The 40,742-nt window shown below is 66.4% G+C and carries 46 protein-coding genes; 16 read left to right on the forward strand and 30 right to left on the reverse strand.

Annotated elements, in window-relative coordinates:
- The coding region (locus WBB07_RS10445) for a DUF349 domain-containing protein (protein ID WP_526307329.1) at positions 1 to 900 on the forward strand (900 nt) is incomplete at its 5' end.
- Here the strand turns inward: WBB07_RS10445 and WBB07_RS10450 are convergent.
- Both WBB07_RS10450 and miaB read right to left on the reverse strand, forming a co-directional pair.
- On the reverse strand, positions 897 to 1,538 hold the full coding sequence (locus tag WBB07_RS10450) for an Rv2732c family membrane protein (RefSeq protein ID WP_526307331.1): 642 nt from the start codon (positions 1,536 to 1,538) through the stop codon (positions 897 to 899). The genes WBB07_RS10445 and WBB07_RS10450 overlap by 4 nt on opposite strands.
- On the reverse strand, positions 1,535 to 3,064 hold the full coding sequence (gene miaB / locus WBB07_RS10455) for a tRNA (N6-isopentenyl adenosine(37)-C2)-methylthiotransferase MiaB (protein WP_526307332.1): 1,530 nt from the start codon (positions 3,062 to 3,064) through the stop codon (positions 1,535 to 1,537). The genes WBB07_RS10450 and miaB overlap by 4 nt, the downstream gene beginning before the upstream one ends.
- Positions 3,065 to 3,239: 175 nt before the next feature.
- Between miaB and WBB07_RS10460 the strand changes: the two genes are divergently transcribed.
- From WBB07_RS10460 to WBB07_RS10480, 5 genes are all read left to right on the forward strand, one after another.
- Entirely contained in the window at positions 3,240 to 3,968 is a 729-nt protein-coding gene (locus WBB07_RS10460) for an amino acid ABC transporter ATP-binding protein (RefSeq protein WP_526307408.1), read from the forward strand.
- A gap of 29 nt (positions 3,969 to 3,997) precedes the next feature.
- Positions 3,998 to 4,831: a glutamate ABC transporter substrate-binding protein gene (locus tag WBB07_RS10465; RefSeq protein ID WP_526307410.1), complete on the forward strand. Its 834-nt coding sequence runs from the start codon at positions 3,998 to 4,000 to the stop codon at positions 4,829 to 4,831.
- A 30-nt stretch (positions 4,832 to 4,861) separates the two neighbouring features.
- The gene (locus WBB07_RS10470; protein ID WP_526307334.1) at positions 4,862 to 5,542 is read left to right on the forward strand and encodes an amino acid ABC transporter permease; all 681 of its coding nucleotides are present in this window, start codon (positions 4,862 to 4,864) and stop codon (positions 5,540 to 5,542) included.
- Between the two features lie 28 nt (positions 5,543 to 5,570).
- The gene (locus tag WBB07_RS10475) at positions 5,571 to 6,461 is read left to right on the forward strand and encodes an amino acid ABC transporter permease (RefSeq protein WP_526307336.1); all 891 of its coding nucleotides are present in this window, start codon (positions 5,571 to 5,573) and stop codon (positions 6,459 to 6,461) included.
- Positions 6,462 to 6,710: 249 nt separating this feature from the next.
- Positions 6,711 to 7,121, forward strand: a complete 411-nt coding sequence (locus WBB07_RS10480; protein ID WP_526307412.1) for an NRAMP family divalent metal cation transporter — start codon at positions 6,711 to 6,713, stop codon at positions 7,119 to 7,121.
- Positions 7,122 to 7,142: 21 nt separating this feature from the next.
- Here WBB07_RS10480 and recX read toward each other — a convergent pair whose 3' ends face one another.
- From recX to WBB07_RS10500, 4 genes are all read right to left on the reverse strand, one after another.
- Positions 7,143 to 7,673 carry a recombination regulator RecX gene (gene recX, locus WBB07_RS10485; protein ID WP_526307338.1) on the reverse strand — a complete coding sequence of 177 codons (531 nt, stop codon included), beginning with the start codon at positions 7,671 to 7,673 and terminating at the stop codon, positions 7,143 to 7,145.
- Entirely contained in the window at positions 7,642 to 8,685 is a 1,044-nt protein-coding gene (gene recA, locus WBB07_RS10490; protein ID WP_526307340.1) for a recombinase RecA, read from the reverse strand. The genes recX and recA overlap by 32 nt, the downstream gene beginning before the upstream one ends.
- A gap of 166 nt (positions 8,686 to 8,851) precedes the next feature.
- The gene (locus WBB07_RS10495; protein ID WP_526307341.1) at positions 8,852 to 9,046 is read right to left on the reverse strand and encodes a DUF3046 domain-containing protein; all 195 of its coding nucleotides are present in this window, start codon (positions 9,044 to 9,046) and stop codon (positions 8,852 to 8,854) included.
- 23 nt (positions 9,047 to 9,069) lie between these two features.
- Positions 9,070 to 10,236: a glycosyltransferase gene (locus tag WBB07_RS10500; protein WP_526307343.1), complete on the reverse strand. Its 1,167-nt coding sequence runs from the start codon at positions 10,234 to 10,236 to the stop codon at positions 9,070 to 9,072.
- A 41-nt stretch (positions 10,237 to 10,277) separates the two neighbouring features.
- On the opposite strand from WBB07_RS10500, the gene WBB07_RS10505 reads away from it, so the two are divergent.
- Positions 10,278 to 10,718, forward strand: a complete 441-nt coding sequence (locus WBB07_RS10505; protein WP_526307345.1) for a limonene-1,2-epoxide hydrolase family protein — start codon at positions 10,278 to 10,280, stop codon at positions 10,716 to 10,718.
- Positions 10,719 to 10,735: 17 nt separating this feature from the next.
- Here WBB07_RS10505 and pspM read toward each other — a convergent pair whose 3' ends face one another.
- The 4 genes from pspM to pgsA form a co-directional block, all read right to left on the reverse strand.
- Positions 10,736 to 11,551: a phage shock envelope stress response protein PspM gene (gene pspM, locus WBB07_RS10510; protein WP_526307347.1), complete on the reverse strand. Its 816-nt coding sequence runs from the start codon at positions 11,549 to 11,551 to the stop codon at positions 10,736 to 10,738.
- Positions 11,552 to 11,564: 13 nt separating this feature from the next.
- Positions 11,565 to 12,380 carry a phage shock protein PspA gene (pspA, locus tag WBB07_RS10515; RefSeq protein ID WP_526307349.1) on the reverse strand — a complete coding sequence of 272 codons (816 nt, stop codon included), beginning with the start codon at positions 12,378 to 12,380 and terminating at the stop codon, positions 11,565 to 11,567.
- Between the two features lie 151 nt (positions 12,381 to 12,531).
- Complete coding sequence (gene clgR / locus WBB07_RS10520; RefSeq protein ID WP_526307351.1) at positions 12,532 to 12,852, reverse strand: transcriptional regulator ClgR; 321 nt, start codon at positions 12,850 to 12,852, stop codon at positions 12,532 to 12,534.
- Positions 12,853 to 12,949: 97 nt separating this feature from the next.
- Positions 12,950 to 13,555 (reverse strand): CDP-diacylglycerol--glycerol-3-phosphate 3-phosphatidyltransferase, encoded by a 606-nt coding sequence (gene pgsA / locus WBB07_RS10525; protein WP_526307353.1) that lies wholly within the window; start codon positions 13,553 to 13,555, stop codon positions 12,950 to 12,952.
- A 54-nt stretch (positions 13,556 to 13,609) separates the two neighbouring features.
- Between pgsA and WBB07_RS10530 the strand changes: the two genes are divergently transcribed.
- Positions 13,610 to 14,107, forward strand: coding sequence for an amino-acid N-acetyltransferase (locus tag WBB07_RS10530; RefSeq protein WP_526307355.1), 498 nt, complete (start codon positions 13,610 to 13,612; stop codon positions 14,105 to 14,107).
- Positions 14,108 to 14,173: 66 nt separating this feature from the next.
- Here the strand turns inward: WBB07_RS10530 and WBB07_RS10535 are convergent, their stop codons facing one another.
- Positions 14,174 to 16,735 carry a DNA translocase FtsK 4TM domain-containing protein gene (locus tag WBB07_RS10535; protein ID WP_526307357.1) on the reverse strand — a complete coding sequence of 854 codons (2,562 nt, stop codon included), beginning with the start codon at positions 16,733 to 16,735 and terminating at the stop codon, positions 14,174 to 14,176.
- A 227-nt stretch (positions 16,736 to 16,962) separates the two neighbouring features.
- Between WBB07_RS10535 and WBB07_RS10540 the strand changes: the two genes are divergently transcribed.
- Entirely contained in the window at positions 16,963 to 17,289 is a 327-nt protein-coding gene (locus WBB07_RS10540; protein ID WP_526307359.1) for a putative quinol monooxygenase, read from the forward strand.
- Between the two features lies 1 nt (position 17,290).
- The gene (locus tag WBB07_RS10545; RefSeq protein WP_526307361.1) at positions 17,291 to 18,106 is read left to right on the forward strand and encodes a mycofactocin-coupled SDR family oxidoreductase; all 816 of its coding nucleotides are present in this window, start codon (positions 17,291 to 17,293) and stop codon (positions 18,104 to 18,106) included.
- A 93-nt stretch (positions 18,107 to 18,199) separates the two neighbouring features.
- Here the strand turns inward: WBB07_RS10545 and WBB07_RS10550 are convergent, their stop codons facing one another.
- The 6 genes from WBB07_RS10550 to WBB07_RS10575 form a co-directional block, all read right to left on the reverse strand.
- Positions 18,200 to 19,876: a ribonuclease J gene (locus WBB07_RS10550; protein ID WP_526307363.1), complete on the reverse strand. Its 1,677-nt coding sequence runs from the start codon at positions 19,874 to 19,876 to the stop codon at positions 18,200 to 18,202.
- Between the two features lie 18 nt (positions 19,877 to 19,894).
- Positions 19,895 to 20,755: a 4-hydroxy-tetrahydrodipicolinate synthase gene (gene dapA / locus WBB07_RS10555; RefSeq protein WP_526307414.1), complete on the reverse strand. Its 861-nt coding sequence runs from the start codon at positions 20,753 to 20,755 to the stop codon at positions 19,895 to 19,897.
- A gap of 86 nt (positions 20,756 to 20,841) precedes the next feature.
- Entirely contained in the window at positions 20,842 to 21,594 is a 753-nt protein-coding gene (gene thyX, locus WBB07_RS10560) for an FAD-dependent thymidylate synthase (RefSeq protein ID WP_526307364.1), read from the reverse strand.
- A gap of 36 nt (positions 21,595 to 21,630) precedes the next feature.
- A complete protein-coding gene (locus WBB07_RS10565) occupies positions 21,631 to 22,851 on the reverse strand; it encodes a winged helix-turn-helix domain-containing protein (RefSeq protein WP_526307366.1) in 1,221 nt (406 codons plus the stop codon).
- Positions 22,848 to 23,330 carry a dihydrofolate reductase gene (locus WBB07_RS10570; RefSeq protein WP_526307368.1) on the reverse strand — a complete coding sequence of 161 codons (483 nt, stop codon included), beginning with the start codon at positions 23,328 to 23,330 and terminating at the stop codon, positions 22,848 to 22,850. Before WBB07_RS10570 ends, WBB07_RS10565 begins: the two co-directional genes overlap by 4 nt.
- Positions 23,327 to 24,127: a thymidylate synthase gene (locus WBB07_RS10575; RefSeq protein WP_526307370.1), complete on the reverse strand. Its 801-nt coding sequence runs from the start codon at positions 24,125 to 24,127 to the stop codon at positions 23,327 to 23,329. The genes WBB07_RS10570 and WBB07_RS10575 overlap by 4 nt, the downstream gene beginning before the upstream one ends.
- A gap of 130 nt (positions 24,128 to 24,257) precedes the next feature.
- Here WBB07_RS10575 and WBB07_RS10580 point away from each other — a divergent pair, with 130 nt between their 5' ends.
- Positions 24,258 to 25,178, forward strand: a complete 921-nt coding sequence (locus WBB07_RS10580) for an HpcH/HpaI aldolase/citrate lyase family protein (protein WP_526307373.1) — start codon at positions 24,258 to 24,260, stop codon at positions 25,176 to 25,178.
- On the opposite strand, the gene WBB07_RS10585 is transcribed toward WBB07_RS10580, so the two are convergent.
- Genes WBB07_RS10585 through aldR form a run of 5 tightly spaced genes read right to left on the reverse strand, consistent with a single transcriptional unit; the run spans position 25,172 to position 27,897 of the window.
- Complete coding sequence (locus WBB07_RS10585; RefSeq protein WP_526307375.1) at positions 25,172 to 25,696, reverse strand: hypothetical protein; 525 nt, start codon at positions 25,694 to 25,696, stop codon at positions 25,172 to 25,174. The genes WBB07_RS10580 and WBB07_RS10585 overlap by 7 nt on opposite strands.
- A gap of 13 nt (positions 25,697 to 25,709) precedes the next feature.
- Positions 25,710 to 26,162 carry a flavodoxin family protein gene (locus WBB07_RS10590; RefSeq protein WP_526307377.1) on the reverse strand — a complete coding sequence of 151 codons (453 nt, stop codon included), beginning with the start codon at positions 26,160 to 26,162 and terminating at the stop codon, positions 25,710 to 25,712.
- Positions 26,159 to 26,614 carry a hypothetical protein gene (locus WBB07_RS10595; protein ID WP_526307379.1) on the reverse strand — a complete coding sequence of 152 codons (456 nt, stop codon included), beginning with the start codon at positions 26,612 to 26,614 and terminating at the stop codon, positions 26,159 to 26,161. The genes WBB07_RS10590 and WBB07_RS10595 overlap by 4 nt, the downstream gene beginning before the upstream one ends.
- A gap of 4 nt (positions 26,615 to 26,618) precedes the next feature.
- Positions 26,619 to 27,353: a 4-hydroxy-tetrahydrodipicolinate reductase gene (gene dapB / locus WBB07_RS10600; protein WP_526307381.1), complete on the reverse strand. Its 735-nt coding sequence runs from the start codon at positions 27,351 to 27,353 to the stop codon at positions 26,619 to 26,621.
- A gap of 28 nt (positions 27,354 to 27,381) precedes the next feature.
- On the reverse strand, positions 27,382 to 27,897 hold the full coding sequence (gene aldR, locus WBB07_RS10605) for an HTH-type transcriptional regulator AldR (protein WP_526307383.1): 516 nt from the start codon (positions 27,895 to 27,897) through the stop codon (positions 27,382 to 27,384).
- Between the two features lie 115 nt (positions 27,898 to 28,012).
- Here aldR and ald point away from each other — a divergent pair, with 115 nt between their 5' ends.
- The gene (ald, locus tag WBB07_RS10610) at positions 28,013 to 29,125 is read left to right on the forward strand and encodes an alanine dehydrogenase (RefSeq protein ID WP_526307384.1); all 1,113 of its coding nucleotides are present in this window, start codon (positions 28,013 to 28,015) and stop codon (positions 29,123 to 29,125) included.
- 112 nt (positions 29,126 to 29,237) lie between these two features.
- Entirely contained in the window at positions 29,238 to 29,792 is a 555-nt protein-coding gene (locus WBB07_RS10615; protein ID WP_526307386.1) for a DUF4334 domain-containing protein, read from the forward strand.
- On the opposite strand, the gene bla is transcribed toward WBB07_RS10615, so the two are convergent.
- From bla to WBB07_RS10640, 5 genes are all read right to left on the reverse strand, one after another.
- Positions 29,789 to 30,676, reverse strand: a complete 888-nt coding sequence (bla, locus tag WBB07_RS10620; protein WP_526307388.1) for a class A beta-lactamase — start codon at positions 30,674 to 30,676, stop codon at positions 29,789 to 29,791. The two genes, WBB07_RS10615 and bla, sit on opposite strands and share 4 nt — an antisense overlap.
- Positions 30,677 to 30,705: 29 nt before the next feature.
- Positions 30,706 to 32,034 carry a M16 family metallopeptidase gene (locus tag WBB07_RS10625; protein ID WP_526307416.1) on the reverse strand — a complete coding sequence of 443 codons (1,329 nt, stop codon included), beginning with the start codon at positions 32,032 to 32,034 and terminating at the stop codon, positions 30,706 to 30,708.
- Positions 32,012 to 34,297: a polyribonucleotide nucleotidyltransferase gene (locus tag WBB07_RS10630; RefSeq protein ID WP_526307390.1), complete on the reverse strand. Its 2,286-nt coding sequence runs from the start codon at positions 34,295 to 34,297 to the stop codon at positions 32,012 to 32,014. Before WBB07_RS10630 ends, WBB07_RS10625 begins: the two co-directional genes overlap by 23 nt.
- Before the next feature lie 381 nt (positions 34,298 to 34,678).
- The gene (gene rpsO / locus WBB07_RS10635) at positions 34,679 to 34,948 is read right to left on the reverse strand and encodes a 30S ribosomal protein S15 (protein WP_526307392.1); all 270 of its coding nucleotides are present in this window, start codon (positions 34,946 to 34,948) and stop codon (positions 34,679 to 34,681) included.
- Positions 34,949 to 35,070: 122 nt separating this feature from the next.
- Positions 35,071 to 36,048: a bifunctional riboflavin kinase/FAD synthetase gene (locus WBB07_RS10640; RefSeq protein ID WP_526307394.1), complete on the reverse strand. Its 978-nt coding sequence runs from the start codon at positions 36,046 to 36,048 to the stop codon at positions 35,071 to 35,073.
- An 80-nt stretch (positions 36,049 to 36,128) separates the two neighbouring features.
- On the opposite strand from WBB07_RS10640, the gene mntR reads away from it, so the two are divergent.
- Positions 36,129 to 36,848: a manganese-binding transcriptional regulator MntR gene (gene mntR / locus WBB07_RS10645; RefSeq protein ID WP_526307396.1), complete on the forward strand. Its 720-nt coding sequence runs from the start codon at positions 36,129 to 36,131 to the stop codon at positions 36,846 to 36,848.
- A gap of 16 nt (positions 36,849 to 36,864) precedes the next feature.
- On the opposite strand, the gene truB is transcribed toward mntR, so the two are convergent.
- The 3 genes from truB to pptH are packed head-to-tail and all read right to left on the reverse strand — an operon-like array spanning position 36,865 to position 39,385.
- Positions 36,865 to 37,767, reverse strand: coding sequence for a tRNA pseudouridine(55) synthase TruB (truB, locus tag WBB07_RS10650; protein WP_526307398.1), 903 nt, complete (start codon positions 37,765 to 37,767; stop codon positions 36,865 to 36,867).
- On the reverse strand, positions 37,764 to 38,426 hold the full coding sequence (gene pptT / locus WBB07_RS10655) for a 4'-phosphopantetheinyl transferase PptT (protein ID WP_526307400.1): 663 nt from the start codon (positions 38,424 to 38,426) through the stop codon (positions 37,764 to 37,766). Before pptT ends, truB begins: the two co-directional genes overlap by 4 nt.
- Positions 38,423 to 39,385 (reverse strand): ACP phosphodiesterase PptH, encoded by a 963-nt coding sequence (gene pptH, locus WBB07_RS10660; protein ID WP_526307402.1) that lies wholly within the window; start codon positions 39,383 to 39,385, stop codon positions 38,423 to 38,425. The genes pptT and pptH overlap by 4 nt, the downstream gene beginning before the upstream one ends.
- 117 nt (positions 39,386 to 39,502) lie before the next feature.
- Here pptH and WBB07_RS10665 point away from each other — a divergent pair, with 117 nt between their 5' ends.
- Together WBB07_RS10665 and WBB07_RS10670 are read left to right on the forward strand one after the other, a co-directional pair.
- The gene (locus WBB07_RS10665; protein ID WP_526307404.1) at positions 39,503 to 40,084 is read left to right on the forward strand and encodes a DUF3558 domain-containing protein; all 582 of its coding nucleotides are present in this window, start codon (positions 39,503 to 39,505) and stop codon (positions 40,082 to 40,084) included.
- Between the two features lie 37 nt (positions 40,085 to 40,121).
- Positions 40,122 to 40,742: CocE/NonD family hydrolase (locus WBB07_RS10670; RefSeq protein WP_526307406.1), on the forward strand; the 621-nt coding region annotated here is incomplete at its 3' end.

The following is a 40,742-nucleotide window of genomic DNA, read 5'->3' on the forward strand; positions in this document are numbered from 1 at the left end:
GAGCATGCCGACGCCGCCGCGGTCGCCGAACGTGCCCGCCGCGACGAGCACCGGGCCGAACAGATCTCCCGCAAGGAAGCGCTCGCCGCCGAGGCCGAGGATCTGGCCGCCAACTCGACGCAGTGGAAGGCCGCAGGCGACCGGTTGCGCACCATCCTCGATGAGTGGAAGGCGATCACAGGTCTGGACCGCAAGACCGATGATGCGCTGTGGAAACGCTATTCGGCGGCCCGGGAGACGTTCAACCGGCGGCGCGGTTCCCATTTCTCGGAGCTGGACAAGGAGCGGGCCGGCGCCAAACACGCCAAGGAGACGTTGTGCGTGCGCGCCGAGGCGCTGTCGAACTCCACCGACTGGGGCGCGACCAGCGCTGCGTTCCGGGATCTCCTGGCCGAATGGAAGTCGGTGGGGCGCGCCGCCAAGGAGGTCGACGACACCCTGTGGCATCGGTTCAAAGCGGCGCAGGACACCTTCTTCTCGGCTCGCAACTCTGTGACCGCCGAACGCGACGCCGAGTTCAAGGCCAACGCCGACGCCAAGGAAGCACTGCTCGCCGAGGCAGAGCGCATCGACACCTCCGACGCCGATGCGGCACGGTCGGCGCTGCGGACCCTCACCGACAAGTGGGATGCCATCGGGAAGGTGCCGCGCGAGCGCACTGATCTGGAGCGCCGGCTGCGGGCGGTCGAGAAGAAGGTGCGCGACGCCGCCGACGCCGACCGCACCGATCCGGAAGCCGAAGCACGGGCCGAGCAGTTCCGGCTGCGGGCCGAGCAATTCGAGAAGCAGGCGACCAAGGCCGAGGCCGCCGGTCGCACCAAGGACGCCGAGCAGGCCCGGGCCAGTGCGGCGCAGTGGCGGCAGTGGGCCGAGACGGCAGCTGACGCGCTGAAACGCTAGCGCTGATCCTTCGGCGGCTCTGGAGAATCCTCTGGAGCCGCCGGTTTCTCGGGCTGCTTCTTGTCGCCGAATTGATCGAGCAGCGTGACCGACTGCTGCTGCGCGGCGGCGCGACGGCGGTGTTCTTCTGCCGCCAGCTGCACGGCAGTGCGACTCCACACCACCCGAACCCAGTGGAATGCCAGCACGATCACCGTCAGCCAGGCGATCACCAGACCGATACCCGGGCCGGGCAGCCCTTCGCCGACGGTCTGACGGGACCAGATCGCCAGCATGCCGATGACGCAGGACACCGCGGTACCTGCCGATGCCACCCAGGCTAGCGCCCACCGCCGGGTCAGCAGCGCGAGCATCGAGAAGCCCACCCCGAAAACCAGTGCCAGCCAACTGAACACCCGCGAGGGCAGCGACACCCCGGCTTGGGTGGCCGCATCGGTGTAGAGCAGGACGTCGACGCCGCGGGCACCGCCGGTGTGCGGCAGGAAGAACGTGGCCAGCAGGACGAACACCAGAATCGCCACGACCAGCGCGCGGGCGCCCGGTTCGATTTCGCGGCCGACCTTGCGTTCGGCGGCGTCGATATCGGCCTTGAACTCGTCGAAGCCGTTGTTGCCTCGGCCGCTGTTCGGAGTTGTCATCGTGCACACCCCGCAGCCTCGGGTTGGGTCGCCGGGGCGCCGAGACCGGGCAGCCCCAGCCCGACGGTCCGCGGTCGCTGTCCTTGCTCGTAGGCGTCACCAGCACGCGTTCGCCGGTGCGTCAAGCTCACGCTGTCGGCGATGAGGTGGTGCGGGGCAGCCCCGGTGACCACGGTGGTCACCACATCGCCCGGACGGATCTGCGCGGTGCCCGGTGCAAAGTGAACCAGTCGGCCGTCACGCGCCCGTCCACTCATCCGGGCGGTGTGTGAATCTTTGCGCCCTTCCCCTGCGGCCACCAGCACCTCGACGGTGCGGTTGATCTGGGCCCGGTTCTCTTCCAACGAAATTCGCTCCTGTAGCTCGATCAGCCGGTCGTAGCGTTCCTGCACGACGGCTTTGGGTACCTGGTCGGCGAGCTCGGCGGCAGGGGTGCCGGGTCGCTTCGAGTACTGGAAGGTGAAGGCGGTGGCGAACCTGCTTTGTTCGGCCACATCGAGGGTGGCTTGGAAGTCCGCTTCGGTCTCGCCCGGGAATCCGACGATCAGGTCGGTGGTGATGGCCGCATGCGGCATTGCCGCCCGCACCCGTTCGATGATGCCCAGGTATCGCTCGGCGCGGTACGAGCGGCGCATCGCCTTGAGGATGCGGTCCGAACCGGACTGCAATGGCATGTGCAGCGTCGGACAGACGTTGGGTGTCTGCGCCATGGCCTCGATGACGTCGTCGGTGAACTCGGCCGGGTGCGGTGAGGTGAATCGGACCCGCTCCAGCCCGTCGATCGAGCCGCAGGATCGCAACAGCGCCGCGAACGCGCCTCGGTCCCTGGGTGTTTGCGGGTCGGCAAAGGAGACACCGTAGGCGTTGACGTTCTGTCCCAGCAGCGTGACTTCCAGGACACCCTGGTCGACGAGCGCCTGGACCTCGGCCAGGATGTCTCCGGGGCGGCGGTCCACCTCCTTACCGCGGAGTGCGGGCACGATGCAGAACGTGCAGGTGTTGTTGCAGCCCACGGAAATCGACACCCACGCGGCATAAGCCGAATCGCGCACTGCGGGCAGTGTCGACGGGAACTGCTCGAGTGCGTCGACGATCTCCACCTGCGCCTCGCGGTTGTGCCGGGCACGTTCGAGCAAGGCGGGCAGCGAGCCGATGTTGTGGGTGCCGAACACGACGTCGACCCAGGGTGCCCGGCGCAGCACCGCATCGCGGTCCTTCTGTGCCAGGCAGCCACCGACGGCGATCTGCATGCCCGGGTCGGATTGTTTGCGGGGCGCCAGATGGCTCAGGTTGCCGTAGAGCTTGTTGTCGGCATTCTCGCGGACAGCGCAGGTGTTGAACACCACCACATCGGCATCGGAGCCATCCGCTGCGCGCTTGTACCCGGCGGTCTCGAGCAATCCGGCCAACCGCTCGGAATCATGCACGTTCATCTGGCAGCCGTAGGTACGGACCTGATAGGTGCGCGCCGGGTTCGGGGACGGCAACGATTCAGCCGGGTCAGCCTGCGTCACCGTCGAAGTCATCGGTCCATCGTATCGGCGCTCCAGCACGCTCCAAACTCGCAGTTCGGGGTGCCGGCGCAAGGATTGATTAGCCAGACCGGCAAGCATGCTGTGGCTTTCCTGCGTAAGGTTGCGACCCATGGCGTCTCCTGGGTCGGATGTGGGCCAGCTCTCAGCGGCTGGGTCCGGAACTCCGATGATCGCGGTCAAGGACGTCAACAAGCACTTCGGCAGCCTGCATGTCCTCAAGGACATCAACCTCACGGTCCCGCGCGGTCAGGTGATCGTGGTGCTGGGCCCGTCCGGGTCCGGAAAGTCGACGTTGTGCCGGACCATCAACCGGCTGGAGACCATCGATTCCGGCACCATCACCATCGACGGCGAGGAATTGCCCGCGGAGGGTCGCAAGCTGGCCCAGCTGCGCTCCGACGTCGGCATGGTTTTCCAGTCGTTCAACCTTTTTGCCCACAAGACGATCCTGGAGAACGTCACCCTGGCCCCGCTCAAGGTGCGCAAGCTCGGCAAGGACGACGCCCGCAAGAAGGCCATGGAGCTGCTGGAACGCGTCGGGGTGGCCAACCAGGCCGAGAAGTACCCCGCGCAGCTTTCCGGCGGGCAGCAGCAGCGGGTGGCCATCGCCCGGTCGCTGGCGATGAACCCCAAGGTCATGCTCTTCGACGAGCCGACCAGCGCCCTTGATCCGGAAATGATCAACGAGGTGCTCGCGGTGATGACATCGCTGGCCGGCGAGGGCATGACCATGGTCGTGGTGACCCACGAGATGGGCTTCGCCCGCCGGGCCGCCAACCGGGTGGTGTTCATGGCCGACGGCGCCATCGTCGAGGATGCCGCCCCCGAAGAGTTCTTCACCAACCCCAAAAGCGATCGTGCCAAGGATTTCCTCGGCAAGATCTTGAATCACTAGCCGCACGTCGAAAGGACCCGACAGTGAACATCCAGAAGCGATCCCGCAGGCTCACCGCAGGTGTGGCGGCGGCCGCGGCCCTGGCGTTGACACTGAGCGCCTGTGGTGGCGGCAGCAGCGGCAATGAAGGCGGTGGTGGCGGCGAAACCATCAGCATCGGCACCAAGTTCGATCAACCCGGCCTGGGTCTGAAGAACCCGGACGGCAGCATGAGCGGCTTCGACGTGGATGTGGCCACCTTCGTGGCCGGCGAGCTCGGCTACGCCCCCGACAAGATCGAGTGGGTCGAGGCTCCGTCGGCGCAGCGCGAGAACTTGATCTCCAACGGTCAGGTGCAGTTCATCGCGGCCACCTATTCGATCACCGATGCCCGCAAGGAGAAGGTGGACTTCGCCGGGCCGTACCTGATCACCGGCCAGAGCCTGCTGGTGCGCTCCGACAACACCGACATCACCGGTGCCGCCTCGCTGCAGAACAACAAGCGGCTGTGCTCGGTGTCGGGCTCCACGCCGGCGCAGAAGATCAAGGACGAGTACGAGGGTGTCCAGCTGCAGCAGTACGACACCTACTCGGCGTGTATCGAGGCACTGCGCAACAACGCCGTCGACGCCGTGACCACCGATGAGGTGATCCTGGCCGGTTACGCCGCCCAGAGTCCCGGTGATTTCAAGATCGTCGGCGACACGTTCTCCGAGGAGAAGTACGGCATCGGCCTGAAGAAGGACGACAGCGAGCTGCGGACCAAGATCAACGACGCCATCGAGAAGATGGAAGCCGACGGCGCCTGGAAAGCGGCGTTCGACAAGAACCTGGGGCCGGCGGGGATCACCGCCCCGGAACCGCCGGCAGTCGACCGGTACTGAGCGCGCTGAGCCTCGGAGTACCCGGCACCCGTGGAGGTCTTCACCGAGTACCGCGACCAGATCTTCGCGGCGTTCTGGATCACCATCAAGCTCACCGCGTATTCGGCGGTGGGCGCGCTGATCCTCGGTACGGCGCTGGCCGCGATGCGGCTGGCGCCGGTACCGGTGCTCAACTGGATCGGCACCACCTACGTCAACATCGTCCGTAACACCCCGCTGACGCTGATCATCCTGTTCTGCAGTTTTGGGCTGTCTCAGACGCTGGGCGTCACGCTGGCCGATTCCCAGTCGCCGACGTCGATCAACGACAGCAATTTCCGGTTGGCGGTGTTGGGCCTGGCGCTCTACACGGCATCGTTTGTCTGCGAGACGGTGCGCTCCGGCGTCAACACCGTCCCGCTCGGGCAGGCCGAAGCGGCCAGATCGCTGGGCTTCACGTTTGGGCAGAACCTCCGGATCATCCTGTTACCGCAGGCATTTCGCTCGGTGTTGATTCCGATGGGGTCGGTGCTCATAGCCCTGGCCAAGAACACCACGATCGCGTCGGCGATCGGTGTTGCGGAGGCGGCGTTGTTGATGAAGGAGATGATCGAGAACACCGCGGCGCTGATCACCGTGGGCACCATCTTCGCGACCGGTTTTGTGGTCCTGACATTGCCGCTGGGACTGCTGTTCGGATGGTTGGGCAAACGGCTGGCGGTGGCGCGGTGACCGGCGCTCGCGCGACGAACGGGACATCATGACGGGCTCTTCGGTTCTCTTCGACGCACCCGGCCCCCGGGCCCGGGTGCGCAACCACCTGATCACCGCGATCACGGTTGTGGTGGTGGCGTCGGTGGCCTGGGTGGTGTACTCGCGGCTGTCCGAGCGCGGTCAGTTGACTGCGGCGAAGTGGGAGCCGTTCCTCACCGCCAATCTGTGGAAGACCTACGTGCTGCCCGGCATTCAGGGAACTCTCACGGCCGCGGCGATCTCGATTGTGCTGGCATCGATCCTGGGCTTCCTACTCGGTGTGGGCCGACTCTCGCACGTCGCCCCGGTGCGGTCGGTGTGCGCGGTGTTTGTCGAGTTCTTCCGCGCCGTACCGGTGCTGATCATGATGATCTTCGCGTACTTCCTGTACGCCCAGTACGACGTGTTCCCGTCCAAGCATCTGGCGCTGGCGGGTGTGGTCACCGGGTTGACGCTCTACAACGGTGCGGTGATCGCCGAGATCGTCCGCGCAGGGGTGAACTCGGTGCCGCGCGGCCAGGCGGAAGCCGCGTCGGCATTGGGTCTGCGCTGGGGTCAGACCATGCGGTCGATCATGTTGCCGCAGGCTGTCACCGCGATGTTGCCGGTGTTGATCTCACAGCTGGTGGTGGTACTCAAGGACACCGCGATCGGCTACCAGATCACCTTTGTCGAAATGGTTCGCCAAGGCACGCAGGTCGGTGCGTCCTACGGCAACTACATTCCGGCACTGATCGTGATCGCAGCCTTGATGATTGCCGTCAACTTCGCGCTGTCGGTCGCCGCGACCCGCCTGGAACGACGGCTGCGCCGCTCCCGCAAGGCCCCCACTCCACTCGATACTCAAGCCATCGAGCAGGAGGGCGCTCCCGGCGCGAAAGTCAAAGCCGCCGACTGACTTTGCCCTGCCGACGCCGCCCCGCCCGCGAAGTAGCGCGGTGCCGGCCGGCGCCAGACCCAGGCCTGACCTACGTCAGGCCGGGCCGCCGGCGGCCTTGGGCGCCGCGGGATCTGCACTGGCCGGGCCGTTGAGCTCGCGCGCCACGAATGCCTCGAGATCGAAGACGTTGCCTGCGGCCTTGTCCACCACACGATCGAGGACATCACCAAGGCACTCACGCCACTGCTGGGTGAGAACGCCGGAAAAATTCTCTTCTCACTCGGCTTCCTCGGCGCCACCTTCGTGGCGGCGATCGTCGTATCACTCACCGCCGCTTGGGGTCTCGGCGAGGTGCTGGGCTATCCCCGCTCGCTCTCGGGTAAACCCAAGGAGGCGCCCGCCTTCTACGCGGTGTATGTCGCGATGCTGGTGATCGGCTTCGTGTTTGTGCTGTCCGGCGTGAACCTGGTGGACCTCAGCGTCGGCATCATGGTGCTCAACGCGCTCCTGCTCCCGGTGGTGCTGGGTTTTCTGTTTACGCTCGCCTGCCGGGTGCTGCCCGAAGAGCACCGGCTCAAGGGGTGGTATCGCATCGTGGTGGCCGCAGTCCTGCTGTTCACCGCCGGCCTCGGTGTGTACGGCGGCATCAGCGGCCTGTTGGCCGGCAGCGCCGGCTGAGCCAGCTGTCCGGCAACAGCACTACACCCGGCGGCGTTGCCGCTCGGCGTCCAACTCGACACGCACCACATCCACCGCCATGCTCTGGCCGTAGCCACGACGCGCAAGCATCCCCACCAACCGGCGCATCACTTTCAGGTCGTCACCGTCGGCCAGCGGATCTCGGCGCAGCTTGCTCTGTACCAGCTGTTCGGCGCGTTCCCGCTCCGCGTCAGCATCGATACCGGCCAATGCCGCGGAGATCACCTCGCCGTCGACACCCTTCTTACGCAACTCGGTAGCCAACGCGCGCTTGCCTTTTCCGGCATTCTCATGCCGGGAGCGCACCCACTGCTCCGCAAAGTCGGTGTCGTCGACCAGCCCGGCCTTGGTGAGCCGGGCGAGCACCCGGGCACTCACGTCATCGGTGAAGCCACGATCGGCGAGCTTGGACTCCAACTCTGCCCGGCTGCGAGCGCGCGCGGTGAGCAAGCGCAGGCACAGTGACCGCGCTTGCTCTTCACGCTTCTCCGACTGTTCGTCAGAAGTCGACGGGGGCGGGCAGGGGTTCATCAGCATTCACCACGGCACCGATGCCGAGCTTTTCCTTGACCTTCTTCTCGATCTCGTTGCCCACATCGACGTTCTGCAACAAGTAGTTTCGGGCGTTCTCCTTGCCCTGACCGAGCTGCTCACCCTCATAGGTGAACCAGGAGCCGGACTTGCGGATGAAGCCGTGTTCCACACCCATGTCGATGAGCGAGCCCTCACGCGAAATGCCCTTGCCGTACAGAATGTCGAACTCTGCCTGCTTGAAAGGCGGCGACACCTTGTTCTTGACGACCTTGACGCGGGTGCGGTTACCCACCGCGTCAGTACCGTCCTTGAGTGTCTCGATGCGCCGGACATCCAGACGGACCGAGGCGTAGAACTTCAGCGCTTTACCGCCAGTGGTGGTTTCGGGTGAACCGAACATCACACCGATCTTCTCGCGCAGCTGGTTGATGAAGATCGCCGTGGTGCCGGAGTTGCTGAGCGCACCGGTGATCTTGCGCAGCGCCTGGCTCATCAAGCGGGCCTGCAGACCGACGTGGCTGTCCCCCATCTCGCCCTCGATCTCCGCGCGCGGCACCAGAGCGGCCACCGAGTCGATGACCAGGATGTCCAGCGCACCGGAGCGGATCAGCATGTCGGCGATCTCGAGTGCCTGTTCACCGGTGTCCGGCTGGCTGACCAACAGCGAATCGGTATCCACGCCCAGCTTGGCGGCGTAGTCGGGATCGAGCGCGTGCTCGGCATCGATGAAGGCGGCGATACCGCCGGCCGCCTGGGCGTTGGCCACCGCGTGCAATGCCACCGTGGTCTTACCCGAGGACTCCGGGCCGTAGATCTCGATGATGCGACCACGCGGCAACCCGCCGATACCGAGCGCACAGTCCAGCGCAATGGAACCGGTGGGAATGACCGAGATGGGCTGACGAACCTCGTCCCCGAGGCGCATCACGGAGCCCTTGCCGTGACTCTTCTCAATCTGCGCGAGCGCAAGCGCGAGGGCTTTCTCGCGATCCGGGGCCTGTGGCGCCATGGTGATGCCTCTTTCGCTAGTCGTGTTCGGCGACCGGTGTTCGGTCGGTTGGCTGTGAGGTTAGATCGACCCTCTGACAAAAAACCCCGACAAATCTCCGCGGTCGAACACACACCAGACTAGCGAACAGATGTTCGAACGCAATACGACACGCCGCCGGAAACCCTCACCACTGGTCGCGAGGCACATCAAAATCGGCGCACAGGGCGCGCCAGACATCACGCGGCTCCACACCGGCCTCGATGGCCTGGGCTGCGGTCCGCCCCCCGACACCCGTCAGCACGTGGTCGACGATCAACGACGCCCCGCGAACAGCACCGAACTGCGCATCAACCAGGTCGTGGAATTCGGTCAGCCGCACCCCACCAACCTACCCAGCCGTCGTCAGCGCAGTGCACGCAACCCGTTCTCGCACACCTGCACCGGATCGGCCACCCCGTCGATGGTGCGCCCCGCCGCGACGGCAGCCTGCCGGTAGCGTCCCGAACCGAGTACCTCCTGCACCGCACCGGCCAGCGACTCCGCGGTCAGCGGGCGAATCAGCTGCCCACTGCCCTGGCGCACAACACGATTGGCGATCTCCCACTGGTCTCCACCTCCGGGAACCACCACCATCGGGACCCCGGCCAACAGCGTCTTGGCGACAGTGCCGTGGCCGCCGCCGCAGATCATCAGGTCGGCACGTGAGAGCAACTCGTCCTGCCTGCCCAGCCCGGCGACCGCCCAGTCCGGCACCGGCAGATCGTCGCCACCGAGCCAGGACACCGCCAGCCGTGCACCGTCGGGCAGCACCCGCCCAGGTACCAGCACCTCGACCGCCAACTCAGCCAGCCCCTGGGTGCCGGTGGTGGCCGTCGACGGTGCGATCACCACCAGCGGTCCCTCCCCCGGCGGCACGTCCAACACCGCGGCGGTGGGCTCGAAGTGCAAAGGCCCGACCACAACGGCTTCCTCGGGCCAGTCAGGCCGCGGCACTTCCAGCGCGGGCAAGGTGGCGATCAACCGTCGCAGCGGGCCGGGGTCGACGGCGGGAAGCCCGATCCCGGCCCGGGCCTGGGTCCGTTGCCGCAGCCCCTGCCTCCACGAGGTCGCGGTCAGGGCGCGCATCACCACATCGCGGGCCCGGCCCCGCACTCCCGTCCCCGGTGCCAGTCCGCTGCCCAGCGGTGGCAGCCCTTTCGACGGCAGGTAGAGCGGGTGCGGGTTCAGCTCCACCCACGGGATTCCCAGCAGCTCGGCCGCCATGCCACCGCAGGCGGTGATCACATCGGAGACCACCAGGTCGAAGCCCTGCAGCTGGGGCACGTTGAGGACTGCCATGCGCGCGGCCCGCCGATGGATCTTGGCTCCGGCGTCGAGGTCGTCGTCATCGGCGTCCGGATCGAGGCCCAACAGTTCCTGGGCCTCGACACCCGCCCCGCGGGCGGTGTCGAGCCACACCACCCCGGTGAACAGCGTCGGCGAGTGTCCGGCCGCGGTGAAGCGCCGGCACAGGGCGATGGCGGGGAATGCGTGCCCGGGGTCAGGTCCGGCGACCACAGCGACGCGCATCTCGCTACCCTGCCACACGGCTGATCCGTAGGCTGATCGCCATGACCGAGCAGATCGCGGGGCAGACTTCCGATACCAATATCGCCATCGTGGGGAAGTTCCTGAACGCGCTACGCGACAAGGATCTGACCACAGCCGATTCCCTGCTTGCCGATGATCTGGTGTACCAGAACGTCGGCTATCCGACGATCCGGGGACGCCGCGCGGTCATCAAGCTGTTCCGGGGCCTGCAACGCCCCAGCCTGGGCTTCGATGTGCGAATCCACCGCACCTCCGCCGACGGGAACACCGTGCTCAACGAGCGCACCGATGCCCTGGTGATCGGCCCGGTGCGACTGGTCTTCTGGGTATGCGGGGTCTTCGAGGTGCGCGACGGCAAGATCTTGCTGTGGCGCGACTACTTCGACAGTTTCGATTTTGCCAAGGCGCTGCTGCGCGGCATCGCCGCGATTGCAGTGCCGTCACTGCAGCGCAAGTTCTAGTCACTGCAGCGCAAGTTCTAGGCGCGCCGCAGCTGTCCCAGCTCGTCGAACGCCTGCGCCCAGCCCAGCAGGCGATCGGTGGCGCCGGTCAGCTGTTCGCGGTAGCGCTGCTGCGACATCGGTGACGTCGGCATCGATCCCCCATTGGCGGCGGACACCAATTGTGCTGCCGCAGTGACCATTTCGTTGTACTGGCGTACCCCGTGGCCCAGTTGAGCGGTGAACGCGTTGATGGTGGGCACCAGGTAGTCACGAGCATGCGGGGTGGCACGCACGGTGCGTTCCATCGACGTCACTTCCGCCGCCGTCGCGGCCATGGTGGCCGTCGTCTGATTGGCGGCTTCGGTGACTTCGCGGATCTCGTCGGCGGGTAACAACTGACCTCGCTCGATCACCCCGATCAACGACATCAGGCCGCGTTCGGAGGCGCCCAGCGCCGACATTGCCGGCCGGGCAGCCGAACCCTGAGGTGGCAGCCGACGGGTGCTGGCGGGCCGCTGCGCCGGCATCGGCGCCGCCCGCAGCCAGCGATAGCGCAACAGGAAGAGGGTCGCCGGGAACGCAGCTCCCGCCGCGACCACACCCGTGATGAGCAGTCCCCATACCGGAGTGCTCCACGTCGCCAACAACGCGGTGACCAGGATCCAGAACACCGACGAGAAAGTGAAGAACAACCCGAGCCGCAGCGCCCATCGACGTTTGCGCAGGTGCCGCGACCGCGGGTCCGCCACCAGGCTCAATCGATGTGACACCACATCGGCGGCCTCGCTGGCAGAGTCAAGCCCCCGCTGCAGCAACGAACCCCACTGCCGGGAGAACGGCTTGACTGCCACGTGTGTGTCCCTTCTACTGCCCGAGCGGATTCTCGGGGGTGGCCGGAGCGGAGGTGGCCGGTGAGGCATTCGGGGTGCCGGCCGGCGTGGTGCCGGACGTCAGCGCCTCCCCGCGCATCGAAGCCCGAATCTGCTCCAGGCGCGAATGCCCTGCCATCTGCACACTGGCCTGCTGCACCTCCATCATGCGGCCCTGGACCGAATTCTGGGCCAGCTCGGCTTCGCCCATGGCGTTGGCGTAACGGCGCTCGATCTTGTCGCGTACCTCATCGAGGCTGGGGGTGTTGCCCGGCGCAGACAGGTCGCTCATCGACCGCAGTGACGCGCTGACCTGCTCCTGCATCTTGGCCTGCTCGAGCTGCGACAGCAGCTTGGTGCGCTCGGCAATCTTGGTCTGCAGCATCATCGCGTTCTGCTCGACGGCCTTCTTGGCTTGAGCGGCGGCCTGCAGCGACTGGTCGTGCAGCGACTTGAGATCCTCAACGCTCTGCTCGGCGGTGACCAACTGGGCGGCGAAGGCCTCGGCGGCATTGGTGTACTCGGTGGCCTTCGTGGAGTCGCCGGCGGACACTGCCTGGTCGGCCAAGGTGAGAGCCTGGCGCACATTGGCCTGCAGCTTCTCGATGTCGGCCAGCTGACGGTTGAGTCGCATCTCGAGTTGGCGCTGATTGCCGATCACCTGAGCGGCTTGCTGTGTCAACGCCTGATGGGTGCGCTGAGCTTCCTCGATGGCCTGCTGAATCTGAACCTTGGGGTCGGCATGCTCGTCGATCTTCGAGTTGAACAGCGCCATCACATAGCGCCACGCCTTCACGAACGGATTTGCCATGGGGTTCGTTCCGCCTTCGGTGTTGTCGTCGCCGTTGTTACTGATGTCTGCCAGATACCCGAATCGGGCAGCACATGCGTACCGCCCAACTTATCCGCTACACGCCGATACCCACACCCTTGTTGGGGGCGTGTGGCCAAAAAATCGAGGATCAGGCGACCGCCATGGACCCCACCGGCGGGATCACCACCTTGGTACTGGCATCGATGATGGTCGTGACCGGCTCCCGGACCGTCTCCTCGCGCGCCATCCGCTCTCCGGCGTCGACAAGTACGCGGGACAGTGGGACCTCCAGAGCGTCGCAGATCGCGCCCAACAGCTCGGACGAGGCTTCCTTCCGTCCCCGTTCCACCTCGGAGAGATAGCCGAGGCTGACCATGGCCGAATCGGATACTTCGCGCAGTGTCCGCCCCTGGGATGTGCGAGCGCGACGAAGAACGTCGCCCACGACCTCACGCAACAATGCTGTCATCGCGCTCTCCTCTGCTTCGTGTGCGGTTGTCTCCATCATGAACGTCATCGGCGCCCGAGATGGTTCCCATTCGACCGCCGGAGTTCGTGACGACCCGTCAGGGGTTCCGGCCGGCAGCGGCTCGAGCTCGCGAGCCCCGGACCGCCGAGACCACGTAATCGAGGCCGGTGAGCACCGTCAACACCAGCGCCGCCCACATCACCACCCCCGCGATCGACAGCCAGGCTCCCGACAACGGCAGGATGAACAATCCGATGGCCACCGCCTGGAGCAGCGTTTTGAGCTTGCCGCCGCGACTGGCCGGGATCACACCGTGACGGATCACCGCAAACCGCAACACTGTGATGCCGATCTCTCGGGCCAGGATGATGCCGGTGACCCACCACGACAGATCCCCCAGCATCGACAAGGCGATCAGCGCCGCGCCGATCAGCATCTTGTCGGCGATCGGGTCGGCGAGTTTGCCGAACTCGGTGACCAGATCGAACCGCCGAGCCAGATAGCCATCGAGGTGATCGGTGATCACCGCTGTGCAGAAGATCACGAAAGCCGTTATCCGGCTGGCAGTCTCATGGCCGTCGCCGGCGAACATCACCAGGAGGAAGACCGGGACCAGCACCAGGCGAAATCCGGTCAACAGATTCGCGATGTTGGCGACCCTGACGCGGCGGACCGCAGGAGGAGTTTCAGGATGGCCCGGCACAGAAACAGAATATCGGGTGGCGGCGGCGGCCGGGACAGCCGATACTCTCCATCCGTGAACGGGCTGACTGTACGCCGGGCGCGTACCTCGGATGTTCCGGCGATCAAGCAGCTCGTCGACACCTACGCCGGCAAGATCTTGCTGGAGAAGAACCTGGTGACTCTCTATGAGTCGGTCCAGGAATTCTGGGTGGCCGAACGAGATGACCGGGTCCTCGGGTGTGGAGCTTTACACGTGCTGTGGTCCGACCTGGGCGAGGTGCGCACCGTTGCGGTGCATCCCGATGTCAAAGGGCACGGCGTGGGCCATCAGCTGGTCGCAAAGCTCCTCGACGTCGCCCGGGACCTCGAGTTGGAGCGGGTATTTGTGCTCACCTTCGAGACCGACTTCTTCACCCGCCATGGGTTCACCGAGATCGAGGGCACACCGGTGACGGCGGAGGTCTACGAGGAGATGTGCCGTTCGTACGACATCGGGGTGGCCGAGTTCCTGGATCTGTCGTACGTGAAGCCCAACATCCTGGGCAACACCCGAATGCTGCGGGTGCTGTAGCCGGGGCTCTCGGGACAGTTTTCGCACGCTGCCCGCACCGGCGGGCAGCGTGCGCCTGTTCCTGGGCTAGAAGTCCGGCTCGTCGTCGGCGTCGGCCCCGTTGGCATCGCTGCCGCCGCGGATGAGCATCAGCGTGCCGGCCAGTTCGTCGGGCTTGACGAGCACCTCGCGGGCCTTGGAACCTTCCGACGGGCCGACGATGCTGCGGTTCTCCATCAGGTCCATCAGGCGGCCCGCCTTGGCGAACCCGACTCGCAGCTTGCGCTGCAGCATCGAGGTCGACCCGAACTGCGAGGAGACCACCAGTTCGACGGCCTGCAGGAAGACGTCGAGGTCGTCGCCGATATCGGGGTCGACGTCCTTGCGTTCGCCGGCCTTCACCGCGGTGACGCCCTCGTGGTACTCCGGCTCGGCCTGTTCCTTGGTGGCGGCGACGACGGCGTGGATCTCTTCGTCGGAGATAAAGGCGCCCTGCATGCGGACCGGCTTGTTCGCGCCCATCGGCAGGAACAGCCCGTCGCCCATGCCGATCAGCTTCTCGGCACCCGGTTGGTCCAGGATGACGCGGCTGTCGGTCAGCGAGGAGGTCGCAAACGCCAGGCGTGACGGCACGTTGGTCTTGATCAGGCCGGTGACCACATCCACCGACGGCCGCTGCGTGGCAAGCACCAGGTGGATACCGGCGGCGCGGGCTTTCTGGGTGATCCGGACGATGGCTTCCTCGACGTCCCGGGGCGCGGTCATCATCAGATCGGCGAGCTCGTCGACGATCGCCAGGATGTAGGGGTACGGCTTGTAGACGCGCTGGCTGCCCAGCGGCGCGCTGATCTCGCCGCTGCGCACCTTCTCGTTGAACACGTCGATGTGACGCACCCGGGAGGCCTGCATGTCCTGGTAGCGCTGCTCCATCTCCTCCACCAGCCAGGACAGCGCGGCGGCCGCCTTCTTGGGTTCGGTGATGATGGGCGTGATCAGGTGCGGGATGCCTTCGTACGGCGTGAGCTCCACCATCTTGGGGTCGATCAGGATCATCCTGACCTCCTCCGGGGTGGCCCGCGCCAGCAGCGACACCAGCATCGAGTTGACGAAGCTGGACTTACCGGAGCCGGTCGATCCCGCGACCAGCAGGTGCGGCATCTTGGCCAGGTTCGCCGAGATGAAATCGCCTTCGATGCCCTTACCGAGACCGATCACCAACGGGTGGTGGTCGCGGCGGGTGGTCGGGGCACTGAGGACGTCGGCCAGTCGCACCATCTCGCGGTCGGTGTTGGGCACTTCGATCCCCACCGCCGACTTACCCGGGATGGGGGCCAGCATGCGCACACTCTCGGTGGCCACCGCGTAGGCGATGTTGCGCTGCAGTGCGGTGATCTTCTCGACCTTCACGCCAGGGCCCAGTTCGACCTCGTAGCGGGTGACGGTCGGACCGCGAGTGCAGCCGGTGACGGCGGCGTCGACCTTGAACTGTTCGAGCACCGAGCTGATGGCGTCTTCCATCTTCTCGTTGGCAGCGCTGCGCAGTTTGGGCGGATCACCGGCGACCAGCAGGTCCAGCGACGGCAGAGTGTAGGGGCCTTCGACAACCCGATCGAGCTCGAGGGTGTCCTGCTTCGGGGCCGGATCCGGCTTGCGCTCCGGGGCTTTCGGAACCCGCTTGCGGGTTGCCTTGGCGGGCACCGGTTCCGGCGCCGTCGGGGCTTCATCGGCAGCCTCGACCGGGTAGTTGTCCATCGGGGATCCGGCCGGCCAGGCGGCGGGCTGGTCGTCGGCGATCGCCGGCTCGTCATAGTAGGCGTCGGAAAAGTCGTCTATTGGAGCACTTTTGGCGCGATCATCGAAGTCGTCGTGCTCGTCAACCTCGTCGTAGTACTCGTCGTCGTCGTAGTACTCGTCGTCATCGCGATCCGACCGGGTGCCGAACATCGCCTGCAGTGTCGCGGGAACCTCGCGGATGGTGGTTCCGGTGATCAACAGCAGGCCGAAGAGCACCCCGATCACCAGCAGGGGCGCGGCGATCCAGGCCGTCAGCCCGTCAGAGAGTGGCCCGCCGATGGCAAATCCGAAGAAACCGGCGGCGTCCTGACGTCCGGCCGGGATCGCGGGCGCCCCGGACCAGAGATGCCACAGGCCCAGGATGGGCAGCCCGATCATCAGCGACCCGAGGATCAATCGCGGCCGGGTTTCGGGGTTGGGTTCGGTGCGCATCAGCATCACCGCGATCACCGCGATGAGCACGGGCAGCACCCCCACCGCTCCACCGACGAGGGTGCGCAGGGCGCTGTCGAGCCACGCCCCGACGGGCCCGGCGGCCTTGAACCACGAGCTGGCGGCGATGATCACCGCCACTCCCAGTAGGGCCAGAGCGATCCCGTCGCGTCGGTGACCGGGTTCGATGTCACGGGCGCGGCCCACCGACCGGGCGGTTCCCCCGGCGCCGCGGGCGAGTAGAAGCCAGCCGGCACGTGACGCCCGACCCACAGCAACACCGGCGCCGGCGATCATTCCGCCTTGCGCACTCTTCTTCCGGGTGGGCGCCTTCTTCCGCGGGGCAGCGGGGCGCGTCGGCCGGGAACCGGCCTTTGACCTGCTCGTTTTAGCTCCGGAGCGCGCGGCGGTCTTACTTGCCATGCGGGCCAGCCTAGTCGCAAACACCCCATCTGCACCATCCGCCACTCTGGCCACTGTCTGTTTCCTGAGAGAACGCCGTGCCACACCGGCTGCACACCCGACCGGTCGCCGATCCCCCGAACGCCCGACCAGCGGCTGTGATTCAGGACACGTTGCCACCTGTGTAGTGGCGCAGCTTATGGTCGAGGTCGGATCGTCACTCGTCTCGCCTCACCAGGAGCGCTTACATGCCTTCCCAGCAAGCTGTTGTTGTTGTCGCCACGTTCGCCGTCAAACCCGAATCGATGGACACCGTCCGGGAGGTTTGCACCCGCGCCATCGCCGCGGTCCACGAGGAGCCCGGCTGCGACCTCTACGCCTTGCACGAGGGCAAGAACACCTTTGTCTTCATCGAGCAGTGGGCCGACGCCGAGGCACTCCAGACGCACAGCGCCGCACCGGCCGTAACCGGCATGTTCGCCGAGATCGCTCCGCACCTCGACGGCGCACCGGATATCAAGATGTTGCAAGCCACCCCGGCCGGCGACCCCGCCAAGGGCACGCTGCGACGCTGACATGGGCAGCTTGGACGGAAAAGTCGCATTCATCACCGGCGCCGCGCGCGGGCAGGGCCGCGCGCACGCACTCACACTGGCCGCCGAAGGTGCCGACATCATCGCCGTCGATCTCTGCGACCAGATCGCTTCGGTCCCCTATCCCCTGGCCACCCCCGATGATCTTGCGACAACGGTCAAGCTCGTCGAGGAGACCGGCGCCCGGATCATCGCCAGGGAAGCCGACGTGCGGGATCGGGCCGGCCTCAAGACCGCGCTGTGGGAAGGCATCGAGGCACTCGGGGTCCCCGAGATCGTGATCGCCAACGCCGGAATCGCCCCGCTGGCCGGCCACGACGCCTGGCAGGACGTCATCGACGTGAACCTCACCGGCGTTTACCACACCCTCGACGTGGTGATGAAGCCGATGGTCAAGGCCGGCAAGGGCGGCTCGATCGTGCTGACCAGCTCGGTGGCCGGCCTGGTGGGCCTGGCCTCACCGATGGCCGGCTCGGTGGGTTACGCGGCCGCCAAACACGGCATCGTCGGCCTGATGCGGGTGTATGCGAACCTTCTTGCGCCTTACAGCATCCGGGTGAACTCGGTGCATCCCGCCGGGGTGAACACCCCGATGATCGACAACGACTTCACCCGCAGTTGGCTCGAAGGTCTGGCGCAGGAAAGCCAGGACGGCCCCGATATGCGCAATGCGCTCCCGGTGCAGACCCTCGAGCCCGAAGACGTGGCCAACGCCGCGCTGTGGCTGGTGTCCGACGCCGGCCGCTACATCACCGGCGTCACCCTGCCCGTCGACGCCGGCTTCGTGAACAAGCGCTGAGCCGGCCCGGGCCACAACCCCCGGCGAGCAGACAGAGAATCGGGTGTTTGGGCACCCGCGAACACGAGTTTGTGTCTGCTCGGCGGGAAAGGGTCAGATCTCGATGACGGTCGGCACGATCATCGGCTGACGGCGGTACGCCTCACCCACCCATTTGCCGACAGCGCGACGAGCGGCCTGCGCAATCCGGGTCACATCGGTGACACCTTGCTCCGCCAACTTCTCCAATTCGGCAGCAACCTTGGTGGCCGCCGGCTCGAGCGCCTTGGGATCCTCCGAGAAACCCCGGGAGTGCAGATGCGGCGGGCCGGCCAGCTTCCCGGTGCCACGGCGGACTATCACCGTCACGGCGATGAAACCCGACGACAGCACCAGCCGCTCACCCAGGGTGGCGTCACCGACGTCACCGGTGATCAGACCGTCGACAAACATCTTGCCCACCGGCACCGCACCAGAGATGCCGACCTTGCCGGCCACCAAATCCACGCTGACACCGTTCTCGGCCAACACGATCGAATCGGCGGGCACCCCGGAGCTCTCCGCCAGCGCCGCGTTTGCCCGCAGGTGGCGCCAGGTGCCGTGCACCGGCATCACGTTGCGCGGCCGCACCCCGTTGTAGAGGAACAACAACTCGCCGGCGTAGGCGTGGCCGGAAACGTGGATGCGCACCTGCTGATTGGTGACAACTCGAGTACCGACCTTGGCCAGCGCATCGATGACACCGAAGATCGCTTCTTCGTTGCCCGGGATCTGTGAGGACGACAAGATGATCAGGTCGCCGTCGGTCAGGGTGATGCTGCGGTGCTCACCGCGTGACATCCGCGACAGCGCGGCCATCGGTTCGCCCTGAGTTCCGGTGGTGATCAACACAACTCGGTCAGCCGGCAACATCTCCGCGGCAGCGATGTCGAGTACGTCATCGTCGGACACCGTGAGGAAGCCCAGCTCGCGGGCGATCTGCATGTTGCGCACCATGGACCGGCCCACAAACGAGACCTTGCGGCCCAGGGCCACCGACGCATCGATGATCTGCTGGACCCGGGCGACGTTGGACGCGAAGCACGCCACGATGACGCGGCCCTCTGCCGAGCGGATCAGCCGGTGCAGGTTGGGGCCGATCTCGCTCTCCGACGGCCCCACCCCGGGGATCTCGGCGTTGGTCGAGTCGCACAGCAACAGGTCCACCCCGGCGTCGCCGAGGCGCGACATCCCCGGAAGATCCGTGGGTCGCCCGTCGAGAGGCAACTGATCGAGCTTGATGTCTCCGGTGTGCAGGACGGTGGCGCCGCCGGCGTACACCGCAATGGCCAGCGCGTCCGGGATCGAGTGGTTGACGGCAAAGTACTCACAGGCGAAGACGCCGTGGTTGCTGCTCTGCCCCTCGGCCACCTCGGTGAACACCGGCTTGATGCGATGCTCCCGGCACTTGGCCGCCACCAGCGCCAGCGTGAACTTCGACCCCACCACCGGGATGTCGGGCCGCAGCTTCAGCAGATGTGGGATGGCGCCGATGTGGTCTTCGTGTGCGTGGGTGATCACCAGCGCCTCGATATCGTCGAGGCGCCCTTCGATGTGCCGCAGATCCGGCAGGATCAGATCGACGCCGGGCTCGTCATGCCCAGGGAACAGCACTCCACAATCGATCACGAGCAGCCTACCGAGATGCTCGAAAACCGTCATGTTGCGGCCGATTTCGCCGATGCCGCCCAGGGCGGTCACCCGCAGACCGCCGGGAGCCAGTGGCCCTGGCGGTGCGAGTTCAGTACTCACGTATCGTTCACTCTCTTGTCAGCGCAGCACGCCTGCCGCGCGCATATCGGCGGCAAGCGTTTGGAGTTGAGCTTCAGTGGCCGGCATCTGCGGCAACCGGGGCTCCCCGGTGTCGATGCCCTGCAGACGCAGACCGGCCTTCGCCAGCGTGACGCCGCCGAGCCGGGTCTGCGCGGCGCACAACGGTGCCAGTGCCACCGTGATCTTGCGCGCGGTGCACAGGTCGCCGGACTGCAACGCCGTCACCATGTCCCGCAATGCCCCGGCAGCCAGATGGCCCCAGACACTGATCAGGCCGGTGGCGCCCATCGCCAACCACGGCAGGTTGAGCGCGTCATCCCCGGAGTAGTAGGCCAGGCCGGTCTCGGCCATGATCTGGGCACCGCCGTGCAGGTCACCCTTGGCGTCCTTGACGGCCACGATGTTCGGGTGGAATGCCAGTTCCCGCAACGTGTCGAACTCGATCGGGATCGACGACCGCGGCGGGATGTCGTACAGGATCACCGGCAGTTCGGTGGCGTCGGCCACCGCAGTGAAGTGCGCGACCAGACCCGACTGTGGGGGGCGTGAGTAGTACGGGGTCACCACCAGCAGACCGTGGGCGCCTTCGGCGGCGGAGGCCGCGGCGAGGCGGACACTGTGGGCGGTGTCGTAGGACCCGGCCCCCGCGATGACCCGGGCCCGGTCGCCGACGGCTTCGAGTACCGCCCCGAGCAACGCGATCTTCTCGTCGTCGGTGGTGGTCGGGGATTCGCCGGTGGTACCGGAGACGACCAGCCCGTCGCAGCCCGAGTCGACCAGGTGGGTCGCAAGCTTCTTCGCTGTGGCCAGATCGAGCGAGCCGTTCGCGCTGAACGGCGTCACCATGGCAGTCAGCATGGTGCCCAAACGTGCTTGGGCGTCGATACCACTGTTACTCACGGGCCTAAGGTTACCTGGCCACCTCAAGCCGGTTCAGCGGCCTTCTAGGCTTCGGTTGCCAGAGGCGATGTCGCGACCTCGGTGCCGTCCGCCAACGTGGTGATCTCGAAATCGGCGAACACCGCCGGCGCGACATCGGCCAGCTGTCTCAGACACGCGATGGCCACCCGCCGGATCTCGATATCGGCGTGTTCACTGGCCCGCATCGCCACGAAGTGCCGCCACGCGCGGTAGTTCCCGGTGACCACGATCCGGGTCTCGGTGGCATTCGGCAGCACCGCGCGCGCGGCCTGACGTGCCTGTTTGCGGCCCAGGGTGGCGTTCGGCACGTCGGCCAGCCGGTCCTCGAGACGCTCGAGCAGCTCGGTGTAGGCCAAGCGGCTGGCGTCGGCGGCGTCGAGGAACAGCCGCTCCAGTTCCGGGTCCCCTTCCAGGCCCGGGGGGACGACAACGTGGGACTCCTGTTCGGGAACGTAGCGCTGAGACAGCTGCGAGTAGGAGAAGTGCCGGTGCCGGACGAGCTCATGGGTGCAGGACCGCGAGATGCCGGTGAGGTAGAAGCTGACCGTGGCGTGTTCCAGCACCGAGAAGTGACCGACGTCGATGATGTGCTGCACGTAGTCGGCATTGGCCGCGGTCCGGGGATTGGGCTTCGACCAGCTCTGGTAGCAGGCCCGGCCGGCAAACTCGACCAACGCCGAACCGCCGTCGGCATCGGTGCTCCACGGCACGTCGGGGGGCGCGGTGAACTCGGTTTTGGCGATCAGTTGCACGCGCAGCGGGGCGGTTTCGGCCACGCGGTGAGCCTAACGCGACGAGCTGCCCGGGCTGCGCTACCGGTGAGCTGACTCGACGGCCCGCCGCAACTCCCCCGCCAGATCGCCGCGGTCACCGACGCTCACTTCGCCCAACCCCAACCAGGCCGCCATGGTGATCAGCTCCCCGGCCAGGGCGGCCGCGACCCGGCTGCGATCCTGACCGTCTTCGGTGAACGCCCCGACCACGTGCAGCGCATCGCGGGCCCGCTCGGCCTTGAGGTCGACCCGGCCCACCAAGTGGCCGTCGAGCAGGAACGGCCACACGTAATAACCGAAGCGCCGTTTTGCCGCCGGGGTGTAGATCTCGATGCGGTAGTGGAAGTTCCACAGCCGCTCCATCCGGGGCCGGAAAAAGATCAACGGGTCGAACGGGCACAGCAACGCCGTCCCCCGATCGGTCCGGGGCACCCGCTGTCCCACCCGCAGATAGGCCGGGGCCGACCAGCCGTCCACCTCGACCTGCTCCAAGTCGCCGTCGGAAACCAGCTGTGCCAGCGCAGGTTTCACCTGACGGGCAGCCAGCCGGAAGTAGTCGCGAATATCGGCTTCGGTGGCCACGCCCAGCGCGCCGGCGGCCCGCAACAACAGCTCGCGGACAGCCTCGTTGTCGTCGAGATCGCGGGCCACCACCTCCGGCGGCAGCACCCGTTCACTCAGGTCGTAGTGCCGCGCGAACCCGACCCGGGTCGCGGTGGTCAGCACACCGGAGGCGAACAACGCCTCGGCCACCCACTTGGTGTCGCTACGATCCCACCAGGGACCTTTCCGGCCGCGCGGCTCGGACTCCAGATAGGCCTCGATCTGACCGGCGGTGGACGGCCCGAGCTCGGTCACCGCCGCGATCACGTCGTCGATCAGCTGCGGATTCCTCGCCACGATCTCTTCACCCCAGCGACCATGGGTGTATTCCCGCATTCGCCAGCGCAGCAGCGGCCAATCCTCCACCGCCATCAAAGCCGCTTCATGCGCCCAGTATTCGACCAGCAGCCGCGGCGCACTGGTGCTGTGGCTCCAGGCGGCTCGATCCAGCACGTCACGGTCGTAGGGGCCGAGCCGGCTGAACACCGGCGCGTAGTGCGCCCGTACGCTGACCGACACCGAGTCCAACTGCAGCACCTGGATGCGGGAGATCAGCCGCCGAAGATGGGCTCGGGTGACCGCGCCGCGAGGCGGCGGCTCCGCAAACCCCTGCGCGGCGACGGCCACCCGGCGCGCCTGCGCAGCCGTGAGTTTCACGACCGCGTGTAGCTGTAAAACCGGTACCGCAGCCCCGACGAGCTGTCCTGCCAGTCCCCTTCGGTGCCCGCCCACGCCTCGTTGAGCATCGGCGCCAGCGCGTCGTCGTCCTCCCGACGCAGATCGATGTCCACTTCGGTGACCTCGCATCGTGTTGCCAGCGGCAGCGCCAGCCCGTAGATCTGTGACCCGCCGATGATCCACGCGTCGTCGAGCGGGGCGTCTTCCAGTGAGGAGACCACTTCGGCGCCTTCGGCCACGTAGTCGGCTTGCCGGGTCACCACGACATTTCGGCGTCCCGGCAGCGGCCGGAACTTCACCGGCAGTGACTCCCACGTCAGCCGGCCCATGATGACGGTGTGTCCCATGGTGAGGTCCTTGAACCGGGCCATGTCCTCGGGCAGCCGCCAGGGGATGCTGTTACCGCGACCGATGACACCCGAGGTGGACTGCGCCCAGATCAAGGTCACTGAACTCATACCGCGACCGGCGCCTTGATCGGCGGATGTGGATCGTAGTTCGTGATCTCGACGTCCTCATAGGTGTAGTCGAAAATCGTCTCGCGTTGCGCCAGTTCCAGTTTCGGGTATGGGCGCGGCTCACGGCCGAGCTGCAAGCTCACCTGCTCGACGTGGTTGTCGTAGATGTGGCAGTCGCCGCCGGTCCAGATGAACTCCCCGACCCGCAACCCGGCCTGCGCGGCCATCATGTGCGTCAGCAGCGCGTACGACGCGATGTTGAACGGCACACCCAGGAACAGGTCGGCGCTGCGCTGGTACAGCTGACAGCTCAACCGGCCGTCCGCGACGTAGAACTGGAAGAACGCGTGACACGGGGGCAGCGCCATCTGCGGAATCTCACCGACATTCCAGGCGGAGACGATGTTGCGCCGGGAATCCGGATCGGTCTTCAACAGCTCCAACGCCGCGCTGATCTGGTCGATGTGATCACCGGACGGCGTGGGCCAGGATCGCCATTGGACCCCGTACACGGGGCCCAGATCTCCTGTGGCACTGGCCCATTCATCCCAAATGGTGACCCCATGCTCCTGCAGCCAGCGCACGTTCGAGTCACCGCGCAAGAACCACAGCAGTTCGTAGACGATCGACTTGAGGTGCACCTTCTTGGTGGTGATCAGCGGGAAACCGACCTCCAGGTCGTATCGCAGCTGATGGCCGAACAGGCTGCGTGTTCCCGTGCCGGTGCGATCCGACTTCGGGGTGCCCTGTTCGAGCACGAGCCGCAACAAATCCTCGTACGGAGTCGCGATGGGCACGCCGCCAGCTTACGTGCACCGAACCCGAGGAGTGCCGGTGCCATGCCGACCCGGACCGATACTCCAGTCCGTAACGGACCTGCCCGATCACCGGGCGAGGGTCGCATTGACCCGTGCGACCATAGGGTCCGTGTATGACCAGGCCGTCAATGATCCGAGTCCCGACAACCACGACGCCGGCTCCCGGCTGAACCCCGTGCTGGCGCGCAGTTGGCTGCTGGTCAACGGTGCGCAGTATGAGCGGTTCGCCGCCGCTGCTCGGTCCCGTGCCGACATCGTCGTTCTCGACATCGAGGACGCGGTCGCCCCCAAAGACAAAGCAGCGGCCCGCGACAATGTCACTCGCTGGCTCGCCGACGGCAACAGCGACTGGGTTCGTGTCAACGGCTTCGGGACACCGTGGTGGGCCGACGATCTCGAGATGCTCACCAACACCTCGGTCGGCGGGGTGATGCTGGCGATGGTGGAGTCCGTCGACCATGTCACCGAGACCGCCAAGCGCCTGCCCGGGGTGCCGATCGTCGCCCTGGTGGAGACCGCCCGCGGAATTGAACGCATCACCGAGATCGCCGCCGCCAAGGGCACGTTCCGGCTCGCGTTCGGTATCGGCGACTTCCGCCGCGACACCGGCTTCGGCGACAACCCGAGCACCTTGGCTTACGCCCGGTCCCGGTTCACCATCGCCGCCAAGGCGGGCCACCTTCCCAGCGCCATCGATGGCCCCACGGTCGGCAGCAGCGCCCTGAAGCTGATCGAGGCCACCGCAGTCTCGGCGGAGTTCGGCATGACGGGCAAGATCTGTCTGACTCCGGACCAGTGCGCCACCGTCAATGACGGCTTGTCACCGTCGAAGGACGAAATCAGTTGGGCAAAAGAGTTTTTCGCCGAATTCGAGAGTGACGGCGGGGAGATCCGCAACGGGTCGGACCTACCCCGCATCGCCCGGGCCAGCAAGATCCTGGACCTGGCCCGCGCCTATGGCATCGAGGCATCAGAGTTCGACGACGAGGAAGTGCACGCCCCCGCGCCGTCGGACACCTACCACTACTGAGAGTCCGGCCTGCCGGCGCGGCCACCGCGATGGTGGCCGCGCGCCGCCATTGCCGAGCTTCGCGCTCTGCGACGCCGGGACTGCGCGTAGGAGACCACCGACCGGAGAATGCCGCGCCCGGCATAGATGCCGGCGAGGACCGTCAGGACGATCAGGACAACAAACATCACCATCCAGTTGGTGCGGTCGTGTTCGACGTGCCACCAGATGATGGTGAACAGGATGGCGCAGATGAACACGGTGATGTCGCGCCAGTTGCCTTGGTAGGACATCGCCAATTGCCGCAGTTCCCGGTTCTTGTCGACGGCCGCCACCAGATCGTCGATGCGCAGGTCGATCACCCGCTGCAGCTCGGCCCGCCGCTCGACCTGGTCTGCGGGAATGCTCTCGAGCAGCTCCATGTCCTGCTTGAGCAGCGCCCGCCCATCCGGGGTGCGGAGGTTGCCCGCCGCGAGACCGAGCAGCGCTCCCCCCGCGATGGGCGCACCGGCAAGTGCGATTTCAGCGATACCGGGCATGGTGTCTCCTTCGTCAAGGCATGAGCGTGGCGGCAAGTGTGCCGCCGAGCTCGTAGGCACGTTTACGCGCGGACCCGTCGACGCCACCGGTCACTTCCAGGACATCGGCCGCTTTGGTCAGGGAAAGACCGGTGGCCAAGCGCTCCACTGCGGAGACCGCGCCGGCGGTGTCGCTGTTTCCGTGCACCCACAGACCGTAGGGCCGTCCCGCCACGTGGTCCAGGATCGGGTAGTACACCGTGTCGAAAAAGTGTTTCAGGGCACCGGACATGTATCCGAAGTTCGCGGTAGTCCCGAACAGGAAACCGTCGGCCGCCAGCGCGTCGCTGACGGTGGCCGCCAGCGCAGGACGCGCGACCACGTCGACGCCGCGGATCTCCGGGTCGTGCGCGCCTTCGAGCACGGCCTCCAGGAGTTCGCGGGTCCCCGGCGACGGTGTGTGGTGCACGACCAGGAGCGTGCTCACCGCTGCTGTCGTTCCATTTCGACGGCGGTGCGCATGGCTTCGCGGGCCCGACTGCGATCGCCGGCGTAGTCGTAGGCGCGGGCCACCCGGTACCAGCGCACCCAGTTGTCGGGATCGGAGTCGAGTTCGGCGCGCACGGTCGCGAACAGCGCGTCGGCGGCCTGACGTTCGATCCGGCCCGACGCCCGCCTCGGCAGGTCGCTGACGTCGAGGTCCATTCCGAACTCGTCGGCTCGCCGAGCCAACCGCTGGTGGGCAAATCCGGCGCGCAACGTGGCCACCAGTGCCCAGGCTCCGACGATCGGCAACAGCAGCAGGGCGATTCCCATGCCTACCGGCGCGACCCGTCCGTCGGCGATCAGGGCGACGGCGATCCTGCCGAGCAGCACGAAGTACAGCACCATGGCCACACTGAAGAACCCGATGAGGAGCTGGGTTCGCAGGACGCGCATGCGCTCACAAATCCAATAGCGGTTCGATGCCCACCGTCAGGCCGGGACGCTGGGCCACGTTGCGCACGGCCAACAGCACTCCGGGCACAAAGGACGTGCGGTCCAGGCTGTCGTGCCTGATGGTCAGCGTCTCCCCCAGGGTGCCGAGTATCACTTCCTGGTGCGCGACGAGGCCGGTGACCCGTACCGAGTGCACCGGAATCCCGTCCACGTCGGCCCCGCGCGCCCCTTCCAGGCCGGTGCTGGTGGCATCGGGGTTGGGCGGCAGTCCCTTTCGGGCCTCGGCGATCAGTTTTGCGGTGCGTGCCGCAGTTCCCGACGGAGCGTCGGCCTTGTGCGGATGGTGTAGTTCGATGACCTCGACCGACTCGAAGTACGGGGCGGCCTTCGCCGCGAAATGCATCGACAGCACTGCGCCGATCGCAAAGTTCGGGGCGATCAACACCGCGCTGCCCGGGGTGGCGGCCAGCCAGGACCTCACCTGCTCGAACCGCTCGTCGGTGAAACCGGTGGTCCCGACCACAGCGTGAATCCCGTTGTCGATGAGGAACTTCAGGTTGTCCATCACCACACCGGGATGGGTGAAGTCGATGACAACCTCGGTACCGCTGTCCACCAGGGCGGTCAACGAGTCTCCGGAGTCGACCTCCGCCGACAGCGTCAGATCCTCGGCTTCTCGGACCGCAGCGACCATCGTCGACCCGACCTTGCCCCTGGCACCCAATACCGCAACTCGCATGTGAGCAGCGTAGTCAGTCACCGGCCCGTCACAGCGGAGCGGCCCCGCGCAGGTGCTCGAAGATCAGTGACGTCTGGGTTCCGGACACGTCGGCATCGGAGTTGAGATTCTCCACCACAAACGCGCGCAGGTCATCGGTGCCACGCGCTGCGACGTGGAGGATGAAGTCGTCGGCGCCGGCCAGGAAGTACACATCCATCACCTGCGGTTTTTGCCGCATCTGATCGATGAAGTTGCGGATCTTCCCACGAGCATTGGACTGCAGGCTCACCGAGATCATCGCCTGCAGCGACAATCCGACCGCTGCCGGGTCGATATCGGTGTAGAAACCCCGGATCACCCCGATGTCCTGCAGGCGACGGACCCGGCCGTGGCATGTCGAGGCGGCGATGCCGACAGCATCGGCAAGCGCGCTGTTGGAGATCCGCGCATCCGCATGCAGCGTGGACAAGATCCGCCGATCGACGTCGTCGATGTCGGTGACCCGAACATCCTTCGACAGTGGAGTCCGACGCTCGAGCGATCTTGGTGATTCTTCTGCCACAGGGTGAATATAACGAATCTTCATCATGATCATTGCTGTTAGCTTGGCGTTTCTTCACAATTGAACCAGCCTCAGCAGTCCAACCAACCGTAAAAGCCTCAACCCAGGAGCGATCATGCGAGTCGGCGTCCCGACCGAGATCAAGAACAATGAGTTTCGTGTTGCCATCACCCCGGCGGGTGTGGCCGAACTGGTCCGCCGCGGCCACGATGTGAGCGTCCAGGCCGGGGCCGGCGACGGTTCCGCGATCGCCGACACCGACTTCAAGGCCGCGGGCGCCGAGATCGTCGCCTCTGCCGATCAGGTGTGGGCCGAGGCCGACCTGCTGCTGAAGGTCAAGGAACCGATCGAGTCCGAGTACCGCCGGATGCGCCAGGGCCAGACGCTGTTCACCTACCTACACCTGGCCGCATCCAAACCCTGCACCGATGCGCTGCTGGCCTCCGGCACCACCTCCATCGCCTACGAGACGGTCCAGACCGCAGACGGCGCACTGCCACTGCTGGCCCCGATGAGCGAGGTCGCCGGCCGGCTCTCCGCACAGGTGGGTGCCTACCACCTGATGCGCACCCAGGGCGGGCGCGGCGTGTTGATGGGCGGCGTTCCCGGGGTTGCCCCGGCCAAGGTCGTGGTGATCGGCGGCGGCATGGCCGGCGACAACGCGGCCGCCGTGGCCTGGGGTATGGGCGCACACGTCACCGTGTTCGACCTCAACGTCAACATCCTGCGCAAGATCGATGCCGAGTACGGCGGCGCCATCGAGACCCGCTACTCGTCGAGCCTGGACCTGGAGGATGCGGTCAAGCAGGCCGACCTGGTCATCGGCGCGGTACTGGTACCCGGCGCCAAGGCCCCCAAGTTGGTCACCAATGCGACTGTCGCCCAGATGAAATCCGGTGCGGTACTGGTCGACATCGCGATCGATCAGGGTGGCTGCTTCGAGGATTCCCGGCCCACCACCCACGATGACCCGACGTTTGCCGTGCATGACACGGTGTTCTACTGCGTGGCCAACATGCCCGGTGCCGTGCCGCGGACCTCAACCTACGCGCTCACCAACGCGACCATGCCGTATGTGCTCAAACTGGCCGACAACGGGTGGCGGGCCGCGTGTGCGGCGGACGCCGCGCTGGCCAAGGGCCTGTCCACCCACGAGGGCGCCCTGCTGTCGCAGCAGGTTGCCACGGACCTCGACCTGCCGTTCACCGATCCCGCGTCGGTCCTCTGATCCACGGGCCACCCGACTCCACCACATCTCGCCCGGCCGGCTGCCAAGCCGGCCGGGCGATGACACCTGCGCCACCCGCCAACAATTGACAGGTGTCAAGTAAGGTGGACTGATGGACTTTGGCGACGTTCTCCCCAACAAACCGACCACCACCGCGGACGCTCTGGCCGTCTTCGATGCCGCTCCCGCCGTCGCCCCGGAGTTCATGATCGGAACCTGGCACGGCGCCGAATTGCCGACACACCACCCGATGGACGGTTTCCTGGCATCTAGCGGCTGGTGGGGCAAACAGTTCGTGGACACCGAGACCGTGCACCCGCTGCTGTTCCCCACCACCGCCGGCACCAGCCTGTGGGCCCTGAACCCGGTGCTGGCGTTCGGCGGGCTGGGCATCGCAGCCAAGCTCCCCGGGGTCAAGAACCGGTCCTTCACCCGCCCGATCGCCACGATGCAGCCGGTGCTGCAGACCCGCGCCCCCAAGGCCCGGCTGCGCACCACCCGCTACCGCGGTGTCGACACGGCAACGATGATCTATGACCAGCTGCCCATCAACGATGTGTTTCGCCAGCTGTCCGACGACGCCGTGATCGGCGCCATGGACCTGCGGGGTTCATCGCGTCCATATTTCTTCGTGCTGCGGCGCGATGACTCGCTACATCTGGCCTAGCCGGAAAGAGCGGGCATCAACAGCGCCGCGATCTCCGGCATCACCGGCCGGAAACCGTCGGCGTCGGGATCATCGCCGGCGCTGCGAACCATCACCGCCAGTAGCACCTTCCGGCCATCCGGCCCGACCGCGACCCCCACATCGTTGGTACTGCCGTAGCCACCGCCACCGGTCTTGTCCGCCAGTGTCCAGCCTGGTGGCAGACCCGGCCGCAGACTCGAGGTGGTGTTGGTGAACATCCAGTCCAGCAGCTGGGTACGCGCGGAATCGGTGAGGGCGTTGCCGTCCAGCAATTGCAGGATGCCGCTGCCGAGCGCCTGCGGCGTGCTGGTGTCCCGCGGGTCACCCGGCACTGCCGCATTCAGCTCGGGCTCCCACCGGTCGAGCCGGCTGTCGTAATCGCCGATGCTGCGGGCGAACTCGGTGAGTGCTGCCGGCCCGCCGATGATCTCCAGCAGATAGTTGGCGGCCGCGTTGTCGCTGACCTGGACCGCCGCCGCGGACAGCTCGCCCAGCGTGACCGGCTGATCCACCCGCGTCTCGGTCACCGGCGAATTGGGCAGCAGATCGGCCGCCCGGACCGTCACCGTATCGGTCAGGCTCAGCTCACCGCGTTCGGCCTTCTGCAAGATCCGGGCCGCCAGATACGCCTTGAACGTCGAGCACATCGCAAACCGCTCGGTTTCCCGGTGCGCGATCACCCGTCCGGACTGCAGATCAACGGCGTACACACCGATGAGCGCGTCGTGGCGGGACTCGAGCTCGGCGAGGTCCGCTTGGATCGACGGTGCCGGCTGCGCCCACGCCGGGCGACTGCCGATCAATGCCAGCGCCGAAATCGACAACCCAGCAGTCAGAAAGTGCCGCCGCGCCAGTTCTGCCATCGTCACTCCTCGATCATGTCGGCAGGCCGCTAACCCGCGAGCCTCCGAAGCCGCTGCGGCAGTGAGCGTTTGGTGACGTTCGGACCGAGCACCGCCGCACCGAACGGTTTGCTCAGCAGCGTGCGGGCCACCGCGTTGACCTCGTCGAGGGTCACCGCATCGATCTGATCCAGACTCTGCGACAAACTGCGATGCTTGCCGTAGTTGAGCTCGCTGCGACCGATCCGATGCATCCGCGACGCCGAATCCTCCAGCCCCAAAACCATTCCGCCTTGCAGTGAGCCCTTGGCGATCCGGCATTCCTCGGCGGTGATGCCGTCACGGGCCACCTCTTCGAGGACATCGGTGGTCACCGCGATCACCTCGTCGAAGCGCTCCGGCATACATGCCGAATAGACCGACAACGCGCCGCTGTCCGAAAAGGTGTCCACCGATGAGTACACCGAGTACGCCAACCCGCGGGACTCCCGAACTTGTTGGAACAACCGTGAACTCAGGCCACCACCGAGCGCGGTGTTGAGCACCGTCAGCGCCCAGCGATGTTCCCAATGCCGTCCCGGAGTGCGCACTCCCAGAAGTACGTGGGTCTGCTCACAGTCACGGCGGCCCACCTGCAGCACCGGCTGACCTGCGACCCGGCCGGTGCCCCGACGGGGTTGCAGCGGGTGCCGGCCCTTCACCAAGTGCGGGCCGAAATGCTCACGGACCAGGGCCACCACCTCGTTGTGGTCGACGTTGCCCGCCACCGCCACCACCATGCGTTCCGGGGTGTAGCGGCGAACGTGAAAAGAATGCAGCTGCGAACGTGTCATCGTCGAGATCGACTCGACACTGCCGATCACCGGACGACCCACCGGGTGTTGACCGAACATGGCACCCAGGAAGACGTCACCGAGTGCGTCCTCGGGATCGTCGTCGTGCATGGCGATCTCTTCGAGCACCACGTCCCGCTCGACCTCGACATCGGGCACTGCGCACCGCCCGTTGAGCACCACATCGGCGACCAGATCGACGGCCAACGCCAAGTCGACGTCGAGGACGTGGGCGTAGTAGCAGGTGTGTTCCTTGGCCGTGAACGCGTTCAGTTCGCCGCCGACAGCGTCCACCGCCTGCGCGATCTCGACAGCCGACCGGGTCGGCGTCGACTTGAACAGCAGGTGCTCCAGGAAGTGGGCCGCACCGGCCACCGTCGGGCCCTCGTCACGTGAGCCGACATTGACCCACACCCCCACCGACGCCGAGCGCACCGACGGCACGAACTCGGTGACCACCCGAAGTCCCCCGGGCAGCGTGGTACGCCGCACCTGGGAGACCTCGGGGGTCGGGTCGGTGACCCTACGAACTGGAGGCCGCAACATCGACCGGCGCGGAATCCGGTGCGACCGAGCCATCCACAGCGGCCTCGGCGGCCTCGTCTTCAGCAACGAGAACCAGCGAGATCTTGCCGCGGTTGTCGATATCGGCGATCTCCACGCGCAGCTTGTCGCCGACCTTCACCACGTCCTCGACCTTGGCGATGCGCTTGCCACGGCCCAGCTTCGAGATGTGCACCAGGCCATCACGTCCCGGAAGCAGCGACACAAATGCACCGAAGTCGGTGGTCTTGACGACGGTACCGAGGAACCGCTCGCCCACCTTGGGCAGCTGCGGGTTGGCGATGGCGTTGATCTTGTCGATCGCGGCCTGCGCCGACGGGCCGTCAGCGGCGCCGACAAACACCGTGCCGTCATCCTCGATGGAGATCTGCGCGCCGGTCTCCTCGGTGATCGAGTTGATCATCTTGCCCTTGGGCCCGATGACCTCACCGATCTTGTCGACCGGCACCTTGATGGTGGTGATGCGCGGTGCGTACGGGCTCATCTCATCCGGGGTGTCGATGGCCTCGGCCATGACCTCGAGGATGGTGGAGCGGGCATCCTTGGCCTGGGCGAGCGCACCGGCCAGCACCTGCGACGGAATACCGTCGAGCTTGGTGTCGAGCTGCAGCGCGGTCACGAAGTCCTTGGTGCCGGCGACCTTGAAGTCCATGTCGCCGAAGGCATCCTCGGCGCCGAGGATGTCGGTCAGCGCAACGAAGCGACGCTCGGTCTTGCCGTCGATCTCAACGTCGTCGGACACCAGACCCATGGCGATACCGGCAACCGGGGCCTTCAGCGGCACACCGGCATTGAGCAGCGACAGGGTGGACGCACACACCGAACCCATCGAGGTGGAACCGTTGGAGCTCAACGCTTCCGACACCTGGCGAATGGCGTAGGGGAACTCCTCGACGCTGGGCAGAACCGGCATCAGTGCCCGCTCGGCCAATGCGCCGTGGCCGATCTCGCGGCGCTTCGGCGAACCCACCCGGCCGGTCTCACCGGTCGAGTACGGCGGGAAGTTGTAGTGGTGCATGTAACGCTTGGTGGTTTCGGGTCCCAGCGAGTCGATCTGCTGAGCCAGCTTCATCATGTCCAGCGTGGTGACACCCATGATCTGGGTCTCGCCGCGCTCGAACAGCGCGCTGCCGTGCGCCCGCGGGATCACGGCGACCTCGGCCGAGAGCGCCCGGATGTCACTGATGCCACGGCCGTCGATGCGGAAGTGATCGGTCAGGATGCGCTGCCGAACGAGCTTCTTGGTCAGCGACCGGTAGGCGGCGCCGATTTCCTTCTCCCGGCCGGCGTACTGCTCGGCCAGCCGCGACAGCACCTCGACCTTGATCTCGTCGGTACGGTCGTTGCGCTCGTTCTTGCCGGCGATGGTCAGCGCCTTGGCCAGCTCGTCGGTGGCCACCGAGGCCACCGAGTAGTAGACGTCCTCGCCGTACTCGGGGAACAGCGGGTACTCGGCGGTTTCCTTGCCGGCGGCCTCGTTCAGCTCTTCCTGCGCGGTGCACAGGGCGGCGATGAACGGCTTGGCGGCTTCCAGGCCTTCGGCGACGACGGCCTCGGTCGGGGCCTTGGCGCCACCGGCCACCAGCTCGATGACCTTGTCGGTGGCTTCGGCCTCGACCATCATGATCGCCACGTCGTCGCCGGCTTTACGGCCGGCGACCACCATGTCGAACACGGCACCCTCGAGCTGCTCGACGGTCGGGAACGCAACCCACTGGCCCTCGCCTTTGCCATTGGAGATCAGGGCGACCCGCACGCCACCGACCGGGCCGGCGAACGGCAGGCCCGAGATCTGGGTGGACGCGGACGCGGCATTGATGGCCAGCACGTCGTACAGATCCTGCGGGTTCAGGCTCAGCACCGTCACCACGACCTGGATCTCGTTACGCAGGCCGGAGACGAACGTCGGCCGCAGCGGCCGGTCGATCAGACGGCAGGTGAGGATCGCGTCGGTGGACGGGCGGCCTTCACGACGGAAGAACGAGCCGGGGATCCGGCCCGCGGCGTACATCCGCTCTTCGACATCGATGGTCAGCGGGAAGAAATCGAAATGGTCTTTGGGGGTCTTGCTGGCCGATGTCGCGCTCAGCAGCATGGTCTCGTCGTCGAGGTACGCGGCGACGGCGCCAGCAGCCTGCTGGGCCAGCCGGCCGGTCTCGAAACGGATGGTGCGGGTGCCGAAGCACCCGTTGTCGATGATGGCGGTGGACTCGAACACGCCTTCGTCAATTTCAGCTACAGACATAGATGTCCGTCAGGCCTCTCTGGATTCACAATCCTCGTTTCGCAACGTCATGGCGGAACCCATCACGGTGAAACCAGTGGCTACGGCCGTCGATCGAAGCGGCCGGGCACTCCCTACGAGGGGCAGCCCGACAGCCACTACCGAAGACCGCCCACATGGTCCGGGTTCGTCATGGCGTGCTGGGACGGTAGCGCGGGTGTGCGCACCGCACCTGTTGGTTCTTCTTCACAGCATGTCGGCGCCGGTTGACCGGCGCAGAACAGCCTCACTCTACACCCGGGCTTGCGGTACCCGGGAATCTGTGCAGGCCACAGCCCCAAAAAAGAAGCCCGCCACTGCCCTGGCGGGCGGTGACGGGCCGGTGCACCCTCGGGCGCTGGGTCAGCGACGCAGACCCAGACGCTCGATCAGCGAACGGTAGCGCGCGACGTCGAGAGCCGCGATGTACTTGAGCAGCCGACGACGACGGCCGACCAGCAGCAGCAGTCCGCGCCGCGAGTGGTGGTCGTGCTTGTGCTTCTTCAGGTGCTCGGTCAGATCGGAGATGCGCTTGGTCAGCATCGCGATCTGGGCTTCAGGAGATCCGGTGTCGGTCTCGTGCAGGCCGTACTGGCCCAGGATTTCTTTTTTCTGCTCGGTGGTCAACGCCACGAATTCACTCCATCTGTCGGTCCGCGGAATTTGATTGCCCCCGAGATCGGAGACTCACACCCGGCCGCCGCGAACTGCAGCACGGGTCGATACCGCCGCAGAGCTTAGCAGCGCGGACCCGTTCAGAAAGAATCGCGCAGAATGGCCCTGGCTTTGTCCACGTCGCGGTCCATCGCCTTGACCAGATCCTCGATCTGATCGAACTTCTCCTGGCCGCGAACCCTGGCCACGAAGTCCACCGCCACATGCTGTCCGTAGAGGTCGGCGGCGGTGTCCAGCACAAACGCCTCCACGGTGCGGGTCCGTCCCGAAAACGTCGGGTTGGTACCCACCGAGACCGCCGCCTCGTACCGCTCACCGGGGATGACGGTGCCCATCACCGGACCGTGCCCCAGCACGGTGAACCAGGCGGCGTACACCCCGTCGGCCGGAATGGCGGAGTACATCGGGGGCGCCACATTGGCCGTCGGGAATCCCAGCACCCGGCCGCGCCCGTCACCACGAACCACCACGCCTTCGACGCGATGCGGCCGACCCAGCGCCTCCGCCGCGGCCACCACATCACCGGCGTCCACACAGGACCGGATGTAGGTGGACGAGAAGGTGACCGTCTCGCTCTGGTGGTGTTCGGCCACCAACGACATCGCCTCCACCGCGAACCCGAATCGCTCCCCTGCCTTGCGGAGCTGGTCGACGTCGCCGGCGGCCTTCTTGCCGTAGGTGAAGTTCTCCCCGACCACCACTTCGACCACGTGGAGGCGTTCCACCAGCAGTTCGTGGATGTAGCGGTCCGGGGTGAGCTTCATGAAATCGGTGGTGAACGGCATGACCAGGAACACGTCGATGCCGAGCTGCTCGGCCAGCTCGGCCCGCCGGGTCAGAGTTGTCAGCTGGGCCGGATGGCTGCCGGGGAAGACCACCTCCATCGGATGGGGGTCGAAGGTCATCAGCACCGCAGGTATTCCCCGCGACCGGGCCGCCTTGACCGCACGGGCGATCAACTCGGCATGACCCCGATGCACACCGTCGAATACACCGACAGTGAGCACACACCTGCCCCAGTCCGAGGGAATCTCGGATTGTCCCCGCCACCGCTGCACGGGCCCAAGCCTACGATGCCGCGGCGCCGATAGCGCCTCTAGATCCCCGGTCGAGGTGACGATTGCCTAAACTTTGAGCTGTGAGTCCTGATAGCGGTTCTGATGTGCGCGACCTGTCCACCGTGGCACAGGACTATCTGAAGACCATCTGGTCCGCGCAAGAGTGGTCCCACGAGAAGGTCAGCACCAAGATGCTCGCCGAGCGCATCGGGGTATCGGCCAGCACCGCCTCGGAATCCATTCGCAAGCTGGCCGATCAGGGCCTCGTCGACCACGAGAAGTACGGGGCGGTGACACTGACCGAGCGGGGCCGCCGGGCCGCGGTGTCGGTGGTGCGCCGGCATCGGCTGCTGGAGACCTACCTGGTCAACGAACTGGGGTACAGCTGGGACGAGGTGCACGACGAGGCCGAGGTGCTCGAACACGCGGTGTCCGATCTGATGATGGAACGCATCGACGCCAAGCTCGGTCACCCCCAACGGGACCCGCACGGCGACCCGATCCCGGGGCGCGACGGGCAGGTCCCCACCCCGCCGGCTCAGCAGCTGTCGGGCTGCCGCGACGGCGATCACGGGGCCGTGGCCCGGATCAGCGACGCCGACCCGGACATGCTGCGTTATTTCGACGACGTCGGCATCGCGCTCGACACCCATGTGACCGTGCTGGCTCGCCGCGACTTCGCCGGCACCGTGTCGGTGGCTGTCGATGCCCCCGGAGACAGCCACCCCAAGGACGCGACGCGCACCGTGGAACTGGGCAATCCGGCGGCGGAGTCGATCTTCATCGTCCCCTGCGCCTGAGTGTCCGGCGGCTGAGTCAGAGCGTGGACGGCCGGATGACCACCACCGACTTGGTGCGCCGCCCGGAGTCCTCCAGCAGCGCCATCACCCGCCCGTCCGGGGCGACTGCGGCGTAGATTCCGTCGATCTCGGCTGCCGCCAACGGTTTTCCATGACTGACCGCAACGGCGTCCGGTTCGCTGAGGTCGACCCGGCCGAACGACTGCAGGCAGGCCTCGTCGAGGGAGTAACTGAGTTCCGGTGTGTCGGCCAGCGCGTCGAGCCCACGGGCCTGCCCGAGCCCGAACCCACCGACACGGGTGCGGCGCAACGCGGTGAGGTGCCCGCCGACGCCGAGCGTCGCCCCGATATCGCGAGCCAGCGCGCGGATGTAGGTACCCGAGGAGCAATCCACCACCGCGTCGATGTCGACCAGGCCGGCCGGCGTCTCTGCCGGCCGGCGGATGGACAGGACGTCGAACCGGTCGATCCGCACCCGGCGGGGCGCCAGCTCCACGGTCTCGCCCTCGCGGGCCAGTTGGTAGGCCCGCTTACCCGCTACCTTGATCGCACTCACCGAGGACGGCACCTGGTCGATCTCACCGCGGAGCGCGCCGATGGCAGCGGCGATCTGCTCATCGGTCACGTGTTCGGCCGGAATGCACTGCAGCATCTCGCCTTCGGCGTCGTCGGTGGATGTCGCCTGACCGAGCCGAATGGTGGTTACGTACGTCTTCGAGGTTCCTGCCACCAGACCGAGGATCTTGGTTGCCCGCTCGATGCCGACCACCAGGACACCGGTGGCCATCGGGTCCAGAGTGCCCGCGTGGCCGACCTTGCGGGTGCCGAAGATACGGCGGCAGCGGCCGACGACGTCGTGGCTGGTCATGCCGGCCGGCTTGTCGACCACCACGATGCCGGGTTCCACTGATCTGCTCACAGCACGATCGCCGTCAGTGCCAGCCCGGCGGCCACCGACCAGCGACCGGCGAAGCTGGTCAGCGGCGGGCCGAATTCGGCAGTCGGGTCGATCAGGATCTCGGAGGTGAAAGTGCCCGAGTCACCGCAGGCATCAACATCGAAGGTGATGTGGGCGTCTTCGAAACCGAGCCAGCGATGGGTGAGTGGAAACCACGCCTTGTACGTCGCCTCTTTGGCACAGAACAGGATCCGATCCCAGTGCAGACCCGCCGGCAGCGCGGCCAGCTCGACCCGCTCGATCGGGAGGCTGACCGCCCCCAGCACCCCGTCGGGCAGCACGTCGTGCGGTTCGGCATCGATACCGACCGAGCGCACCTGCCCACGCCTGCCCACCACCGCACCGCGATAGCCCTGACAGTGGGTGAGGCTGCCGACCACACCTTCGGGCCAGCAGGGTTCGCCTTTGGTGCCTTTGAGGATCGGCACCGCAGGCTCGCCCAGTTCGGCCAGCGCCAGCCGCGCACAGTGGCGCACCGTCACGAACTCGTTGCGCCGCTTGGCCACTGACTTCGCCACCAGCGGCGCCTCCTCGGGCAGCGGTTCCAGACCAGGAGGGTCGGCGTACACCTCGGCCGCGCGCACGGTGGCCGGCAGCACGGCTTCCAGCAACTTGGTCATGACTGCCTGCTGCGGAGCCGCTCGCGAAACTTCTCGGACTGCTCCCGCATCTCCGGGGTCACGACGAAGTGACCACCGAAATCGTTGAGGTAGCCGGGCGCGTATTGCGGGTCGGGCAGTACCTGCCGCAACCAGCGGTACGGCTTGCGGCGCCGCCATTCTCGCGGATACCCCACCGATACCTCCTCGAAGCGCACCCCGTCGTACCAGGTGGTGCGCGGAATGTGCAGGTGTCCGTACACCGAGCACACCGCGTTGTAGCGGGTGTGCCAATCGGCGGTTTCGGTGGTGCCACACCACAGCGCAAACTCCGGGTAGAACAGCACATCGCAGGGCTCACGCACCATCGGGAAATGATTGACCAGCACCGTCGGCATCATCCAGTCGAGGCTTTCAAGCCTTTTCCTGGTGTGCGCCAACCGATCTCGACACCACGCATCCTTGGTGGCGTAGGGCTCACTCGAGAGCAGGAACTCGTCGGTGGCCACGACGTTCTTTTCCCTGGCGATCGCCAGGCCCTCACTCTTGGTGGCCGCGCCCGTGGGCAGGAACGTGTAGTCGTAGAGCAGGAACATCGGCACGATCGTGGCCGGGCCGCCCTCATCGGTCCAGATCGGGAACGGGTGTTCGGGGGTGACGATGCCCATCTCGTCACACATGGTGACCAGATAGTCATACCGTGATCGGCCGAACACCTGCATCGGATCCTTGCCGGTGGTCCACAACTCGTGGTTGCCGGGCACCCAGATCACCTTGGCGAAGCGTTTCCGCAGCAGATCCAGTGACCATCGGATCTCGTCGGTGCGCTCGGCGACATCACCGGCGACGATGAGCCAATCATCCGGCGACGACGGGTACAGCGACTCCGTCACCGGTTTGTTGCCGGTGTGCCCGGTGTGCAGATCACTGATCGCCCAGAGGGTAGGGCGCGTGCGACTCTGCGGTTCATGGATCGCCACAACCGTCCACCCTAGGCGAAGTAACGTCGAGGCCCTGCCGGGCGAAACTAGAACAGGTTCCTATAACGACTTGTACACTCCCGCCAGGAACGCTCGACAAACGCGAAGGAGTAGCAAATGCTCACCAAGGTGCGGTTGCTCGCAGCGCTGGCAGCAGTGCTCGCCGCCGTGATCGTGGTGGTGCAGAGCCCGTCGGGAGTGCCCGATTCGCCGGTGGTGGAGCTGCGCGGAACCGGCGCGCCGCTGCCGGCCGCCACCACGACCATCAAGTGGCCGGTCCTCGAAACCACCGACCCGGTACCGTTCGAACCGTGCCGTGATCTACCCATCGATGTGATCAACAACATCGGACTGGGCTTCACGCCACCGGAAGTCGAGACCATCAATCGTTGCAAGCTCGATGCCGGGAACTACCAGATGGCTGTCGAGGCGATCGTGTGGCGCAGCTTCGAGCAGACGTTGCCACCGGACGCGGTGGAACTCGACATCGCCGGACACCGCGCCGCGCAGTACTGGATCATGAAGCCCACCGACTGGAACAACCGCTGGTGGTTCACCTGCATGGTGGCCTTCAAGACCAGCTACGGGCTGATTCAGCAGTCGCTGTTCTACTCGCCCGTCTACTCGACCCCCGATGTCGACTGTATGGCGGAGAACCTGCGGCGGGCCCAGGAGTTGGCGCCGTATTACCGCTACTGACCACCCACCTGTCAGAGGGCGCCGCTAGCCTGGGCCGGTGACCGCAACCTCGTACCGCACCGCACGAGGCGGCCCCACCTCTGCGCTGCGTCGCGCCGCCGGCAGGACCCTGAGCCGCCTTGCCGGAACCCCGCCGCCGACGACGACATACCAGGTGCACCGCGGTCTCCGCGTCCCGATGCGCGACGGCGTCGAGTTGCTCGCCGACCACTACTGCCCCGACACCGACGACCCGGCGGGTACGTTGCTGCTCCGCGGCCCCTACGGTCGCCGGTGGCCGTTCACGGCGCTCTACGCGGCCGCCTACGCCGGCCGCGGGTACCACGTAGTCCTGCAGAGTGTGCGCGGCACCTTCGGCTCGGGCGGGACGTTCGAGCCCGTCGTCAACGAAGCCGCCGACGGCGCCGACACCGCCGCGTGGCTGCGGGAGCAGCCGTGGTTCACCGGAACGTTCGGCACCATCGGGGCGTCCTACCTGGGCGCCACCCAGTGGGCGTTGCTTCAGGACCCGCCGCCGGAGATGGCTGCCGCGGTGATCGTGGTCGGCCTGCACGACTTCGCCGCCACCACGTGGAGCACCGGAGCGTTTTCCGTCAACGACTTCCTCGGCTGGAGCCATCTGGTGTCCCGGCAGGAGGAGCCCGGTGCACTGCGCGCC

Source organism: Mycobacterium sp., from assembly GCF_049647605.1.
In the GTDB taxonomy this organism is placed as follows: Bacteria; Actinomycetota; Actinomycetes; order Mycobacteriales; family Mycobacteriaceae; genus Mycobacterium.

Bases quoted from the DNA above. Each gene is read 5' to 3' on its own strand.
- WBB07_RS10450 (WP_526307331.1), bottom strand. From the start codon at position 1,538: ATGACAACTCCGAACAGCGGCCGAGGCAACAACGGCTTCGACGAGTTC.
- miaB (WP_526307332.1), bottom strand. From the start codon at position 3,064: ATGACTTCGACGGTGACGCAGGCTGACCCGGCTGAATCGTTGCCGTCC.
- WBB07_RS10460 (WP_526307408.1), top strand. From the start codon at position 3,240: ATGATCGCGGTCAAGGACGTCAACAAGCACTTCGGCAGCCTGCATGTC.
- WBB07_RS10475 (WP_526307336.1), top strand. From the start codon at position 5,571: ATGACGGGCTCTTCGGTTCTCTTCGACGCACCCGGCCCCCGGGCCCGG.
- recX (WP_526307338.1), bottom strand. From the start codon at position 7,673: ATGAACCCCTGCCCGCCCCCGTCGACTTCTGACGAACAGTCGGAGAAG.
- recA (WP_526307340.1), bottom strand. From the start codon at position 8,685: ATGGCGCCACAGGCCCCGGATCGCGAGAAAGCCCTCGCGCTTGCGCTC.
- WBB07_RS10500 (WP_526307343.1), bottom strand. From the start codon at position 10,236: ATGCGCGTCGCTGTGGTCGCCGGACCTGACCCCGGGCACGCATTCCCC.
- WBB07_RS10505 (WP_526307345.1), top strand. From the start codon at position 10,278: ATGACCGAGCAGATCGCGGGGCAGACTTCCGATACCAATATCGCCATC.
- pspA (WP_526307349.1), bottom strand. From the start codon at position 12,380: ATGGCAAATCCGTTCGTGAAGGCGTGGCGCTATGTGATGGCGCTGTTC.
- clgR (WP_526307351.1), bottom strand. From the start codon at position 12,852: ATGACAGCATTGTTGCGTGAGGTCGTGGGCGACGTTCTTCGTCGCGCT.
- WBB07_RS10535 (WP_526307357.1), bottom strand. From the start codon at position 16,735: ATGGCAAGTAAGACCGCCGCGCGCTCCGGAGCTAAAACGAGCAGGTCA.
- WBB07_RS10540 (WP_526307359.1), top strand. From the start codon at position 16,963: ATGCCTTCCCAGCAAGCTGTTGTTGTTGTCGCCACGTTCGCCGTCAAA.
- WBB07_RS10545 (WP_526307361.1), top strand. From the start codon at position 17,291: ATGGGCAGCTTGGACGGAAAAGTCGCATTCATCACCGGCGCCGCGCGC.
- dapA (WP_526307414.1), bottom strand. From the start codon at position 20,755: ATGCTGACTGCCATGGTGACGCCGTTCAGCGCGAACGGCTCGCTCGAT.
- WBB07_RS10570 (WP_526307368.1), bottom strand. From the start codon at position 23,330: ATGAGTTCAGTGACCTTGATCTGGGCGCAGTCCACCTCGGGTGTCATC.
- WBB07_RS10585 (WP_526307375.1), bottom strand. From the start codon at position 25,696: ATGCCCGGTATCGCTGAAATCGCACTTGCCGGTGCGCCCATCGCGGGG.
- WBB07_RS10595 (WP_526307379.1), bottom strand. From the start codon at position 26,614: ATGCGCGTCCTGCGAACCCAGCTCCTCATCGGGTTCTTCAGTGTGGCC.
- dapB (WP_526307381.1), bottom strand. From the start codon at position 27,353: ATGCGAGTTGCGGTATTGGGTGCCAGGGGCAAGGTCGGGTCGACGATG.
- ald (WP_526307384.1), top strand. From the start codon at position 28,013: ATGCGAGTCGGCGTCCCGACCGAGATCAAGAACAATGAGTTTCGTGTT.
- WBB07_RS10615 (WP_526307386.1), top strand. From the start codon at position 29,238: ATGGACTTTGGCGACGTTCTCCCCAACAAACCGACCACCACCGCGGAC.
- bla (WP_526307388.1), bottom strand. From the start codon at position 30,676: ATGGCAGAACTGGCGCGGCGGCACTTTCTGACTGCTGGGTTGTCGATT.
- WBB07_RS10625 (WP_526307416.1), bottom strand. From the start codon at position 32,034: ATGTTGCGGCCTCCAGTTCGTAGGGTCACCGACCCGACCCCCGAGGTC.
- WBB07_RS10630 (WP_526307390.1), bottom strand. From the start codon at position 34,297: ATGTCTGTAGCTGAAATTGACGAAGGCGTGTTCGAGTCCACCGCCATC.
- pptT (WP_526307400.1), bottom strand. From the start codon at position 38,426: ATGACCAAGTTGCTGGAAGCCGTGCTGCCGGCCACCGTGCGCGCGGCC.
- WBB07_RS10665 (WP_526307404.1), top strand. From the start codon at position 39,503: ATGCTCACCAAGGTGCGGTTGCTCGCAGCGCTGGCAGCAGTGCTCGCC.